Genomic DNA, 57,132 nt, shown 5'->3' with positions numbered 1-57,132 from the left:
GTACAGCCGCATGTCCTGCGGTGGCGGCATCCCCTTGCGATCCTTCATCATCCGGCTGTGGTGCTGCCAGGCGCGGCTGCGCTGGGCATCCTGCTTGAGCTCGGCGCTGATCTCCACCATCAGGGTCAAGGGGTAGCCCAGCCGGGAGCGCACCAGCTGCTCGAAGCGGGGGCTGCGGTTGTCCGGTTGCAGCGGCTCGTCGGCGATGCGCAGCAGCAGGGTCTCGCTGCGGCTCGCCTTGATGATCTCGTCATAGAGGGAGGGGGGCGAAAGGGCCAGCAGCCGCACCACGGAGACGATGCGCTGCATGGCGTTGCGGCTGTTGATGTAGCCGAGCGCCTCCTCCCGATCCGTACGGTAGATCTGGATGCTGAGCAGCTGGATCAATACCAGCCCGGCCAGCGCCACCAGGATGATCTGGCCGGTCAGCCCCTTGGGCCACAGTTTCGACCAGCCACGCTTGAGGATCCCCACGGCCTTATACCTGGGTCACATCGGCGGCGAACAGGTAACCGCCGCCCCAGATGGTCTTGATCAGCTCCGGGTTCTTGGGATCCCGCTCCAGCTTGCGCCGCAGCCGGCTCACCAGGGTGTCGATGGCCCGGTCGAACGCCACCGCCTCGCGGCCACGGGCCAGATCCAGCAGTTGATCCCGGCTCAGCACCCGCTGCGGCCGCTCCAGAAAGACCCGCAGCAGGTCGAATTCGGCGGTGGAGAGGCTCAGGCCCACCCCTTCCTCATCCACCAGCTCGCGCCGGTTGATGTCGAGCAGCCAGCGATCGAAGCGCAGATCCCGGGTCAGCGTTTCGGCCGCCGGCTGCGGCTCGACCTGGGTGCGACGCATCACCGCCTTGATGCGGGCCAGCAGCTCGCGCGGATTGAACGGCTTGGCGAGGTAGTCGTCGGCCCCCATCTCCAGCCCTATGATGCGGTCGGTCTCCTCCCCCATGGCGGTGAGCATGATAATGGGCAGGCTGGACTTGGCCCGCAGCTCGCGGCAGAGGGTCAGGCCATCTTCCCCCGGCATCATCAGATCCAGCACCAGCAGATCGAACTCCCGCTCCTCCAGCAGCCGCTTCATCTCCTTGCCATCCCGGGCACAACTGACCCGCAGGCCGTGCTGTTCCAGAAAACGCTTCAGCAGATCGCGGATCTCGCTGTGATCGTCGACCACCAGAATGTGGGTGCTGCTTTGGTTCATGAGGCCTCTCCTGTTAGAGCTGGCACGAGTATACGAAAATCTGCCGGGCGGTTTGTGTCAAAGTGTGCCAGATCAGCAAGATGCCACACTCTGCTACAAAAAAGCGCCCGTTCGGCAAAGTTGAGACACAAGCCGGCTGTTTACTGTGGCCATCCCATCGGTTGCAGGAGTAGACAGGCCATGCTGGCCCTCACCACCCCCTTGCTGCTGGCCTTTGCCGCCAGCGAAGCCCTTGCCAGAAAGGCGAGCGGCAGCTCACCCCAACCGGCGAGCCCCCCGAACCATAAGCAGACATCCCCCGCCGACAGGGCCCCCGGCCGCTGCGACGCCAAGGGAGCGACCGAACCCCCTTCGTCATGATGTGCGGCCGCCAGGCGGCGGCTGCGCACCCTGACTTTTCTGCCGCCATCTTGCGGCGAGTCATACCAAGGAGAGCAATATCATGATCAACAAGAGCCTGACTCTGTTAATGCTGGCCGGCCTGGCCCACACCGGCCTGGCCCAGGCCGCCCTGCCCGCCGACGTCAGTGCCGCCCCCGGCCTGCTGTTCGTCAACTGGCACGACGCCGTCAGCAGCAATGAGGCACACCCCACCCTGGTGATCCGCAATGCCACCGGCGACGTGCTCAAGCGGGTGCCTGCCGAGTTGCAGGGGATGCAGCAGGTGCGTCTGCCGATGCGGGCCCAGGGTGACCTGACCCTCAGCCTGGACGGCGAGAGCAGCAGCTATCGCATGCCCTACAGCGTCGGCAGCGGTCGCCAGCGCTAAGCCGACCCCAGCCTAAAAATACCCCGCCAGCGGGCGACGCTGACGGGGTATTTTTATTTCCCGCCCGGCATGCGCCCGGTCAAGCCCTGTACAGCGTCACCGTGTCACACTCTGCTACAAAATAGGCTTCAACTGGCAAAGTTCAGACACCAGTCTGGTGTTTACTTAGGGTCAAGGCGAGCAAGCCGACCCCGAACTCAATCCGCAAGGAGATAGACCATGAAAAAACTGACCAAGACCCTGCTGACCGCCACCCTGATCCTTGGCCTGCCGCTCGGCGCCTATGCCGCCAGCGAAGCCGTCACCACCGCCCAGCCCGGCATGATGACCGACTGCCCGATGGATGGCAGCGGCATGATGGGCGGCAAGCACCATGGCGGCCGCCACGACAAGATGGCCCGCATGCAGAACATGACGCCGGAGCAGATCCAGACTCACCTGCAGCAGCGTTACGACAAGATCGAAGACCCGGCCAAGAAAGCTGAATTCGTGAAAAACCTGAGCCTGCGTGCCGACGGCATGACCAAGCACGCCGAAGCGATGAAGCAGTTCGCCGAAGCGCATCAGTAAACGCGCCTCGACCCGAAACAGGGTGGCCTCGGCCACCCTTTTTTCGTTCCGCCCTCCCGCTCGGCCGGTTACCCGCCGAGATCCACTCCAACATCCCTCACTTCCCTTCCTCCCTGCTCCGGGTTCTGTGAGCGATAACAAACGTTTTATGTTCGAAATAGCTAATAATGACGCCTCGCATAACAAGGTCGCCCATCGGCGAGCCAATACAAGACAGGAGTCGTTATGGGGTGGAGTCTGGGGACAATCAAGGGGCGCTATAGCGCCGTTTTTGTGGGATTCATGGCGCTGGTATGTGCCCTGACGGTATTTGGCATCCAGCTCTGGATCAAGCCGGCGCTGCAGAAGGCCGGTGAACAGAATGTGGCGCTGCGGGTCAGCGAGATCGCCACCGACATCCGCGATCAGCTCAACGGGGTGCAGAGCCAGTCCCGCAGCATCACCCAGCTGGTCGCCCAGTTGCCGAGCGAACAGATCGATGCCCTGCTGCCAGCGCTGATCGATCAATACGGCAATGCCATGGTGTTTGGCGGCGGCATCTGGCCACTGCCGGATCAGCGGGAAGCCGGTCGCGCCAAGTTCAGCACCTTCTATCACAGGGATGCGGCCAACAAGCTGATCCCCAACACCTACTGGAACTCTGCTGAGGCCCCCAACTACTTCGAACAACCCTGGCATAAGGCGGGACAGCAAGCCCCTCAAGGCATGTGTGCCTGGGCCGCCGCCTACAAGGACGGCGCCAGCCAGCAGCCGAGAACCAACTGCGCCATGGGGATCTACCGCAATGGAGCCCTCTACGGGGTGTCGACCATAGACGTGACCCTGGGCTTCTTCAACGATCTGGTGGCCAGCAAGGAGCAGGAGATCGGTGGCCAGGTGATGATCGTCGAGGCTGACGGCAAGATCCTGAGCCGAAACGCCCGCCTGAACGGTGATGTGGTGCTGGGCAATCTCTCCGCTCACGCCGATTATCCCTTCGCCAGCGCCATTGCCGGCCTGCTCGGTCAAGCCCGCAGCCAGGCGCAGTTGCGCACCACTTTCCAGGATCAGGGGGAGGAGCAGACCCTGCTGCTGCAAGCCATCGAGGGGACTCCCTGGTTGCTGGCGACCGCCTTGCCAACCAGCCTGCTGACGCAAGACAGCAGGGATGTGCTCACCACCCTGGCCTCTATCCAGCTGCCACTGGTAGGGCTGCTGTTCGGGTTGATGTTGCTGGCCGTCAGTCAACTCGGCAACCGGCTGCAGACCCTCAAGCAGAATATCGATGCCCTCAGTGCCGGTGATGCCGACCTGACCGCCCGCATTCAGGTGAAGGGGCACGATGAGCTGGATCACATCGCCCTGTCGGTGAACCGCTTCATCGCCTATCTGCAGCAGATGATGGTACAGGTGACGGACGCCACCGATCTCATCACCCACGAGCTGGCACGCCTCGATCAGCAGACCGGCCAGGCCAGACGGATCCTGAACGAACACGCCGCCGAAACGGAGCAGGTGGTCACCGCACTCACCGAACTCAGCTCCACCGCCGACAGCGTGGCGCAACACGCCAGCGATTCGGCCAGCTTCACCGACGCCGCCAACGGCCAGGCCGCCAATTCACGCACCGTGGTGGGATCGGCTTCCGCCAGCGTGGTGGCCCTGATCGATGAAGTGGATCTGGCGGCCGCCAAGGTGCTGGAGATGCAGGAGGATGCCCAGCAGATCGGCAGCGTGCTCGGGGTGATCGGCGGCATCGCCGCCCAGACCAACCTGCTGGCGCTCAATGCCGCCATTGAAGCGGCGCGGGCCGGTGAGCAGGGACGCGGGTTCGCAGTGGTCGCCGACGAGGTGCGTGCCCTGGCCGCGCGCACCCAGAACAGCACGGCCGAGGTGGGCAGCATGCTGTCGCGCCTCACCCAGGGCGTCGCCGAAGCCGTGGTCGCCATGGAACATACCAAGCGCAGCTGTCAGACGGCAGCGGATACCACGGGCCAGGTGACGGGGGGGCTCGACAACATGGCCGACTCAGTGGTGCGGATCCACGACCTCAGCAGCCAGATCGCCACCGCCGCCGAGGAGCAGAGCCGGGTAACCGAGGAGATCAACCGCAACATGGTGAGCATTCGCGACATGCTCAACCTGCTGCTGGAAAACGGCCAGCACACCGAACAGAGTGCAGCGGCGCTGCTCAGCTCCAATCGCCAGTTGCTGGCGCTGGTACACCGCTTCAAGGTTTGACGGCCAGCATCAGACAGCAAAAAGGGGCCTGTGGGCCCCTTTTTTCATGCACGTCTTTCAGACTCAAGCCTTGGTCTTGTCGACCAGGTTCAGGGTCTTGACGGTCTCGCCTTCGAACTTGATGAGCACGTTCTTCTGAGCGGCTTCGGCATCCTTGAACAGGGTCTTGGAGGTCTCTGCCAGCATGGGAGAAACCTTGTTCAGGGCACCCAGGTCATAGGTCCACACATCCAGACCGGCTTCGGTCTTGGTGCTGGCCGGTGCGCCCAGCTTGTCCTTGATGGCCTGCTTGTTGGAGCCGCCTTCCTTGATGTCCAGCGCCTTCTTGATCGCTTCATTGGAGGCGCTGTCCATGGCGGAGCCGGCCATCTCTTTGGCAGTGCTGGTCACGCTGCTGGTCACTGTGTCGGTCAGGGAATCCATCAGGCCGGCGTTGGCCATCAGGGGCAGTGCAGTCAGGGCAACCAGGATGCTCTTTTTCATCGTTTCATGTCTCGCGGGGGATTAAAGAGCGCGCATCAGACCAGCGTACTCGTACGGAGTCAAGATGAGGGTGCGGTCAAGACGCATTCGGGGGGGATAACCAGAATAATCCGACATGGCGGCGGCTTCGCCGGACCATCGACGCAGGCTATGGGCGGACTACTCGCAGATCTGGTTCTTGCCCGTCAGCTTGGCCTGGTAGAGGGCCCGATCCACCCGCACCATCAGCTGGCTCATGTGCTCGTCCGGCTGGTACTCGGCCAGCCCGAAGCTCATGGTGATATCGAAGTGCTGGCAGACTCGCGACTGCACCAGCAGCTCCCGCAGCTTGTCGGCGACCAGCCGGCCATCGAGCCGGCCGGTATTGGGCAGCACCACCATGAACTCGTCGCCACCCCAGCGGGCAATAAGATCTATTTCGCGGATGTGGCTGCGCACCAGCGCCACTATGTTGATCAGGGTCTGATCCCCGGCGTGGTGGCCGTGGTTGTCGTTGATCTGCTTGAAGTCATCCACGTCCATGGCGATGACGGAGAAGGGCTGGTGAAAGCGCTTGGCCCGCTCGCACTCCTGGCGGATGGCCCGCTCCAGCCGGTAGCGGCTGGCGGCGCCGGTCAGGGCGTCGGTCTCCGCCAGCTGGCGGTTCTCCTCCGCCTTCTGCTGCAACGCCTCGTTGAGCCGCACCAGCTCGGCGGTGCGCTCGGCAATCTGTTGCTCCAGGGTGTGGTTGCGCCGCTCCAGCTGCTCCAGCAGCAGCTTCTGGGCGTGGATGTTGCGATGGGCGCCGATCATCCGGGCCACCGACCCATCCGGGTTGCGGGCGATGATACGGCCGCAATCCTCGATCCAGATATAGTCGCCGGCGCGGCTGCGGCAGCGATACTCGACCCGGTAATCGGGGGCGGCGCCGCTCAGGTAGGCATCGAAGCTGGCCATCACCCGATCCATGTCGTCGGGGTGGATCACGCTCTCCCAGGTGAAGACGTTGTTGCCCAGGGAGTGAGCTTCATAGCCCAGCATCTGATACCAGCCCGGATTGCGATAGACGAAGCCGGTATTGGCATTCCAGTCCCAGATCCCGTCGCTCACCACCGCCAGAATGCCGTGTATTACGGCCTCGCTGACGTCCGAGATCCTGATCGTGTCGCTGTCCTGCAGCATGGAGACCATCCTTGTCTTGCCGCCCCGCAAAGTGCAGGGCATTCCAGCCTGATGTTGAGAAATGACAGCGGCAGACAGCTGCACAGCCCGCTATCCGTTGATCGATGAAAACCGCCACCGCTTGTTCCGGTTATCGGCCGCCATCGGGTTCGTCTGAATAACAGTAGCAACCAGTGTGGCTCAATATTTCACCCTTGTCCGGTTTTAAAGGCGGGATGATGCAGGCTGCGATAGTAGCTGGGCGCCAGGCCATGCTGGCGTTTGAAGGCGGTGGAGAAGTGGTACTCGTTCTTGAAGCCGCACTGCTCGGCCAGCAGCTTCACCGAGTCGGCCCGGCTGGCCAGCAAGAGCGCCGCCCGCTGCAGCCGCAGCCGTTGCAGCAGCGCCATGGGGGCCAGCGCAAAGTGCTGCTGACAGAGCCGGTAGAGCTGACGTTCGGAGAGGTGCAGGGCGCCGGCCATGCGCGCTATGTCCCACGGCTCGGTCAGCGCCTCTTTGAGCAGCAATTCGAGGCGCAGCGCCAGCCGCTCGCCACGCCGTTGCCCCTCCCCCTTCTGCAGCAGCCGGCGCAGGTAAAAGCCGAGCTGCTCAACCAGCAGGGCGCTGAGCAGCGGGTCCTGATGACGTTCCTGCTCCGCATAGAGGTTCTCGAGCGTGCGCAGCACGGTGGCCTGCTGGGAGGTACAGCCGAGCCGGGGATGGCTGGCGAAGGCATCCCAGGGGGAATCCTTGTGCAGTAGCAGCCACACCAGCTCCCACTCGCCCGTCTCACTCAATGGCTGATCCAACGGCTCGTTCACCTGCTCACTAAGCTGCTCACCAAGCTGGTAGCAGAGCGGCTCCCCGGCCGGGATCAACGCCCACTCCCCGACCTGCAACCGCTCGCGGCGATCCCCTACCTGCACCTCCCCCTCGCCGCCCAGGGTCAGCAGAAAGCAGTGCACATCGGCAAAGCGGCGCGCGATACGGTAGCGGGTCTTGAGACGGGAATAGCCCGCCAGCCAGACCTGCTCCTGTGCGAGGGCCGGCAGCAGGCTGTCACAACAGATCTGCTCGCGGCAGTCGGGGGAGACATCGACAAGATCGGTGTTGGCAGTTTCAGACATCATCAGGACGGGCTCAGCCATGTCGAAGGGACAGGCCCCAGCATAACATCAAGGGCATCAAGTCACAGGAGACCAGCCATGCATATCCATCACGTCGCCATCTGGGCGCAGGATCTGGAGGCACTCAAGGCATTCTACTGCACCCTGTTTGGCGGGCAGGCCAATGAGCGCTATCACAACCCGAGCAAACAGTTCAGCTCTTACTTCGTGCGCTTCGAGGGGGGCGCCAGCCTGGAGCTGATGCACACCCCCATCCTGTTTCCGGCGGATCTGCACCTGCCACACCCGTTGCAGGGGCTGGCCCATATCGCCTTCTCCCTCGGCAGCGTGGAGGAGGTGGACAAGATGACCGCCCGCCTCAAGCTGCTGAAAGGCGCCGAGGTGAAGCACCTGGACGGCCCCCGCTGGACCGGCGATGGCTATTACGAGAGCACCTTCCTCGACCCGGAAGGCAACCGACTGGAGCTCACCATCTAATACCTGAATGCTCCCCTCACCCTAACCCTCTCCCAAAGGGAGAGGGGATAAAACCGCATCGGGGATATGATCGCCCACCACACCGGTTTGGCTAACCGCAATCCATCAGCTACGTAGGTTCGGTTAGCGAAGCGTAATCGGACAGCATATTTGCTCCCTTCTCCCCTTGCGGGAGAAGGGCTGGGGATGAGGGGTTGGAAAAAGAGATGCTCAACAAACATGGGGCTTCATTATTAGAAGCCACAGCCAACGCAACTTGTAGATTAGGACTGAACCTACGAAGCCAAACTTACGATTTTTTAAAAAATAAAAATAAGTTTTGCTAGATAGATTGAAAATCTCTAGCAATATACAAATATTTTATTGAGTTTGTCCTCACCATTATTTATCATGTTTTCGCTTACTTATTTAGGAAGTAAGGTGTATCACAAGCTGTCAAGTAGAACGCTCACCAGTACACTGGCTAGCAGACGACTTGCATGGCCGCAGCTGACTAGTAGACTCACGTCGAACACTCCTGCGATGATGGTATCATATATCATATCTGACATTCGTGGCCGGCATCATATCGATGTTGTGAATGCGTATTTAAGTACGTTTGTTAAGCCCGGATTGGGAATCGGATGGCCACAGTCCTTTACCTTTCCGGGTTTTGCAATTTAAGGCTTTATATAATGAACTCAGAAAATAAATGGTTTCGGAGTCTTGGTTACTTACATTTTGATTCTCCAGTAAAATTGCGGAAAGCATGTAAGATAGTAAAATCTCCCCTCAATGTCGCCCAACATGCATTCTTCCCGCTAATAAAGTACGATATACAAAGCCTTAAAATATCAATAGACAAAGATGGTAATGTTCTAAAGAAAATCAAAACAAGACCAATTTCATACGCATCACATGTCGACTCTCACATTTATTCTTACTATGCAGAGCTATTATCTGATTTATATGAAAAAACCCTCTCTGAATCGCAATTAAAAGACTCCGTCCTTGCTTTCAGGTCTCTTGGTAAAAGTAATATTGATTTTGCCAACATAGCTTTTGAAAAAATAAAGTCTTATGGTAATTGCACTGCAATCGCGATGGATATTTCTGGTTTTTTTGATAATTTAGATCATGAAATACTCAAAACAATGTGGTATAAACTACTCCAAGAAAACTCATTACCAAATGACCACTTTAATATATATAGGTCTCTAACAAAATCCTCCGTAGTCAATAGAGACATGTTGTATACGGCACTTAAAGTATCTAAAAACAATCCCAACACTGCAGGATTAAGACTCTGCGATATAAAAACTTTTAGAGAGAAAGTACGAGGCCTTGAGTTAATAAAAACCAACTTGACTGGAAAAGGCATACCACAAGGAACATCTATAAGTGCCCTTCTCTCTAACATATATATGCTAGATTTTGACAAGAAAATAAAAGAAATAGTCACTTCCATTTCAGGGGAATACTATCGCTACTGTGACGATATGCTTTTTATCGTCGATAGCAATAAAACTAGCGACTTAATCTCTCAGGTAACACACAATATTACCGAACTAAAAATAGAAATAAATGATAAGAAGACAGAAATTAGAACTTTCCATACACACCGTGGAGTTCAAAAATGCGACAAGCCACTACAGTATTTAGGATTTATTTTTGATGGCGAAAGAAAGTTAATTAGATCAGCCGCCCTAGCAAGGTTTTCGGGCAGAATGAAAGCTGGGGTAAGGTTAGCGAAAAAAACGCATCAAAAAGCCAACCTTATAGAAGAAAAAGAAGGTCTGGCTAAAACACCACTATTTAAAAAGAAAATTTATGAGCGTTACTCCCATTTGAGCAAGAGAAATTTCATCACTTATGGCCATAGGGCGGCAAATATAATGGGGTCTCATGCGATCAGAAAGCAATTAAAACCTCTTTGGGGACGGCTTATTAAAGAGATAAATGAGAAATGATTTATCATTCCTAAAAAAATCATGCTTTGACGGCGGTAAATTCCTTCACCGCCATCCAATCACTCCCCCAACCTCTCCGCCAATCCGGAATAACGCTCGGTCTTTTTCCGTACTGCCTGGGCCAGCAGGGCGCGATCGCCGTAGAGATCGAGGCGGGCCTTGGCGCGGGTGATGCCGGTATAGACCAGCTCGCGGGTCAGCAGCGGGCTGGGGCTGTCGGGCAGCACCAGCACGGTATGGGCAAACTCCGAGCCCTGGGATTTGTGGATGGTCATGGCATAGACGGTCTCGTGGGGCGGCAAGCGGCTGGGCAACAGAGCCCGCAGGGTGCCGTCCGGCTGCTCAAACCAGACCTTCAACCGGCCAGTTTCGTCGGGCAGGCAGAGCCCCATATCGCCGTTGTAGAGGCCGACCCCGTGGTCGTTGCGCACCACCATCACAGGGCGACCGGCATACCAGTCGCCATCACGGGCAATCAGGCCAGCCCGTGACAGGGCCAATTCGAGCCGTTCATTAAGCCCCAGCACCCCGAATGGGCCATCGCGCAGGGCGCAGAGGATCTGGAAGCTGTTGAATGCCTTGAATACGGCGGCGGGCGCTTCCCCCGCGCGGGCCGCCTTCAGATAGCTGCCGTAACCGGCCACCCCCTGGGCAATCAGGGCCTCGTAGGCCTCCCCGGCCCAGGGATGCAGGCTGATATCGACAAAGCCCATGCCCCAGACAGCTTCCACCGCCGTGGCATCGCCGCTGTTGCAGGCGCGCGCCAGCTGGCCGATGCCCGAATGCTGATCAAAGCGCCAGCTCTTGGCCAGCAAACAGAGGCTGTCACGCACGGTCGCCCCTGCGGGCGTGCCTTGCAGGCGGTAGCCGGTCTGGCGGGAGAGCCAGTCCGCCTGCGCGGGGCTGATGCCCTGTTCGATAAAGCTGCAGATATCGCCGAGCACGGCCCCCGCCTCCACCGAGGCGAGCTGATCCTTGTCGCCGAGCAGGATCAGGCGGGCGTGGCTCGGCAGTGCATCGAGCAGCCGCGCCATCATCGGCAGGTCGACCATGGAGGCCTCATCCACCACCAGCAAGTCGAGGTGCAGCGGGTTGCCAGCGTGGTGGCGGAACTGGCTGCGCCCCGGGATCACCCCGAGCAACCGGTGCAAGGTGCCCGCTTCGGTGGGGATCGCCTCGACCCACTCAGGGGGCAGATCCAGGGCCTGCAGGGCAGAGCCGATACTCTCGGTCAGGCGCGCCGCCGCCTTGCCGGTGGGGGCCACCAGCCGGATCGCCGGTGCCTTGCCCGCCTGCAGCCCGGTCTCCACCAGAATGGCGAGCAGTTTGGCCACAGTCGTGGTCTTGCCGGTGCCGGGACCGCCGGAGATCACCGCAAAGGGGCGCGCCGCCGCGGTGGCCGCCGCCAGCTTCTGGCCATTGCAGCAGAGCGCCTCGGGCACCAGCGCATCCAGCTTGCTCAAGTCGCTCGCCGCCTGGGCGCTGGCCAGCAGCCCTTCGATAGCGGGCCAGTCCACCTCGTTCGGGAACACCAGATCCAGATACTTCAGGGTAAAGTGGCGGGCCGAGAAGTCGGGGGCGAGGCGGGCCTTGAGCAGCGCCGCGAACACCAACCCATAGTCGCGGGCAAACAGCCGCGACAGGGCCGGGGCTATCTCCGGCCATTCGGCGCGCTCGCTCAGGGCACGCAGATGGCGGGCCACCCCTTGCTCATGATCGTGGTAGCGGGTGAGATAGAGCCGTCCGCGCCACAGCCGCAGCGGCCAGCGTGGGGCGAGCCCCTCATCCTGCTCGGTGCCAACCAGCGGACTCTCTGCAAACAGGGCGGGCCAGCGGGCAGGATCCGCCAGATCGGCCAGCAGATCCCGGCTCTGATCCGGATCCAGCCCGAACGGGCGCAAAGATCCGGCTGTCAGCATCTCAAGCGGCAGACAAACGTGGCCGCGCCCCAGCTCGAAGCAGGCGAGCGTCGCCCCCAGCACCAGCTCGGGGCTGCCGCCCAGATCGGCCACCAGTTTGGCAAATTGCAGATCCAGCTGGCGAATGCGCCCCGCCAGCGCCAGGGCCTTGAGCCGTTCAATCATCATGGTGCCGTTCATGCTTCTACCCCGTTATCCGATACCCCGGCGAGGGCGGGCGCCGCCCCCTCGCCAAACAGCCGATCCAGACCCAGCACCAGCTCACGGCTGGGGCGGGTATGGAAAATTCCCCCCTGCGGCATGCCGCGCAGGAACAGATAGAAGACCCCGCCAAAGTGCTGCTCGAAGTCGTAGCCCGGCAGGCGCAGGGCCAGCAGCCGGTGCAGCGCCAGCGAGTAGAGCTGGTATTGCAGGTCGTAGCGGTGCTCGGCCATCGCCTGCTCCAGCGCCGGACGGCTGTAATCGGCCGGGCTCATGCCGAGGTGGTTGGATTTGTAGTCGAGCAGATACCAGCGTCCCTGCCACTCGAACACCAGGTCGATAAAGCCCTTGAGCATCCCCTGCACGGTGGCAAAGCTGAGCGGCTTGTTGCCCCGTGACAGCGGGTCGTGCTGCTGGCAGAGCGCGGTCAGCGCCGGCGCCGTCACCCGCCCCATGGGCAGGAAGAACTCCAGCTCCACCTGCTTGCGCTCGGGGGCCAGATCCCGCAGCCGCACCGGCTCGCCAAAGCCCGTTTCCAGCGGAGTATCGAGCACCGCCTCCACCTGCTGTTGCAGCACGGGCGCCCAGCTCTCGTCGAAGCCATCCTGCGTCAGCAAGGTGGCGATGTGCTCCGCCAGCGGCTCGCCGCCGGCGCTTTGAAAGTCGATGGTTTCGAACAGGCTGTGCAGCAGGGTGCCGGGGCGCGCCCCCTTCGGGAAGGTAAAGATGGAAGGCTGGTGCGCCTCTTCCTGTTGTGCTGTAGACAGGTCGGCAGCCAATGCAGCCGCCTCGGTGACGACCTCGTCATCGAAGCCGGGATTGGCCAGCACCCCCTTGCTGTGGCCGTGGCCCTGCGCCGCCAGCCCGGAGTAGGAGCTGATCCACCAGTCCCGCTCAAGGGTGCCGGTAAAGTGGCGCACCTGTGGCTCGCCCAGTTGCTCCTCCTCCGCCGCCATGGGGGCCGGGCGGGTGAGCGAGGGCTCACCGACGGCCACCCCGGGCAGCGCCTGCGCCAGCTCGGTCAGAGCGGTGGCCAGGGTGGCGGCATCCCCCTCCTCGCCCTTTTGCAGCAGGTAACCGATGGCGGTCTGGTGCAGGTCGGTCTGCTCCGACTTGCCATTGCCGGAGCGCACCGGCGCCAGCCCCAGCCAGGTGGCGTAGACGCCCCGGGTCAGCGCCACGTAGAGCAGCCGCAAATCTTCGGCAAGCCGCTCGCGGTCGGCCTCCGCCAGGGACGCCTCGGCACCGGTGAGATCGAGCACGGTGCGATTGCCTGCGCCGTCCGCTTCGTGGAACAGCGGGGTATCGGCAGCGCGGTGGCTGCAGATGAAGGGCAGGAACACCAGCGGATACTCCAGCCCCTTGGATTTGTGGATGGTGACGATCTGCACCAGCTTGCGCTCGGATTCGAGGCGCAGTACCTGCTCTGCATCCTGGCCGTCGGGGCGGCTCGCCGCCTCCCCCAGCCAGCGCAGCAGGGCATATTCGCCGTCCAGCTCACAGCTCACCTGTTGCAGCAGCTCGCCGAGGTGGAGGAAGTTGGTCAGCCGCCGCTCGCCGTTCGGGCTCGCCAGCAGGGACGAGGCGAGATTGCGCCGGTGCAGCAGGGCGCGCAGCATGGCCAGCACGCCGCGCTTGTGCCAGATCTTGCGGTACTCCATAAACTCCTGCACCGCGCTCTCCCACGCCCGCTCGTCACTAGCGAGCTCGTCGAGCGCCTTGGCATCCAGATCGAACAGCCCGGTGGCGAGCGCCGCCCTAAGGCTGCGCTCCTCCCCCGGGTTCTGGCAGGCGTGCAGAATGAGCAAAATCTCCCGCGCCTCCACCTGCGCCAGCACGCTCTCGCGATTCGACAGGTAGACGGAGGCGATGGCGAGCCGTGCCAGCTCCTGCTGCACCAGCTTGCCCTCGGCGCCGGTGCGCACCAGCACGGCGATATCCCCCGCTTTCACCGGCTGGTCGCCGATCTGTGCCTTGCCTTCGCGGGCCAGGGTCAGCAGGCGGTGGATCTCCACCGCCGTGGCGCGGGCCATCCGGCTCTGGTAATCCCCCTTGTTGAAGGTGGGCTGGCCGCTCAGCTGCCAGCAGTGGAGCACGGGGGCGGCTTCGCCATCCAGCTGCAGCGCCTTGCTCTTGCCCTGCGCCTCCACCGGCAGGAAGGGGATATCCGCCTCGTAGATAAAGGGATCTTTCGCCCGCTCGAACAGGCCGTTGACCGCCGCCACCAGCGCGCGGCTGGAGCGCCAGTTGCGCCCGAGGGTGTAGTGGGCGCTCACATTTCGCCGCGCCTGAATGTAGGTAAAGATGTCGGCGCCGCGAAAGCCGTAGATGGCCTGCTTGGGGTCACCGATCATCAACAGCGCCGTGTCGGTGTGGCCGCCGTAAAGCCGGTGGAAGATGCGGTACTGCTGGGGGTCGGTATCCTGAAATTCATCGATCATCGCCACCCGGTAGGTGGTGCGAATACGCTCGCACAGCCGTTCGCCAAGGCCGGAGCCGAGCGCACCGTCGAGGTCTTTGAGCAGGTCATCGAACGAGAGCTGATGGGCCTGCCGCTTGCTGGCCTGCATCCGGCTGCGCACCACCACCGCCGCCCGTTGCAGGATAAGGTCTCGAATGCCGGGGCGGCTCGCCAGCAGTTCATCTATCTGGCTGAACAGCGGCAGGGTCGGCACCGCCCCCCCCTTCTTGAGGTTCTCCTCCAGCACCGTCTGGCCGAAGCGCTCCAGCTCCTTGGGAATGGCGTAGCCGCTGTGCTCGTCTTGCGCCCAGTCGGCTATCTTGGCGAGCCACCCTTCGTAGTTCTTGCCGGTGTAGCGGCTTACTTGCCCATCCGTCTGGCGGCGGATCTCGTCTGTCTGCGCCAGCCATTCGCGTTTCACCGCCTCAATGCGGGCCATGGCCGCCTGATGGCGGGCGGCGAGGGTCTCGCCCCCCGCCGGCGGGCGTATCTCCAGCTCGCTGTTGTCGAGCCAGCTGCCCATCTCCCGCAGCAGGGCGGCGGGGCTCGGCCAGAGCGCGCGTACCGCGCTGGCGAGGGGCTTGTCCACCGGATAGAACTCGGATCGCCAGTAGTCGCTCACCGCCTGCAGCCTGAGCTGGCTGTCGTCGGTGAGAAATTCGGTTTCAAAGAGGGCGCCCGACTCGAAGGCGTTCTGTTTCAGCATCCGCTGGCAGAAGCCGTGGATGGTGAAGACCGCGGCCTCGTCCATCTGCCGTTCGGCGGCCAGCAGGCGGCGGGCTGCCAGTTCGTGATCCTCCACCTCAGCCAGCAGCTGGCTCAGCAGGGCGTCCTTGCTCTCACCGCGCATGAAGGCGAGGCGCGCCTCATGGATGCGACCGCGGATCCGCCCGCGCAGCTCGGCGGTAGCCGCCTCGGTAAAGGTCACCACCAGGATCTCGGTCACCGAAAGCGGCCGCTCGTGGGCGCTGGGCTGACCGGCGCCTTCCCCTTCTTCGATGAGCGGGCCGTGGCCCAGCAGCAGGCGCAGGTAGAGACCGGCAATGGTGTAGGTCTTGCCGGTGCCGGCAGAGGCCTCGATCAGCCGCTCGCCATAGAGGGGAAAACGCAGGGTATTGAGCGGGTTGGCCATTATTGCAACTCCTCCAGGCTCTTGAGCAGCGGGGTCAGGTGTTCACGGGCCAGCGCCTGCAGCTGGGCCAGCACGGCCTCGTCGAGTTCCGGGAAGCAGCGGGCGACATAGGCGTCTTCCCCCTCCCCCTTGGCCATGTAGCCACCGTTGAAGCGGGTGAGGGCAGCCTTGTCGGCCGCCTCCGGTTTCTCCGGATCCTTCTCGATCGCCTTGAGCCAGTCCCAGGCGGTGCTCGGGAAGAAGGGCAGCGGCCGCTTCATCCCCTGCATCCACAGCGCCACCAGCGCCGCCAGCTTGGGCCGCGCCTCGTCAGCCGGGAGCCTGGCCAGCCGCAGACTCTGCTTGGCGTCGAACAGCAGGGTATCGCCGGGGGCGTCGCTCAGGGCGAGGCAGAGGTGCTGGATCCAGCCCAGCAGCAGATCCTTGCCGTTGAAGCTGCCGGGCTTGACCACCAGCAAGCGTCCCTTCTGGGTGTCGACCCACCCTTGCAGCTGACCCTGAGCCAGCGCGATATCGACCTCCACCGCCTGTTTCTCTGCCTCATTGGCCGCCACCCAGGGCCGCAGCCGATCCGCCAGCTTGCCCATCTGCTCGTCCAGATCCTCCAGCAGCAGGCTGCCGAACCACCCTTGCGGCAGCAGGCCGGTGAGCTGCAGCCGCTCGCGCCGCATGGCACTGTCCCCCTGTGCCAGGTGAGCAGCGAGCAGCAGGTCTTTCAGCTGGTAATGTTGCAGGCCGTCCAGCTCGAACGGCTCGCTCTCCTCGATGTTGGCCTCATTAAGCTCAAACCACACCTTGAGACGGCGGTTGAGGAAGTAGCGGGCTGGCTGGCGATAGAAACGCAGCAGCTCCGCCAGCTCCAGCCCCTGCTCCTTGCCCCATTCCGGTGGTAAAGGCAGCTCACCGCTCTGGAAGTTGGCCGCCTCGCGCTGCGGATGGAGGGCCGGCAGCCAGTCGGCTGCATAGGTAAACAGGCCGGAGCCTGCGGCCGGATAGAAGTATGCGTGGCTGTAGGGAGTGAGCGGATGCTGGGTGATCAGGTGCGCCAGCAGTCGCTTGCCGGAGATCTCGTCATCGAGCTTCTCATCCCCCGCCAGCACGAAGCCCTGCCGCACATAGTCGATGAGTTCGGCCAGCAGCACAGAGGGTACCTTGTCGCTGTTGTCCTGGGCGCTGAAACCCTGATAGCTGATGTAGAGCCCCTGCTGGGCGCTGAGCAGCGCCTCGAGGAACAGGTAGCGGTCGTCATCGCGACGGGAGCGATCCCCCCGCCGACCCGCCACCGCCATCAGGTCAAACCCCATGGGTGGCAGGGTGCGCGGGTAGACGCCGTCGTTCATGCCGAGCAGGCAGACCTGCTTGAAGGGGATGGAGCGCATCGGCATCAGGGTGCAGAAGTTGACCTGACCGGCGAGGAAGCGCTGGCTGGAGCGGGACTCCCCCAGCACGCTGCCGAGGTAATCCTGCAACAGGTCGGCACTGATGGGCTGCTCGAAGCGGGCTTCGCCAAGCTGGGCGAGCCAGTCGGCCAGCTGGCTGCGGATCAGTTGCAGCTGGCGCTCTTCATCCTCGTCGGCCAGATAGAAGCGCTCCAGCAGCGCATTGAGGCAGGCAACCCACTCCCCCAGCGGCTGCGCCTGTTGCAGGCGGGGCAAGAATTCGGCCAGCGAGTCGACGAACCAGACGAGCTTGCCAAGCGCCAGTCCCTGCTGACCCTCGATGTCCGCGTAGGGCAAGATGCCCGCCACCGGCTCGCCGTCGCCCATGGCAAAGCCGAGCAGCATGCGACGCAGGCCGAACAGCCAGCTGTTGCCAGAGAGGCGCGGCAGATCGAAGCGCTCGGGGTAGCCATCATCCAGCCCCCAGCGGATGCCGGTCTCCTGCACCCAGACCCGCAGCTGGTTGAATTCCTCGTCATCCAGCTCGAAGCGGCGCAGCACGGCGGGCACCTCGAGAATGGCGAGCAGCTCCCCTGCCCCGAAGCGGGCGTTGGGCAGCCTGAGCAGGGCGAGGAAGCTCTGCAGCAACGGGCTCTCCTGACTGGCCGCCCGATCCGATACCGCGAAGGGGATCTGGCCGCGCGCGCCAAACACCGCCTGAATGTAGGGGCCGTAGCTGTTCACGTCCGGCATCATCACCACCACGTCTTTCGGGGTGAGGGAAGAGTCCTGCTCGAACAGTGCCAGCAGCCGGTCGTGCAACACCTCGAGTTCGCGCATCGGGCCATGGCAGGCGTGGATCTGCAGGGATCCATCCGCCGGATCGAGCGGGCTCTTGTGGTGGCTGGCGTCGAGATCGAACTGGCCTGCGCCCCGTTCGGCCAGCTCCAGCACATCCTTCTGGATGGCGTGCAGCAACCTGATATTGCCCTTGCCATCCAGCTCGTCGATATCGACGAAGGCCTCGATTTGCGGCACCTCCAATTCCATCAGCTGGTGCAGGTAGTCGCGCCCCAGCTTGCCCATGGAGGCGAGCAGCGGGTTGGCGGGGCCCTGCAGGGTCTCGATATCGGTGCCGGGCTTGAGCTTGTTCTCCAACCGCGCCAGGGTTTTCCTGTCCAGCAGGTCGCCCCAGTAGTAGCGGCAGGGGTTGGTGACGAACAGGTGCACCTCCACCTCCGGCCGGCTGCCGAGGGCCAGCAGCGCCTCCACATAGCGCGGCGGCAGCGCCGAGATGCCGAACACGAAGACCCGCTGCGGCAGCTTGCCCGGCAGCGTGGCGGTACGCTGCAGCTCGTGAATAAACTCCTCGTAGAGGTTGGCGCGGTGGTAGCCGCTTGGGCTCAGCGCCAGGGTGCGGGCCACCAGCTCGCGCCACAGCTCCGGCTGCCAATCCTGACCGCTCACTCCTGCCAGCTCCTGGCTCAACCCTTCCCCCTGTTCCCAGCGGGCGATCCAGTCCGGCCGGTAGACCAGATACTGGTCGAACAGATCCGCCACCTTCTGGCAGAGCTGCCACAGCCGCACCTGCTCGGGATCCTTGGCAGGATCCGCGTCATCCCCGCCCAGATAGGCGGCCAGCGGCGCAAAGGCCGGGCGATCGAGCAGGGCGGGCAGAATGGTCATCAGCTGCCAGCTCATGGCGCCCTTGTTGTAGGGGCTCTGGCGCGGCACATCCGCCAGCACCTGGGTGAACATCTCCCAGATAAAGCTGGCGGGCAGCGGAAAGTCGATATTGGCGGCAATGCCGAAGGCTTTGGCCAGCTCCAGCTTGAGCCACTGGGCCATGCCCGGGCTCTGCACCAGAATTTGCTCGCGCTCGAAGGGGTGAGAGAGAGGGGCCTGCCGGATGCGGCTCACCAGCAGCTCTTTGAGCAGATCCAGCTGATTGGAGTGGTAGAGGGTAAACATGGGCAATTCCCGCCAGAGCAAAAGAGGGGTCAGCGCGGGAAAACCTCAAGGATCCCCGTCACTTCACAGGTATCGGGATTGTCGGGGATCGGGGGGGAAGATGCAAAAGGCGCTTGTTGTCGCCGATCACGTCGCCGTCATCTGCCGCAGGCAAATGTGACAGGCATAAAAAAGCCGGTGCGATTGCACCGGCCAAAAGGCGTTGGAAAACTCTCGCTATCCGGGTATTACCAGTTCTTGCCGAAGCGGGCATCCAGGCTGAAGGCCCCTGCACCGGCTGCCGCCAAGGCCAGGAAACCACCGGCCACGGAGACGTTCTTCATGAACATCAGCATCTGCATCTGGTCGGCAGGCTGATAGTGGAAAATAAAGGCGGCCATCAGGGTGAAACCGGCCATCAGCACGGAGAGGCTGCGGGTAAACAGGCCCAGCATGATGGCGAGGCCACCGCCCAGCTCCAGCAGGATCACCAGCGGCAGGATAAAACCGGGCACGCCCATGGCTTCCATATACCCCTGGGTACCGGCGTAACCGCCGATCTTGCCCCAGCCTGCAATCACAAACATCAGAGCCAGCAGAACGCGACCCACCAGCAGTGCCAAATCTTTCATCTTGTCCATTTCAATATCCTCGTTTTGCGTCACATCACCGCTGACTGCTTCAGGGTAGGTCAAATAACAGGGCTTGGCTGGCACTCGCGGCCACCAGATCCCATTTGGGCTCATCACGACTGAGAACCCCGTCGCCGGGTCGGGCAGCCAGACCGTTGGCGGCAAGCTCCCCTGAAATCATCTGCAGGTAGCCGTGTCGGCCGGCCAGTTCCCAGGTGAGGCTCTCACCCGGTTCAAGCTGCAGCCGCCAGACGCGGGCCTGCTGGCGGATCCTGAAGGATCCTGCTTCGCCGTCCGGTGACGCCACCAGCGTCATGCCCGGATTGGCTTCAATCTTCTTCTGCTGATAACCGGGTGTCGTACCGTGTTCGTTCGGCTCGATCCAGATTTGCAGCAGGGAGAGCGGCTCGGTCTGCGAGGGGTTGTACTCGCTGTGCCGGATGCCGGACCCCGCACTCATCAACTGGAAATCCCCCGCCGGGATCTGCTCGGCATGGCCGAGGCTGTCCTTGTGCTCTATGGTGCCTTGCAGCACGCAGGTCAGGATTTCCATATTGGCGTGAGGGTGGGTCGCGAAACCGCCACCCGGCGCCACCAGATCCTGATTGATGACCCGCAGCACTGAATGCCCCATCCAGTCCGGGTCGTAGTAGTGCCCGAAGGAAAAGCTGTGGCGCGCATCCAGCCAGCCGAAGTTGGCCTTGCCGCGCGCTTCTGCGGCTCTCAATTTCATCATGGTGTGCTCCTCACGTACCGATACGGTTGATTAACGCTGCTTGCCGCTACCGATGCCGAACGGAATGCGGTAGTCGCTGCTCTGCTCACCCAGGCTCACGGTCAGGTTGCCCTGGGTGCGGCTCGGGATCTGTACCTGCTGGCTGCCCATCAGGTTGGCATGGACGGAGGCAACCAGGTCGCCAGACTCGTCACGCACTTCCAGCATGGGGTTGCCCTTGCCTTCCACCGCGGCGGTGGCGTGCCAGTTCACAAACAGCACGCCAGGGGCGGCGTTGAGGTCAGCCGGGACGGAAGCCTGAGCAAAACCTGCGGTCATCAGGCCTGCAACGGCCAGCATCTTGATTACGTTTTTCATGTTCATTCACTCTCTTGGTTTTATGTCATTGCCAAGGCCGCTGTGGCCAGAATCAATGCATCCATGCAAGAGGTCATTCAAATAGTGTGTTGTTCTTTCACCGAAGTCAGACTCCCTGATTGATGGAGTCACAGTCTGGAACTACCCGTTTATTTGGCTGCTTGGCGTTCCTGCCTAAGCGTTGATTGAATATTAAAGACACTTGGCCTAACTTGTTAGCGAGATAAACTGGCAAACATGTTCAAAAAAATTGAAGGCAATTTATGGCCAAGGAACTGAACAAGGAACGGGCGCTGACCCTGGAAGCCATCCGGGTGCTGGATGCCATCGACCGCCGCGGCAGCTTCGCGGCGGCAGCCGACGAACTGGGCAAGGTGCCCTCGGCGCTGAGCTACACGGTGCAGAAGCTGGAAGACGAACTGGACGCCATGCTGTTCGACCGCAGCGGCCACAGAACCAAGTTCACCCCGGCGGGCCGCATGCTGCTGGAGCGGGGCCGGGTTCTGCTGGAAGCGGCCGAGCACCTGGTGGGCGAGACCCGGGCGCTGGCCCGCGGCTGGGAGACCGACATCACCATCGCCATCGATGCCCTGGTGCCGCTGCAGGCGCTCTACCCGCTGGTGGAGCGGCTGGCCGAGCTGACCGATACCCGGCTCAGGTTTCGCGCCGAGGTGCTGGCGGGCAGCTGGGAGTGTCTGGAGGATGGCCGGGCCGACCTGCTCATCTCCTCCCTCAATCCCGACATCATGATGACCGGCATCAAGCACCAGCCGCTGCAGGAGGAGGTGATGCTCTACGTCGCCCACCCGGATCACCCCCTGCACCAGGAGCCGGAGCCCCTGGCGGACGATACCCTGCGCCGCTACCGGGCCATCGCGGTGGCCGACACGGCGCTGCGCAAGCCGGTGCTCACCTATCGCCTGCTCGACAAGCAGCCGCGGCTGACCGTCAGCACCATGGGCGAGAAGCGCGACGCCCTGCTGGCGGGGATCGGGGTCGGCACCATGCCGCTGAGCTGGATTGAAGAGGACATCAGGGCCGGACGGCTCAAGGTGATCAGCCCCGAGTATCGCCACCAGATCCAGGTCGTGCTGGCCTGGCGGCGCGACACCATGGGCAAGGCCAAGAGCTGGCTTATTCGGGAGATCCCCAAGCTGTTTCCCTGCAAGGGAGAGTAAGACGGGCGGTAACAGAAAGGGGGCGCAAGCAGCGACAGTGGACTGCCGGTGCCCCGCCGCTTGACGGCGGGCGCAAATTCGGAGAAAAGAAAAAAGCGGCCCTCTTGCGAGTTCCGCTCAATGCCAGGAAAGAATAAAAACCTTGCGGTTTAAAAAACCCTTAAATTGGAAGCAAACAATCGATTTCTCAACCAGGAAGGTCTTGAATCCGATTCGTGTTGAATTATGCGCGATGTTTTATGCGCCACCAGCAAAATGTTGAATGGTTGAAGGATATGCACCGCAGAGTATCACTATCTGCAACCTTCCACTCAGACTGGTCTGGCCATTTCCATCGATTACGCCGGGTTTGTTTCCTCTGGTTTTTTTAAGTGTCAGTATCTGAGCCCATAACGACAAAAGAACTCAGTTTCTGACACAACATAAAGATGCAGATAAAGGAATAGTTGCATGACCTACAGCCAGACCCTGGCCAACAATATTCTCGACACCCTGAAGAAGACCCTGACCGACAAGGGGATCCGCTATCAGACCCTGGCAGAAGCCATGGGCGTCTCCATCGCCACCGTCAAGCGGATGATGAACAAGCCCTCCCTGCCGTTCGATACCCTGCTGGAGATCTGCCACCTGGTGGGGTTGTCGTTCGAGGAGCTGCTGGACCGCACCCAGGACGCCCAGAGCCGCCGCGCCGTCTTCACCCAGGAGCAGGACGAGGCATTCCACAAGGAGCCCGGTCTCTACGCCTTTCTCGCCAACATCTTCTGGCGCGACAAGACGTTAATCGATCTCAAGCGGGAGTACGGTCTGACCGATGCCTCCTGCTACCTCTATCTGCGCAAGCTGGAGAAGCTCGGCATCCTGCAGCTCGGCATCGACAACAGCTACCACTTCCTCATCAGCGAGCGGATCAGCTTCGAGCAGCACAGCCGTTTCGCCCGCCAGCAGGCGCGCCAGGCCATGTCCGTGCTGGGGGACTATCTGGTGGAGAACATGCACAAGTCCAACAACTACATGGCCCTGTGCCAGCTCCATCTGGACGAGAGCGAGGCGATGGCGCTGATCGAGCGGATGAAGGAGTACTGGCACCAGGAGCTCAAGCTCAACCGCCCCGCCATCGGCCAGCGCGAGGGCAGCAAGACCTACACCATGTCGCTGCAGCTGGCCGACTGCGGCTACCAGAGCTTCGACGATCTGATCCCCAATATCGACAACTGATCCCGGCGGATCCTGCGGGATCCGCCTCCCCTCCTTTCCACCCAGGCATGGCCCGCCAGAGCGCGCTGGATCACCCCTGATCCGCGAGCTGGATCTGCGCCGGCCTGTCGAATGCAGGCGGCTGCAATGCTCGCGTATCGAGACAGATTCGAATTGCATCCGGTCGCCAGTGTTCGATATCGCAATCCACCAGCGCCCCCCGCTCGTCATAGTTGACCCGCACCAGCCGCAGCACGGAGCTCCCCTCCGCCAGATTGAGGGCGCGGGCGATGGTCCCCCGCGCCGCCGAGGGGGTGATCTCGAGACTCGCCCCACCTTGGCCTATGCCATAGCGCTGCTGATAGAGCTCGGTGAGGGAGCTGGCCAGCGGCGCGCTGGCGATATCGGGAAAGCGGCTGGCCAGCAGATGGTGGCTGACGTGTAGTACAGGGCGACCATCGATGAGACGCAGGCGTCGGATCTCATAAAGCGGGGTAAAAGGATCCAGTCCCATCCAGCGGCACAGCTCACTGCTGGCCAGCTCGCTACCGTGGGCCAGCACCCGGGTTTCGGCAGTGCGCTGCTGCTCGCCGATCCACTGGTGAAAGTGGGTGTGGATGGCGGGATCGTAGGTAAGTCTTGGCGGCGCCACGAACCAGCCGCGTCGCTCGGCCCGGTAGATAAGGCCGTCTGCTTCGAGGCTCGAGAGCGCCTCCTTGATGGTGATGCGGGTGGTGGCGAAGCGCTCGCTCAGGGCCCGTTCGGCGGGCAACTGCTGCCCTGCCCCCAGCTGGCCGCTGCCGATATAGCGGCGCAGGGTCTGGCAAATCTGTTCACACTTGGAGGCGCGGCCATCGGCCGCGACCCGCTCGCTCAATCTCGGTTCAATCACGCTCATGTCCCTGTCGCTCATCCTGACTGCGGCGGCTGGCCTAGCCCTTGTTGGTTCGGCCCTTTCTGGAGTAGTCCAGCCTCACTTGGGTTCAGAGTTGTAACCGCTGTGGATGACAGTGCCATGACAGGGCGATTGTCATCAAACTGCCATCAAAGCGCCCCGCCACCGTCATATTTCCCCTCTAGCATCCCTCTCGAACCTTAACTGACCTAGTCCAGAGGGATGGGATGATGAAAAGCGTGATCGCAAGTGCACTGGCCCTGGTGGCCATCAGTCAGCCACTGTTTGCTGCCGAAAATATCGCGGATCTCGAGAAGGCTGCTCGCGGTGAAGGCCAGCTCAGCAGCATCGGCATGCCCGACAGCTGGGCCAACTGGAAGGATACCTGGCAGCAGCTCGGCAGCATCTACGGCATCAAGCATCAGGATACCGACATGAGCTCGGCGCAGGAGATCGCCAAGTTCGCCGCCGAGAAGGCCAATGCCACCGCCGACATCGGCGACGTGGGTGGCGCCTTCGGCCCGGTGGCGGTCAAGCAGGGGGTCACCCAGCCCTACAAACCCTCCACCTGGGCCGACATTCCCAACTGGGCCAAGGATGCCGACGGTCACTGGATGCTGGCCTATACCGGCACCATCGCCTTCCTGATCAACAAGGATCTGGTCAAGGCTGCCCCCACCAGCTGGCAGTCCCTGCTGGGTGGCGACTACAAGGTGACCCTGGGTGACGTGGGTGTAGCCTCCCAGGCCAACAACGGCGTACTGGCGGCGGCCTATGCCACCGGTGGCAGCGAGAAGAATCTCAAGCCCGCCTTGGAATTGTTCGGTCAGCTGGCCAAGCAGGGCCGTCTGTCGCTCAATGACCCGACCATCGCCAACATCGAGAAGGGCGAGGTGGAAGTGGGCGTGCTGTGGGACTTCAACGCGCTGAACTACCGCGACCAGATCGACCCCAAGAAGTTTGAAGTGGTGATCCCGAGCGACGGCTCCGTCATCGCCGGCTACACCACCATCATCAACAAGTGGGCCAAGAACCCCAACGCCGCCAAGCTGGCGCGGGAATACATCCTCTCCGACGCCGGCCAGATCAACCTGGCCCGCGGCTATGCCCGCCCCATCCGCAGCAACGTGACCCTGCCGGACGACGTCAAGGCCAAGCTGCTGCCCGCCGAGCAGTACGCCAATGCCAAGCCGGTACAGGATCACGCCGCCTGGGAGCAGAGCTCCAAGGCCCTGCCGCGCCAGTGGCAGGAAACCGTCATGATCAACATGCAATAAGGAGCGGCCAGTGCAACACAAGGTGATAGTGGTACTTGTGGATGGCCTCTCTGCCGAGGTAGCCCATTGCATGGGCTACCTCGCAGGCATGGTGGAGGCGGGCCAGGGGTTGCAGGCAACCCTGAGCTGCGCTCTGCCCTCCCTCTCCCGGCCCCTCTACGAGTGCATCCTGACCGGGGCGACGCCAGTGGAGAGCGGCATCACCCACAACGGGGTGAGCCGTCTCAGCCGGCAGGAGTCCATCTTCCATCTGGCCCGGGCAGGCGGTAAACGCACCGCGGCGGCGGCCTACCACTGGGTGAGCGAGCTCTACAACCAGAGCCCCTGGCAAGCGGCCCGCGATCGCTTCACCCATGACGAGCGGCTGCCCATCCAGCACGGCTGCTTCTACTGGGATGACGGCTACCCCGACAGCCATCTGCTGATGGACGGCGAGTGGCTGCGCAGCCAGTACGACCCCGATTTCCTGCTGATCCACCCGATGGGGGTGGATGATGCCGGCCACCAGTTTGGTCTCGACTCCCGCCAGTACCGCAATCAGGCGCGCCGGATGGACAGCCTGCTGGCCGACCTGCTGCCCCAGTGGCTGGCGGAGGGGTATCAGGTGGTGATCACCTCGGATCACGGCATGAACAACGACTTGAGCCACGGCGGCACCCTGGCCGAGGAGCGCCGGGTACCGCTCTGGCTGTTTGGCGATGCGTTTGTGGCCCAGTGGCCCGCCGGCACCGCCATGCAGCAGACCCAGCTCTGCGCCCTGATGGCAGACCTGCTGGGGGTGCCCCACGACAAGCCGAGCGGCCCGCCGCTGCTCAAGGCCGGCAACCTGCCGGAGGTACACTGATGATGCCCGCCACCACCGAGATCCTGGCGGATCAACCCGCCATCACCCGGCGCCGGCCGCGCCGCCACTGGCTGCCGGCCCTGGTGCTGCTGCCGTTTGTCCTCTTGATGATCCTGTTCCAGCTCGCCCCCATGGTGTGGGTGCTGGTGGGCAGTTTTCAGACCCCGGATGGCTGGGGCCTCGACTACTACCGGGAGATTTTGAGTTCCCCCTTCTACCTGCAATCGTTCGGCAACTCGCTGCGCATCGCCGGTATCGCCAGTCTGGCGGGGCTTGCCATCGGCACGCTCGGGGCGGCCGCACTGCGCCACAGCGGCGAGCGGGTCAAACGGGTGCTGCTGGCCTTCGTCACCATGACCGGCAACTTCAGCGGCGTGCCGCTGGCGTTCGCCTTCATCATCATTCTCGGCATCAACGGTGCGGTCACTCTGCTGCTGAAATCCTGGGGCCTCATCGACGGCTTCAACCTCTACTCGGGCAGCGGCCTCATCCTCATCTACACCTACTTCCAGATCCCGCTCGCGTTGCTGCTGCTCTACCCGGCGTTCGATGCGCTGCAGGATGAGTGGCCGCAGGCCGCCGCACTGCTCGGCGCGAGCAAGGGGCAGTATGTGTGGCACGTGGCGCTGCCGGTGCTGACGCCTGCCCTGCTCGGCACCCTGATCATCCTGTTTGCCAACGCGGTGGGGGCCTATGCCTCCGCCTATGCCCTCACCACCGGCAACTTCAATCTGGTGACCATCCGGGTGGCCAGTCTGGTCTCCGGCGACATCTTCCTCGAACCCAATATGGCGGCGGCGCTGGCGGTGATCCTGATGGTGCTGCTGGGGGTAGTGACGGCCGCCAACCAGTGGCTGCTGAAAAAAAGCTATGTGAACAAGGGGCAATCCCATGCATGATTTGACGCCGCGCTGGCCCAAGTGGGTGCTGGGTGGGCTGGTCGCCACCCTGCTGTTACCGCTGCTGGCTACCTTTCTCTACTCCATCTCCACCCGCTGGGGGGCGACCCTGCTGCCGGACGGCTTTACCCTCGACTGGTACCTCAAACTGTGGGGTGACCCGCGCTTCCTAGCGGCGTTTGGCCGCAGCCTCTTGGTCTGCTTTGCTACCCTGCTGCTGGGGACCCTGGTGCTGGTGCCCACCGTGCTGGTGGTGGCCTACTACTTCCCCAGGCTGGATCCCTGGATGAACCTGCTGATCCTGCTCCCCTTCGCGGTGCCACCGGTGGTCTCCTCGGTCGGGTTGCTGCAGATCTACGCCGACGGCGTTCTGCCCATCATCGGCACGCCGTGGATCCTGATCGGCACCTGGTTCACCGTGGTGCTCCCCTTCATGTACCGGGCGCTGGCCAACAGTTTGCAGGGGGTGCCGCTGAAAGATCTGATGGATGCCGCCCATCTGCTGGGGGCAAGCAGTCGGCGCGCCTTCCTGCTGGTGGTGATCCCCTGTCTGCGCAAGGGGCTGCTGGCGGCGCTGTTTCTATCGCTCTCCTTCCTGCTCGGCGAGTTCGTGTTTGCCAACATGCTGGTGGGCACCCGTTACGAAACCCTACAGGTCTACCTCTACAACATGCGTGCGACTTCGGGCCACTTCACCAGCGCACTGGTGATGAGCTACTTCCTGCTGACCCTGCTGCTCACCTGGGCAGCGAACAGATTTCATCGGTGAATCAACATGTTCCATCTAGAAGTGAATCAACTGCACAAATCCTATGGCGACACCAAGGTGTTCGAGGGGATTGAATTCGGCATCCGCAAGGGGGAGCTGGTGACCCTGCTCGGCCCCTCCGGCTGTGGCAAGTCCACCCTGCTGCGGGCGCTGGCCGGGCTCACCCCGGTGGATGGTGGTCAGGTGCGGGTGGCCGGTGAAGACATCACCTGGCAGGAGCCCCAGAAGCGGGGCATCGGCATGGTGTTCCAGAGCTATGCGCTCTTCCCCAACATGACGGTGCGGGACAACGTCGCCTTTGGCCTCAAGATGAAGCCCCAGCCGGGACGGGATCTCGCCGCCAGCGTGCAGGAGGCGCTGGAACTGGTGGAGCTGACCGGCTTCGAGCGTCGCTATCCGGCCGAGCTCTCCGGCGGCCAGCGCCAGCGGGTGGCGCTGGCCCGGGCTCTGGTGGTGCAGCCGCGGATCCTGCTGCTGGACGAGCCGCTCTCGGCGCTGGATGCCCGCATCCGCCGCAGCCTGCGCCAGCAGATCCGCGAGATCCAGCAGCGCCTTGAGCTCACCACCATCTTCGTCACCCACGATCAGGAGGAGGCGCTGACCATGTCGGACCGGATCTTCCTGATGAACAAGGGATCCATCGTCCAGAGCGGCACGCCGGAGCAGATCTATACCCGTCCCGCCAGCGAGTTCGTGGCGAGCTTTATCGGCAACTACAACCTGCTCGATGGCGAACAGGCCAGCACCCTGTTCGGCCCCCGTGTTCAGGGCAAGCTGGCGCTGCGACCGGAGTCCCTCTCCCTGCTGCCGGCCGGTGCCCGTAGCGATGAACCTCACCTGCCGGGGGTTATCAGCGGGCAGCAACTGCTCGGCAACGTCATCCGCTATCAGGTGAGCTGTGCGGCGGGCCTGCTGACGGTGGACTGCCTCAACCGCTGTGCCGGCGATCTGCTGGCCGTGGGCAGCGCCGTGACCCTGGTGGTGGCCCGGGATCAGCTCTGTGAGGTAGCATGACACCGCATTTCATTTCCATTTTTACTGCGAGGAGCGCCCATGGCACTGGCACTGTTTGATCTGGACGAGACCCTGATTGCCGGGGATTCCGCCAGCCTCTGGCTGGCGTACATGGTGGCCGAGGAGCTGGCTCCGGCCAGCATGATCGCCGAGGAGCAGGCGATGATGTCCCTCTACCATCAGGGCAAGATGGACATGCACCAGTACATGGCCTTCACCCTGCAACCGCTGGCAGGCAAGACGCGCCAGTGGCTCGACTCGCTCTGCACCCGCTTTGCCGAGCAGGTACTGCGCGATCGTATCTATCCGGAGGGGTTGGCACGCATCGAGTGGCACCGCCAGCGCGGTGACGAGCTGGTGCTCATCTCCGCCTCCGGCGAGCATCTGGTGGCCCCCATGGCGCAGATGCTGGGGATGGATCACTGCGTGGCCATCCTGCTCGACGAGGAGGCCGGCATGCTGACCGGCCAGACCCGCGGCACCCTCAGCTTTCGCGAGGGCAAGGTGGCCCGTATCAACCAGCTGTTTGCCGCCAGCGCCAACCCCTGGCGGGAGAGCCACGGCTACAGCGACTCCCACAACGACCTGCCGCTGCTGCAGGCGGTGACCCACCCCCACGCGGTCAACCCGGCGCCCGGTCTGCGTCAGATCGCCATCGAGCAGGCCTGGCCGACCCTCGACTGGCAGCTGGCCTCCTGAATGAAGAAGAGGCCCTCAGGCCTCTTCCTTGCTCAGCAGTGCATCGTCGGCAGGGGGGGCATCCTCCTGTCTCTTCGCCTCCGGCTTGCCCAGATAGATGCGGTTCTTGCCGTCGCGTTTGGCCCGGTACACCTCGGCATCGGCGATCTCCAGCAGCGTCTTGCCATCCATCCCCGCCTGACTGGCCACCAGCCCGCCGCTGAAGGTGATCCTGAGCTCGGGCTCGCGCCAGTCCAGTGACTCCACCCCCTTGCGGAACTGCTCCAGCAGCATCTGGCAGAAGTGGATGTCCGGGTTGACCAGCAGCACCACCAGCTCCTCGCCACCGTAGCGACAGACCCAGCCGTGATCCCCCAGCAGTCGCATGCCCAGCTTGGACACCCGCTTGAGCACCACGTCCCCGGTCTGATGGCCGAAGGTGTCGTTGACCCGCTTGAAATCGTCCAGATCCACCATGGCCAGGCAGAACGGCTGATGCTCGAACAGCAGACGATTGACGCGTTCGTCGAAGAAACGGCGGTTGTAGAGGCCGGTCAGCTTGTCGAGGTTGGCCTGCTGGCGCGCCTCGTGATAATCCTTGCTCACCTCCGCCAGCTCGGCATAGACGTGTCTGAGCTCGCGCATCCCCCCCTGCGGCACGTCATCGGGCTGCATCCGACTCGCCCGGATCATGCTGGAGATCTCGTCGAGCATGCGGCGAAAATAGCGGGACCAGACCAGCGCCAGCATCATGTAGAGCACGCAGGCCAGCGCCACCATCAGCTGCACGTTGAGGGAGACCCGCTCCACCACCGCCATCACGCTGGCCGCCGGCTGCACGCTGATCAGCACCCAGTTGCGCTCGGGCAGCTTGCTGTAGGCCACGAATTGGCTGGATGCCTTGTCCAGAAAGATGCCGTCCTCCTGACTGAAGCGGGAGAGCCACTCGGGATGGGCCATGGGTTTGAGCAGTTGAGCAGTGTCAGGATGTGCCAGCACCTTGCCGGACTGGTTGACGACCATCTGGTAGCCGTCTCCCAGCTGGCGATTCAGCTGGGCGGAAAAGGGGGCCAGGATGGCATCCATCGCAAACACCCCGCGCACCTTGCCATCCCGGTCGGTCAGGGCCCGCGCCAAGGCGATCACCAGGTTGCCGTTGGTGTAGTCGTAATAGGGCTCGGTCCAGACCATCTTGCCCACGTGCTGGCTGGCCAGCTGATACCAGGGGCGAACCCTGGGATCGAAGTTGGCATCTGCCTGCCAGGCGGGGTAGATCAGCATCTGGCGTTCGGCGGTACCGATGTAGATGTAGACCAGGTCGGCCATGACCCCCTTGTAGAGCTGCCACTCCTTCAGATAGGTCTCGGTGTTGTGCAGACGGGGGCCGCTGATGTCCGCCACCTGCACCTGATCGTAGATGAGGGTGAACTGGCGTTCCATCTCGTGCAGATAGGGTTCGATGAAGACGTGGCGCAGCTGGTGATTGGTGGCGAGCAGGCGCTGCTGCAACTCGTTTTGCAGGCTGCGCTCCATGTGCAGGTAGTAGATACCCCCCAGCATCAATACCGGGATGAACAGCAGAAGCAGGCCCAGACGCATCCGGGCAACCAGGGACCAGGTTTTTTTGGAGACCGCTCGTTTATCCAATCCTGACTCCTGCTATTGCCAGACAACGCGTAGTGTCAGAATATCAGCAGCGCGAGATGGCGTCCAAAGGGAAGCTGACCATCTGCTCAACGAGAGGTAATCGACAAGGATGCTGAACCCGGATCTGTTGATGGCGCTGCACTACTGCGCCGTGATCACCCTGACCGGAGCGATCACCTCCGAATATTTTCTGTTCCGTCGCGGCATGTCCATCGAGCAGGTGCGCAAGCTGCTGCTGGCCGACGGCCTGGCGGCGCTGGCCCTGCTGCTCATCTTCATCACCGGGGTGTTGCAGGTCCTCGCCCACCCCGACGAGCCCTCCGTGCTGCTCGCCAATCCGGGCTACCGCACCAAGCTGCTGCTGTTCTGCGTGATGGCCATCAGCTTTGGCTATCCCAGCCGTCTCTTCTACCGCTGGCGCCGCTCCCTGCGCCAGGGGCGCGCCCCCATGGTTTCCATCCAGCAGCAGTTCTGGGTGATCTGGATCCTGCGCGGCAATCTGTTGCTGCTTGCCCTCATCCCCCTGCTGGCCGGCATCGCCAACGGTTGAGCCGCACGCTCTGTGGCAAGGCCGTGGGATAACCGTTCACACTGCCAACCTCATCGACAGCTAAAGACAAATCCCCCCGCGCACGGTTATCTTGGAGGCTGGAGTTTTGCGGCACGGCCCTGCCCGTCCGTCTTTCAGGGATGAATCTATGCGTTCGAACATGATGTTATTGATGGCCGCCGCCATCTGGGGGCTGGGCTTCGTGGCCCAGCGACTCGGGATGGACCACATGGGGCCTTACACCTTCAACGGCCTGCGCTTTCTGCTGGGGGCCGCCTCTCTGCTGCCGCTACTGTGGTGGCTCAAGTCCCGGCAACCTACCGCACAGCCCGGTGATCGGCGTCTGCTGCTGACCGGCGGCCTCATCGCCGGTACCGTGCTGTTCAGCGCCGCCTCGCTGCAACAGGTGGGGCTGCTCTACACCACGGCAGCCAAGGCGGGTTTCATTACCGGTCTCTACATCATACTGGTGCCGGTGATCGGGCTCGCCCTGCGCCACAAGACAGGGGCCAACACCTGGGTTGGCGCCCTCATCGCCATGGCGGGGCTCTACTACCTCAGCGTCACCGAGGATTTCACCATCGGCTACGGCGACCTGCTGCAGGTGGTGGGTGCCCTGTTCTGGGCCGTACACCTGCTGGTGCTGGATCACTACTCGAGCCGGGTCGCTCCCATTCGCCTCGCCGGCGTTCAGTTCGTGGTGTGCGGCCTGCTCAGTCTGGGCACGGCGCTGGTTATCGAGACCCCCAGTCTGAGCGGCGCGGTGGCCGGCTGGCAGGCCCTGCTCTATGCCGGCCTGGTGTCGGTTGGGGTGGGCTACACCCTGCAGGTGGTGGGGCAGCGCGGCGCCCATCCGGCTCATGCCGCCATCATCCTTAGCCTGGAGACGGTGTTCGCCGCCATCGGTGGCGTGCTGTTGCTGGGGGAAACCCTCGACGAGCGGGCCATGGTGGGCTGCGCCCTGATGCTGGCAGGTATGCTGATCTCCCAGATCCGGCTGCGCTGGTGGTGGAAGTCTCGGCGGGACAAGGTGCCCAGCCAGCCCTAGCCGAGTGGGCCAGCTTCGGCCTGTCGTCTGATGCTGGCCCATATGCCTGATCTCCCAGATCAGGCTGCGTTGGTGGTGGAAATCCCGGCGGGACAAGGTGCCCAGCCAGCCCTGATACGGTCGCAGCCGACAGCGCAAGCGACCGGTCTCCATCCCAAATAAAACGAGGCGCCCAGGGCGCCTCGTTTTATGGCCGCACGCCTAGCGCACGCTGGAGCAGAAGCTCACGTCGTCGCGCAGGGGATCGTTGCTCACGCTGTGGTAGAGCTCGAAGCAGGGGCCGCTGCCAAACTCCAGCCCGGCTGCCACTATGTCACCCACATGCTCCTGCCAGCGCGGTCCGTACTGGTTGCGGTCGGTGATGAGGTAACGGGACTGGGCATAACGGCCAGCCGGAATGAGCTGGGTCTCTACCTCGCCCTCACCCCGGGTCTGGGGCGGCACAGTGATGCCGATGTCGGTGCGGCACTGGGCCGGCGGCGTCACCTCCGGGTTGTCGTGGTAGATGAAGATCCACTCCCCGCCCTCCAGCCCGCGCGCAGCGGCCCACTGGTGCAGGCGGCCACAGACGGCATCATAACCCTCGCCATAGGGACCGGTGACCCGGATATAGGCCAGGGTGCGGGCGTCCATCTCGACAGTTTTCATGGTGTTGCTCCTTGCTGATGAGTGGCCTTCAGCATAAGGGGACGGGCCATCCCATGCGTGTCCATCCTTGCTCTCCAGGTGTCCATTCTTGCTCTTGTCACTGCGAAACGCGCCCGGTGTGCAGCCATAGTAGCGACGAAAGGCCTTGGCAAACGCCTGGGAGCTGCCTAGCCCCGCCCCCAGTGCGATGGCGGTGATGCTGGCATCGGTGTAGCGCAATTGCCAGGCGGCCCGCTGCATCCGCAAGCGCCGGCACATCTCCCCCGGCGCCTCGCCCGCCACGGCGGTGAACACCCGGTGAAAATGGTAGAGGGAGAGGCAGGCCCGCTCCGCCAGCGCCTCGATGGAGAGATCCGGATCCTGCTCCAGCGCCCGCAGCACCGGGATGAGCCGGCGGCGGTAGTCGATCATGGCCGGATCCTCGCCATGTAGAGGGCATCCACGTACTCCCCCTGACGAAAGGCGTAGCCACGGGCCAGCCCCTCCTCGACGAAACCGAACTTGCGATAGAGCGCCAGTGCCCCCTGATTGTCGGTGTAGACGGTGAGCTCGACGCGTTGCAGGTTGAGCCAGTTGTCGGCCATCTCCAGCGCGGCCCCCAGCAGGGCGGAGCCCACTCCCTTGCCGGCCCAGTCGTCCCGCACCCCCATGCCGATACAGGCCACGTGCTTGCGCCTGGGGTTGGGCTCCATATGCAGCGAGAGCTGGCCCACCAGCAGGCCGTCGACTTCGGCCACCAGCGCCACCACGCTGCCGCTCTCCAGCCGCTTCTGCCAGACGCCCAGGGTTGGATAGGGCAGTTGCAGGGTGCCCGCCTGGGCGTTGGGCATGGCATAGAGATCCCGCAAGGCGGGGGCATCGGCCGGTTCGGCGTGACGAATGGTGATCTGCATCTGAGGCTCCTTCTCGAAAACCTCATCATGCAGCATCAGAAGGGTCCGGTCATCCCCCCAGCCCCACCCATTTGTGATGCCTATCAAAGGGCGAGGGAGGGCCCATTGGTGCCCTGGTTTTTCCTTGTTATAGACTCAAGGCTCACCAACAAGGAGAAGCACCATGAACGACAAGACCCTGCACAGTGCCAATGGCGCCCCCGTTGTCGACAACAACAACAGTCTCACCGCTGGCCCCCGCGGCCCGGTGCTGATGCAAGACATCTGGTTGATGGAAAAGTTGGCTCACTTCGATCGGGAACGGATCCCGGAGCGGGTGGTTCACGCTAAAGGCTCGGGCGCCTACGGCACCTTTACCGTGACCCATGACATCAGCGCCTTCAGCAAGGCCGACCTGTTCAATGCCGTCGGCAAGCAGACCCCGGTGTTCCTGCGCTTCTCCACCGTGGCCGGTGAGAAGGGCGCCGCCGACGCAGAACGCGACGTGCGCGGCTTCGCCCTCAAGTTTTACACCGAGCAGGGCAACTGGGACCTGGTGGGCAACAACACCCCGGTGTTCTTCATTCGCGATCCGCTGAAATTCCCCGACTTCATCCACACCCAGAAGCGGGATCCGCGCACCAACCTGCGCAGCGCCACCGCCGCCTGGGACTTCTGGTCCCGCCATCCCGAGTCCCTGCATCAGGTCACCATACTGTTCAGCGATCGCGGCATCCCCAAGAGCCTGCGCGAGATGAACGGCTACGGCAGCCACACCTTCAGCTTCATCAACGACGCCAACGAGCGCTTCTGGGTCAAGTTCCACTTCAAGACCGAGCAGGGCCACAGCTTCTACACCGATGAAGAGGCCGCCACCGCCGTCGGTCAGGATCGGGAGACCAGTCAGGCCGACCTGTTCAACGCCATCGAACGGGGCGACTTCCCGCGCTGGAAGGTCTATGTGCAGGTGATGCCGGAGGCCGAGGCCCAGACCTACCAGATCCATCCGTTCGACCTCACCAAGGTGTGGCCGCACAGCGACTACCCGCTGATCCCGGTCGGCGTGCTGGAGCTCAACCAGAACCCGGACAACTACTTCGCCCACGTGGAGCAGGCCGCCTTCACCCCGGCCAACGTGGTGCCCGGCATCGGCTTCTCGCCGGATCGCATGCTGCAGGGCCGGCTGTTCTCCTACGGTGACACCCAGCGCTATCGCCTCGGCGTCAACCACGGCCTGCTGCCGGTCAACGCCCCGCGCTGCCCGTTCCACCACGGTGCCCACCGCGACGGAGCCATGCGGGCCGACAGCAACGGCGGCGCCAGCCCCAACTACCAACCGAACCGCTTCGGCACCCAGCAGCCGAGCGAGCAGCACGAGCCGGCGCTGAGCCTGGAAGGGGCCGCCCTGCACTACGATTTTCGCGACTACGACAGCGACTACTACAGCCAGCCGGGCAACCTGTTCCGGATCATGGACGAAGGGCAGCGCTCGCGCCTCGCCGCCAACCTGGCGCGTTCCCTCGTCAACGTGGAGGATGACGCCATCGTCGCGGCCCAGCTCAAGCACTTCGAGCAGGCCGACCCCGAGTACGCCAAGCGGGTCGAGCTGGCGCTGGCCGCCCTGCAGCGCTAAGTCGCAGGCAGCCAACATCTGCAAAAGCAAAACGGGGGCCTGCTGGCCCCCGTTCTCGTCATGACGGTATTTGATAAATAGAAAAACGGAGCCCAGGGCTCCGTTTTCACTGCTTCATCAGTCCCGGACGCAGCGCCCTCGCGCTCTTCCCGCTCCCTTGCCAACAGGCGTTTGTGCCACCCGTTACGGCAACCATGCTGTGCATAGGAAGAGTGTCACAGTGATCGTCTGCGGTGATGAATAAAAAACAGAGCCCAAGGCTCTGTTTTCACTGCTGTATCAATCCCGGACGGAACGCGCTTCGCGCTCTTCCCGCTCCCTTGCCAACAGGCGTTTGTACCACCAGCTACTGCGACGACGTTGTGCATTGGAAGAGCGACGAGCCATTTCTTAGGTTCCAGCCAAGAGAGGAAAAGAGCCGCATTATGCGATAGAGGTCACGTCCATGTCTTTAGCTGGATCAAGAAAAGCCTCACTGACCGACGCTGATGGTACCGCTCTTCGTCGCCTTGCCGGCCGCATCCGACGCCCTTTGCGGCTCGCGCCAGGCCAGTGGCCCGTTGCTCTCCAGCTCGTTTTGCGGGGCGCACTCCAGCCAGCTGTCGCCCTGCTGGATCCTGGCCCCCAGCGAATATTTCTGATCCTGATACCAGCAGACTCGCTCCGGCAGCGAGCCCAGCGGCAACACCAGTTCGGCTCCCACTTCCGCCCGCTTTGGCTCTGCCGCCACGCCGGTGCCGGTCGCACCGCCCAGCAGCGCCAGCCACAGCCAGCCACCTACCCTCTTGCCCAGATACATGATGTCTCTCCTCACTCGATAGAAGGTTCAGGCGACCGGAAACGACACAAACTTGATTAATAAGCAGCGCCCTCGCTGGCATTCCCAAGCCAATATGATAGCCTGCCAGCGCCTGCTCATACCCGTCAAAACAGGTGCAGGAAAACCCCGGTGGATTTGTCGGTTCTCGACGAATATAACCTTATTAATCAAATCGTTATTTGGATATTATCCCAATGCGTATCATGCCGTTGCTCCAGGCGGCCTGCCTGAGCCTGATGTTGTCCGCCTGCGTCGCCCCCCTGTTGATGATGAGCCCCACCAGCCAGCTGATGTGGGCCCTGCTCAAACCCCTGGTCGGCTTCGATCCCAATGAAGCCAATCTGTTTGAACAGCCGCTGATCAAGGACCGGATGACCAGCATCCTCGGCCCCAATTACGACAGCACCATGCAGTTGCTCAAGACCGCCAACGAGCTGCAGCAGGAGGGGCCGCTGTTCTACGTGGTCTCCCGCTACGCCCCCGTGCCGGACGTCGCCAAGCAGGCCGGCATGGTGTGGAACTCACAGACCAACCAGATGTCCGTCATGCTGCTCAAGGGGGACGGTACGCCCCAGGTCTTTGGCGAGAACCTGGCGGCCAGCGCCCCGAGCTGGCCAACCGAGATGCAGAACTGGCAGACGCAGGGCAATCCGGCAACCAGCGCGCTCACCGGCGCCACCAACAGTCTGACTGGCTCGGCGACCAAGAGCCTGACCGGCGCCGCCACCACCAGCTCGGTATTTGGCAGCGTGTTGGGCTCCCTGCAGCAGGGCGCCAGCAAGACCATGGCTGACACCACCAAGCAGGTCGTGAACGGCGCCGCTACCTCGGCCCAGCAACAGGCCGGCAAGGCGGCCAGCAGCGCCACTGCCACCGTGCAGCAGCAGGCCACCAAGGCCGTGACCGAACCGGCCAAGCAAGCAGTCAGCAACGCCACCGTGCAGCAACAAGCTGCCAAGGCCGTGGCCGAGCCGGCCAAGCAGGCGGCCAGCAGCGCCACTGCCACCGTGCAGCAGCAGGCCACCAAGGCCGTGACCGAACCGGCCAAGCAGGCAGTCAGCAGCGCCACTGCCACCGTGCAGCAGCAGGCCACCAAGGCCGTGGCCGAGCCGGCCAAGCAGGCTGTCAGCAGCGCCACTGCCACCGTACAGCAGCAGGCCACCAAGGCCGTGGTCGAGCCCGCCAAGCAGGCGGTCAGCAGCGCCACCGCTACCGCAACAACGGCGGCGGATGCGGCTGCCAAGGCCGAGGCCGCGCGCGCCGCTGCCGAAGCCGAGATGGAAGCCCTGCTCAAGTAAGCCCCTCACCAGGCCATCGCAAGATGGCCTGGCTGTTTTCCACCCCCTCGCTCCCCACCACAACCCCTCACCGCCCACGCTACCGGGCGCGGGAAATCATGAACTTCTCGACATAGCCCCCTAAACTGGAAAGACGATTTGTTGCAAGGAGTGCTGCCATGTCGCGTCTGCTCAGCCTGATGATCTGCTGCTGTCTTGGCACAGCCCTGCCCGCCTCGGCGTTCACCTATTACTCCGAGCAGAACATGCCGTTCAACGGCCAGGATGAGCAGGGCAACAGCACCGGCCTGGCGGTGGAGCTGCTGAGGCTGATGTGGCAGGAGATGGGCGAGCCGGAGCAGCCCATCCACTTCATGCCCTGGGCCAAGGCCTGGTATCTGCTGACCCAGCAGCCGGATGCGGTGCTGTTCACCACAGCCCACACCCAGGCACGGGATCCGCACTTTCTCTGGGTCTGCCCCATCAGCCACTCGCGGGTCTCGCTGGTAGGGCGCAAGCGGGATGCCCCCAAGGTGACCGGCAAGGCCGATCTGACCAAGCTGCAGATCGGGGTCATGCAGGCGGACGTGGGGGAGCAGCTGCTGCTCAACCGGGGCATCAGCCCCACCAACCTGATGTCGGTGGAACGCATGGATCAGGTGGTGCGCCAGCTCATCATGGCCCGCACCGATCTGGTGGCCGGCAACGAGGTCATGCTGTTCCACCAGGCAAGGCAGCTCGGCTTTTCATCCGATACCTTCGTCACCGTCGCCACCCTGGCGGATCAGGACAACTGCTTCGCCTTCAACCCGGCGGCGGACAAACAGCAGGTCGCCCGCCTGCAGCAGGCGCTCGACAAGGTCAGACAGGGGGAGGCCTTCAAGCGCCTCATCGCCCGCTATCAGGATGTGGTCCAGTCACCACCGGCGGATCACCTGCCCACGATCGAATAAACCCAAGATGCAAACAGGCCACCCGAAGGTGGCCTGTTTCATGGTGCGATCAGCTCACTGGAAGTGGTGGTCGTGATCGGGCTTCTTGGTCTGGGCACTTTCGCTGTGCTCGATGGCGGTACGGATGAGGTCCACCCCGGCACGGATGATCAAGACCCCCATGTTGACCAGCTTGACGCAGACCCACATGAAGGTGATGAGCAGGATCAGCTTGAGCACGGTCTGGAACGCCTCCAGGAAGTTCTGCTCCAACTGGCCGGTCAGACCGCTGGCGCTGGTCATCAGCCAGGTGTAAACCTCGCGCACGAAGGGGATGCGGCTCGGCATCTCCAGCACGTCCAGCGCGGCAGGCAGGGCCTGGAAGATGACGATGCTGCCGAACAGGATCAGGATGACGCCGATGGCGATACCCAGAAAAAAGCCAAACTGTTTCATGGAAGGTCCCAAGGTTTGCTGCATGAAAATAACATAGCTGCCAATACTAGGGACTGCCTCTCCCCACGGCAATCCTTGCGCAGCCAGCCGGCCCCTCGTCAGGCCGCCCCAAGTCGCGAAGCCAGACCGGAAACCATTGCCCAACTATCTGATTTCTGTGACGCTTGTGCCCATTCTCCCTCACTCGTCAGGCGGTCATGTCGCGCTACTGTTTTTTGCTGTTCTGTCTTCTGTTGGCGGGATTGCCCGCCCTGGCCGCGCCAAGCGCAGCCGTCTGCGTCGTCAAACATCAACAACAGCTGTTGCTGGTACAGGACAGGGTCTCGTCCCGCTACAGCCTGACCGGCGGCTACATAGACGCGGGCGAGACGCCGCAACAGGCGGCGCTGCGGGAGCTGTACGAAGAGACCGGCCTGCGGGGTCGGGTCATCGCCGAGCTGGGCTCATGGCAGCGCGCCTTGCTGTTTGCTTGCCAGACTCTGGAACCCATTCGCGCACAGACCGGTTCTGGCTTTGTCTCCCTGCTGCAGGCCCCCAATCTGGGCGGCGAGATCCTCAATGCCAGGCTGATCGCTCCGGCCCGGTTGCCGGATGATCAGCGCCGCTTTCCGGCGCAGCTCGACTGGCTGGCACCCCAACTGGCCGCCATTCCCGACAGCCCAGTGCTGTGGCAGCCCGATTTTCGTGGCGAGGGCAATGCACTGCACCAAATGGAAGTGCCGCTTATCCACCAGCTGCAGACCTGGCTCGGTGCTCAGGTGCGCTGGCTCGAAGTCAGCAACCTGTTCGGTTCAGCCGCCTTTCAGCTTGCCCTGCTACCCTTGCTGCTGCCCTGGCTGGGCTGGCCCCGGGTGCGCCAGTTGCTGCTGGCCATGCTGACCCTCACCGTGCTGGTGCAGCTGGCCAAGGAGGGGATTGGCTGGCCCAGACCCTTCCACCTCGATCCCGCGCTGGCACAAGGCAGCGCCCAGGGCTTCGGCATGCCGAGCGGCCACGCCGCCTCGGCACTGCTGTTCTGGGGCGCATTGCTCAGAGGGTGCTGGCCCGCCAACCCCTGGCGCAGCACCACCCTGGCTCTGCTGCTGGCGGCCCTGACCGGGCTGGCCCGGGTCTGGCTCGGGGTTCACTTCCTGTCGGATGTGGCGGCCGGCCTGCTGCTTGGCGCATTGCTGCTGGCCCTGCATCCCCGCCTCGCCAACCTGGCGGCCAAGCCGTGGAGCTGGGCCGGGCTCACCTTCGCCTGCGCGCTGGCCGCCGGGTGGAGCCAATCCTCGGCGCTGGCGGGCCTGGCCACCTTCAGTCTGGGGCTGACCCTCGGCATGATGTTGCCGCTGCCGCGCACGGTGCAGACTGGCTGGCGCACCCCGCTGCTGGCGCTGCTCGGCGGCCTGCCGCTGGGGGCGCTCTGGTGGGTGCTGCCGCTCTGGCTGACCAGCTCCTGGCTTATCCTGCTCGGCCAGTGGCTGCTTTATTGTTGCCTGGGGCTCTGGTTGAGCGCCGGCCTCTGGTGGATACTCTCACTCGTGAATAATGACCCGCTACCCAAGGGCCCAGGCCCTGACAAGGGATTGCTATGAATATGAAAAAAGTGGATTTGGCCAAGATAACCCTGGGAGTACTGTTCCTCAGCCTCCTCATCGTCTCCTGCTTCATGGTGCTGCGCCCCTTCCTGCCCGCCCTGGTGTGGGCCACCATGATCACCATCGCTACCTGGCCACTGATGCTGATGGTGCAGCGCCTGCTGTGGGGCAAGCGCGCCCTGGCGGCCCTCAGCATGACCCTGGTACTGCTGCTGATGTTCGTCATTCCGCTGTTCATGGCGCTGGCCAACGTGGCGGAGAAGGCCCCCATGCTGATTGAACTCGGCACCACCATCAGCCACTCCCCGCCGCCCGAGCTGCTCTGGCTACAGCAGGTTCCGCTGGTGGGCGGCAAGCTCTATGACTTCTGGCAGCAAATTCTGGCGAGCGGTGGCCAGGTCCTGTTTGCCAAGCTGGCCCCTTATTTTGGCCAGACCGCCCGCTGGCTCGCCTCCCAGGCGGGCAACCTGGGGCTGCTGTTCGTCCACTTCCTGTTGACCGTCGGCATCTGCGGCCTGCTCTACCACTCGGGTGAAGTGGTGGCGACCGGCATTCGCCGTTTCGCCCACCGGCTGGCCGGCGAGCGTGGCGACAACGCCACCGTGCTCGCTTCACAGGCGATCCGCGCCGTGGCCATGGGGGTCGTCGTGACCGCACTGGTGCAATCCTCGGTGGCGGGATTGGGTCTGCTGATTGCCGGCATCCCCTACACCATGATCCTGGTGGTGGTGATGTTCCTGCTGATCGTCGCCCAGATCGGCCCCTTCCCGGTGCTGCTGGCCTGTGTCGGCTACCTCTACTGGAGCGGTGACACCACCTGGGGCACCTTCCTGCTGGTCTGGTCGCTGCTGGCGGGCACCATGGACAACTTCCTGCGACCCTTCCTGATCAAGCGCGGCGCCGACCTGCCGCTCATTCTCATCCTGGTGGGGGTTATCGGCGGCTTGCTGGCGATGGGGATCATCGGCCTCTTTATCGGCCCTGTGGTGCTGGCGGTGGGCTACACCCTGCTGGATGCCTGGATCAAGGAAGACGACCAACCGGCGGCCGCGGCGGTGGAAGCGCCCAAGGCCCAATAACGATTCACTAAAAAGACGATTCAGTAACAAGGCGATTCAGCCATCCATCACTGATACAAAGAGCCGCCCATCGGGCGGCTCTTATATTTATCACCGCCCCATGCAGCTTCGATTGGAGAAGCGTGACCGGACGATCGAGATGCCGCTATCCCCTAGTTTCCGTGAATCGGCGGCATCTGGCAGAGGCGGAATGCGGGGGACTGTTATAGCTGGAGAATTGATTTACGTGAACGTCCGATTACGCCTCACGGCTAATCGGACCTACGGGCTGGACACTGCGCGTGTTGCCAGCCCCTCTTGAAGTGCTTGTTAATTTGCGGTTTCTATATTAATTGATTCATCCTCGATGCGAGGTGTCGATGGGAACTCTACTAAACCAACAGTTTCAACTAGTAATTTTCTGCATTGAGCCGCAAAGGCTGCATCGTTTGATTCCTTCACATAATGAACCACTCTAAATAAATCTGGAGTATGTACTAACGCAGTAGAGCTTGTTTTTGATGATAATAGACATTTATCAGTAAATGGTTGGTCTCTATCTGAAATTGGCTTTAATCTATACGCATTACCAAATAGCACCCCCTTTGCGGGGCTAGATACTTCATCACGTTCTAAGTCTTCATGGATATTTAGCGCTAACTGTCGTAGCTTTGTGATGTTAATCGCTTTGTTATCTTTACCTTCTGCCTCACCAATTAATCGGCCTTCGGCAGACTCAAATATGACATCAAATTCTTTGGTGTCATCTTCGTAATTTGAAGCTTCAAAGCCTAATGTTTGCAAACCTTCTAATATGGAAGCCTCTAAAGGTTTTCCTGTATGGTACAACAAGCCACGCAGTGCACCAGCACCTTCAAGTTCAGCTAGGCAATGAGCTTTTTCTATATCAAGCAGAGCTATTTTTTCATTTAATTCTAAAATTTTCTTTCTAAGAACTTTTTCTTTTGTAAAAGCGTAAATATCTGATCTTGCCCATTCTGGCTCAACCGTGTTTTCTGTACTCTTGCGTAATTGCATATCAACATTAATGAGACTTGAAACTAACTTGGCGCCAAATTGATAGCCTTTTTCACTCCAACAAGAGCTCCACCCATCATCAAGCTCAACCTCTTCTGTAAACTCCTCATTTTCGAGATCTATGTATGGCAAGAGTATTAAAGATCCACTTGATTTAGTTGTTATATAGGATGCAACTTCATTATTACCATGCTTGGTGTACAACAATGGCTTTGTTTGCTTACTATCCAGCGTGACTTTATATTCAGAAATAGAGGAGAAATCTTGCCAATACGTAGAGAGGAACTCAGCTCCTTGAGGAGCCAAGATCATTTCTTGTCCCTGTCTTGGCGTAACGGAAATATCTAAAGGTAAGCACTTATAGTTGTCGTAGGGAGAAACTATTCGTGTGGTTTTTTGGTTGCGCCCTGTTCCTGAGTATTGTCTTTGTCCAGTATCAATATAAAAGTCTCGATATTGCTCAAGAAAATAAAACACTGTTTTCCCGCAGTTGACTGCATCTAATATTTCTCGGCGCCAATGTTGAACTGCTTCTTTGAGTTGAAAAGATGTGCTCTCAGAAAGTGAAGGTTTACCTTGATAGTTATTCGAACTTCTATCTGAATATAAGAACTCAATAATGTCTTCACGAAACAGAATTACATCCCAGTCTAACAACGATGCTTTCGACCTAAAGCTTAGGGGGGTTACATCATTGTTGGCCAATTTAAAACCAACGGATACAATTTTTTTCTTTGCCAAAGCATCTACTCCTTAATTTATTGTAGCTTAAGAGTGATTAGATAACAGTTGGTATTAATAAGCACATTTTCTTCCTTCCATAAAATACAGGCTGTCTGCATTCTCGTTACGAAAATTCCTTTTATCTATTATTTTAGGCAAGCGACTGGTTCGGAATATGTTCACTCAATATCCTCTTCTGAATAAATATTTTACTATCGAGTAAAAATACACTTACAGCGCAGCAATGGAAAGCACCACCCAGTCTCAGCTTCTTGAATAACTCGGGAGTGTGATCAAGGTGACACACCATATGGCATCGTTGGCCAAGAAATAGGACTGCGGCGGGTCAGGAGGCTCACGGTTACCAAGAATTGGCGTGGATAAATAACCCGGGGCGTCGCAACGCCCCGGGTTATCGGTCGGTAGGGGAAGGTCAGGCGGGCTGGTGCAGGGTGATGCAGTGAATGCCGCCGCCACCTGCGGCCACCGGGTCAATGTTGATCTGCACGATTTCACGGCCGGGATAGAGGCGGGCCAGCAGTTCGTGGCAGTAGCTGTCGGCCGCCTTGTCGCCAAACTCGGGGGCGATCACCGCGCCATTGATCGGCAGATAGTTGATGTAGCCGGCGGCAAAATCCCGGCTACGGCTGAAACGGTTGTCCCGCCCATCCAGCGGTGGCGGCAGCACATGCAGCTCCAGCTTGTTGCCGTCCGCATCGGTGGCCTGCTTGAGGATGGTCAGGTGCTGGCGGGTCACCTCGTAGTCGTGGGACTGGGGGTCGTTGTCCAGATTGACCACCACCACCCCGGGGCGTACGAAGCGGGCGTAAAAGTCGACGTGGGCATCTGTGATGTCCTTGCCCTTGATCCCCGGCAGCCAGATGATTTTTCGCAGCCCCAGATTGGCCTTCAGCTCCACCTCCAGTTGCGTTTTGCTCACCCCCGGATTGCGGTTGTTGTTGAGCCAGCAGCTCTCGGTCAGGATGGCGGTGCCGTTGCCATCCACCTCGATGCCGCCCCCCTCGCCGGTCAGCTTGCTCCGCAGATAACGGACCTTGGCCTGCTGGCTGACCAGCTCGGCGACACCTGCATCCTGTTCGTGCTCCTGCTTGTCACCCCAGCCGTTGAAGTTGAAGTCCACCAGCCCCAGCTCCCCCTCCTCGTTCTGGACGAAGACGCCGCCGGTATCCCGCAGCCAGATGTCATCCAGCTCGGCGACGACAAAGCGGGTGTTCTGCTCGCCGCAGAGCTGGCGGGCCAGCGCCTGTTCGGCTTCGCGGCAGAGCACGTTCACCTGGGTATAAGGCACCATGGCCTGCACCAGCCGGCCTATGGTGGCCTGCACCGCCGGATAGTCGCTGCCCCAGATGGCCTCGCTGGCGGCAAACGCCACCCAGACCCGGGTCTGAAACGTCGACTCTTCCGGCATGTAGAAGCGGGCGTCTGCCGGGCTGGCGACGGTTGCGGCGGCCTTTGCCTTTGGCAGCGTACCCAGCCCGACCAAGGCGCCGAGGGCGGCCAGCTGTTTCAGAACATGGCGACGGGATGACATGAGATGACTCCTGTGAAAACGGGCTCGAACCTGAGCGTCCGGGCCCAACAAAAGGGGGATCAAAAACAAGCGCTGTTAATCGAATCACGCTGAGTAATAGACTATCTGCTGCATGGATGACGAACAAACGATCGATTTTCCGTAAAAGTGATAAGTGGAGCTAATCAATGGTGTTCAAGCAGTGGCCCCCGCTCAACGTGCTGCGGGGCTTTGAGGCGGCGGCCAGACTCGGCAGTTTTCATCAGGCGGCGCAGGAGCTGCACCTGACCCAGTCCGCCATCAGCCAGCAGATCCGCTCGCTGGAGGAGCTGCTGGGCCAGCCGCTGTTTCACCGGCAGGGGCGCTCGGTCACCCTCACCGATGCGGGGCAGGATCTGCTGGAGACCACCCAGAGCGTGCTGCTGCAGCTGGCGATGGGGATCCAGCGGCTGGAGCAGTATCGCAAGCCCAACCAGCTGGTGCTCAACACCAGCACCGCCCTCGCCCGCCACTGGCTGCTGCCGCGGCTGGGGGCGTTTCATCGCGCCCATCCCGAGGTCGACCTCTGGCTGTTCACCAGTGACGAAGAGCCCGACATGGCCGAACAGACCATCGATCTCGCCCTGCGCTGGGAGCTGGCTCCCCAGGCCGAGTGCCGCCACCAGCTGCTGCTGGCAGACCACCTGCTGCCGGTGGCGGCCCCCGCCGTGCTGGCGCTACCTGTGGCAGAGCGCACCACCCTGCACGGAGAGCGGGAGCTGGACTGGCACCACTGGACCCTCAAGGGTGGAGAGGATCTGCAGCTGCAGACCCGGGGGCTCAACTTCTCCGATCCCGGCCTCTTGCTGGACGCCGCCTGTCAGGGGCTCGGCATCGCCCTGGTGAGCGAGCGGCTCTCCCGTCCCGCTCGTCAGCAGGGGCAGCTGTTGCCGCTCTCCACCCACAGGGTCAAGGGGCCGCAGTGGCATCTGCTGGTGCATCAGGAGAGCGAGACCATGCCGGAGTGTCGCGCCTTCTGCCGCTGGCTTGAGTTGCAGTTTGCCGACCCCGCTCTCGCCGCGGATGGTTTGCCATCCCTCTGAGGCAGGTCACTGAATCGGGCCGGCAAGGGTGGTTAAATGGGCGTTCGTCTCTTTGCCGGATCTTGTCGTGACCATCCTGTCCGCCTCCATGCCGCCAGCCCGGGCCTGGCCTGACTATCTGCAAGCCTCCTGGCTGCGCTGCGCCCACCAGACCAGCGCCACCCTCTGGCATCCGCCCCACAGCGCCAAGGGGCAGACCTTGCAGAGCCTGCGCCAGCGCAAGCGCGACCTGCTCACCACTGGCGAGATGGCGCTCGAGGATCTCTACGAATTCATGGAGGGGCGCCCCTGCGCCCTGCTGCTCACCGACGAGAGCGGCTGCCTGCTGGCCCAGACCGGCCACCCCGACACCTTGCGCGAACTGGCAGCGCTGGGGTTTGGCCCCGGCGCCTTTTTCAGCGAGGGGCGGATCGGCACCAATGCCATCAACCTGGCGGCGCTGGAAGGGATGCCGCTCTGCATCAGCGGTACCCAGCACTTCAACCAGACCCTGCACCCCTGGCACTGCTGCGCCAGCCCGGTCTACAACAGCAACGGCCGTCAGGTCGCCATCATGGCGCTGACCTGCAAGGTGGAGGAGGCGAGCGCCGGCGATCTGGCGCTCACCGTCAGCGCCGGGCGCGAGCTGGCCCACCTGCTGCAGATGGAGACCCTGATGCAGGAGTCCCAGCACCACCTGAGCGAGCTCTACGCCCTGCTCGACGGCATGGATGACGGCGTGCTGGCCTGGGACTCGCAGGGTAGGCTGCGCTACCTCAACGCCCTGGCGGCCAGGCGACTGCGGCTCGACCCGGATCTCTGCCTCGGCCAACCGCTGGAACAGCACCTGCTGCTGCCCCAGCGGCTGCAGCTCGCCATCAAGGGGCAGACCACCCTGAGCCATGTGGAGGTAACGCTGGAGCGGGTGGGCGGGCAAGAGGCGGAGTTCATCAGTGCGCTGGTGAGCCTCAAGCCGCTGCCCGGGCCGGACGGCGTCAGCTTTATCGTGCTGCTGCACCCGGTCGATCGGCTGCGGGCCATCCATCAGCTACGGCAGACGGTACCCGAGCTGTCGGCGCTGGTGGGGGAGTCGAGCGCCATGCGCAAGCTGCTGCGCTACGCCCGGCAGGCGGCCCAAAGCCCGGGCCCCATCCTGCTGCGCGGCGAGGAGGAGGTGGGCAAGGCCCAGTTGGCGGAGGCGATCCACTTCGGCAGCGAGCAGGCCGCCGGCCCGCTCGTCACCCTCAACTGCCAGGCGCTGCCGAGCGAGCGGATGGCGCTGGAGCTGATGGGCTCTGACGAAGCGGGACAGGAGCGGGCCGGCAAGTTCGAACTGGCCCACGGCGGCACCCTGGTGCTGGAGCAGGTGGAGTGCCTCTCTGCCCCCATGCAGGCGGCCCTGCTGCAACTGCTCAAGACCGGCCGCCTCCAGCGCTTCGACTCGGCCCGTATTCTGCCGCTCAAGGTACGGATCATCGCTACCAGCAGCGCCGCGCTGGAGCAGAAGGTGCAGGAGGGGCACTTCGGCCGTCAGCTGCTCTATGCGCTGCAGGCGTGCGAGCTGTGGCTGCCGAGCCTGCGTGAGCGCACTGCCGATCTGCCCGGCCTCATCAGCCAGCAGCTCGGGGCGCAGGGGCGCGAGCCAGGGCGCCAGTTCAGTCCGGCGGCCCTCGACTGCCTGCTCGCCTACCCCTGGCCCGGCAACCTGGGGGAGCTGCGCAGTGCCATCGAGCATGCCCTGCTTCACTCCAGCCAATCGCAGATCCCGCCCGAGGCGCTACCGGCCGCCATTCGTCACGGCCATCAACTGGTGGCGGACGAGGTGGTGGGACAACCGCTGCTCACTCTGGCCGAGCTGGAGCGGCAAGCCATCCTGCGCTGTGCCCACGCCTGCAAGGGGCAGGTCAGTCAGATGGCCCAGCAACTGGGGATCGGCCGCACTACCCTCTGGCGACGGCTGAAACTGCTCGAGATCGATCCCGCCAACTATCACGGCTGACGGTTATTTAGGTCGTTGCGAACCGGCCCGCTGAACACAAAAAGGCCCCGCAGATGCGGGGCCGTTTTTATATGGCAAGGTCAGCCGTGGCGCGGTTACAGCCCCAGCTGGTGGGCGGTGACGATGGCCGCCAGCACATCCTCGGCGGTGACCTTGAACGGCATGTTGTGGATGGTCTCCCCTTCCGCGGTGGAGGCCTTGGCCACGTCCATCAGGCGCGCCATGTCCAGCTCCTTGACCCCCATCATATGCAGGTTGGTGGGCAGGCCGATCGAGCGGCAGAAACCCAGCACGGTTTCGATCTCCGCCATCGGCGCATTCTCCAGCACCAGCTGCACCAGGGTACCGAACGCCACTTTCTCACCGTGATAGAGGTGATGACACTCGGCCAGCTGGGTCAGGCCGTTGTGAACGGCGTGGGCGGCGGCCAGACCGCTGCTCTCGAAGCCGATACCGCTCAGATAGGTGTTGGCCTCGATGATGTTCTCCACCGCCTTGGTGCAGAGCCCCTGCTCCACCGCCAGCTTGGCCTTGTAACCATCGGCCAGCAGGGTCTTGTAGCAGAGCTCGGCGATGGCCTGCGCCGCCAGGGTTGAGGCGCCACCGGCCATGGTCTGGCAACCGGACACCTTGTTGGCGCGCGCCTCGAAGTAGGTGGAGAGCGCATCCCCCATGCCGGAGACCAGCAGCCGCACCGGGGCACGGGCGACCACGCCGGTGTCCATGATGACCATGTTGGGGTTGGTCGGGATCATCAGGTATTCGCTGAACTGCCCTTCCGGGGTGTAGATGACCGCCAGCGCACTGGTGGGAGCATCGGTGGAGGCGATGGTCGGCACTATGACCACCGGCACCTGCTGGTAGAAGGCGACCGACTTGGCGGTATCCAGCGTCTTGCCGCCACCGATGCCGATGATGACGTCAAACGGGGTCTGCTTGCAGCGAGCCAGCAGGCGGTCGATCTCGGGGCGGGAGCACTCGCCGTTGAAGCAGTCAAATTCGGGCTGGATGCCTGCCCCGTGGAAGCTGGTAGCCACGGTATCGCCAACCAGCTTGGTGACGAAGGCGTCGGCCAGGATCAGCGGCTTGGCGCCGAGCGCCTTGACGTAGTTGCCGATGTTGGCGAGGGCCCCGTTGCCTTGCACGTATTTGCTGGGGCTGATGATGATGCGGTCCATATTTTATCCCTCTCTCTAGTTCATAAGACATCTTTTGAAACTAACAGGGGCGAAGGGGCGGCAGTGCCGGGGACTCCTTCGTCTTGAATGGGGCTGCACCGGCTCAGTGAGCGAGTGCAGCACCTTGAAACAGTGGCGTCAGTCGCCGAAGCGCTCCGCAGCCAGCTGCTGGAAGCAGGCCAAGGCGGCCTCGGCATCCTCGCCGCGCGCCAGCAGGGTGAGCTGGTCACCCTGGCGCACGTTGAGCATGGTGAGCCGGGTCAGGCTGCGGGGGTTGGCCTCTTTATCCTCCTTTTGCAGCCTGAGTTCGGCGGCAAAAGGCTTGAGTACCGCCACCAGACGAGCGGCAGGGCGCACGTGCAGGCCATGGGGGTTATCCACCACCACCTCGCAGCGCAGCCAGCCGTCGTCGGGGGCAGGAGCGGCCTCGACATCCTGCGGATCCACCCTGCCCGGCAGCATCGCCTGTTTCGGGCCCAGCGCGCCGAGCGCCTCGGCGGCCACCTCATCCAGCGTCAGGCCGGAACCGGCCGCCACCACGGCGGCCAGAGTGCCCTCGACCAGCGGGGCGGGGCAGAGACGCACCCGAGCACTCAGCTGCGGGGGCAGCAGTTCGAGGGCAGTTTCGGCACTCAGGAGGGCGCTGCCCAAGTCCATCAGCACCAGCACGCCGCTGCCGTCGTCCGCTTCTTCAATCGCACTCATCACGGCGATGGCATCGGTGCCGATGGGGTGGTCGGGGTCATCGACCCCGGCCGCCAGCAGCAGGCGGGCCGAGCTACCCAGCTGGTCGGCCAGCGCTTTCAAACCGGCCGCCAGCATGGCGCTGTGAGAGACCACTACGATTCCGATCATGTCACAACCTCGCTCTGTCACGCAGGGCGGTCAGCAGCAGCAGGGTCGAGGTGGCCCCGGCATCCTGATGGCCGATGCTGCGCTCGCCAAGATAGCTGGCGCGCCCCTTGCGGGCCTGCATCTGGATGGTGGCCTCAGTACCGGCGGCAGCGGCCGCGACCGCCTTGTCCAGCGCCTCGGGCAGAGGCAAGCCTTGCTGCTCCGCCTGCTGCAGGGCGGCCAGGGCCGGCCACCAGGCGTCGCACATGGTCTTGTCACCCGGCTCGGCGCGACCGCGCGAGACGATCCCCTCCACCCCGTCGCTCAGCATCTTGCCGAGCTGGCCGAGGGTCAGGCTCTGGCAGGCATCGCTGCTGGCCGCGGCCCGAATGAAGAAGGTGCCGTAGAGCGGGCCGCTGGCGCCGCCGACCGAGGAGAGCAGGGTCATGCCGGTGGTTTTCAGCACCTGACCGATGTCTTTGTCCGCCACCGCCGGCAGCTTCTCGGCCACCTTGGTAAAGCCGCGCTGCATGTTGAGGCCGTGGTCGCCGTCGCCGATATCGGTATCCAGCGCCGTGAGGTAGTCACGCTGCTCGGTGAAGATGTGTTCGCAGTCGAGCAGCCAGTTGACGATCTGATGTTTGCTTAGCATGGGAATGAAGGCTCCTTAGCAGCCGTGACGCAGGGCCGGGGTGTGAACGGGGGCATCCCACAGGGTCATCAGCTCGTCATCCACCTTGAGCAGGGTAATGGAGATGCCGGTCATGTCGAGGGAGGTGCAGTAGGGGCCGATCAGGTTGCGCACCAGATGGATGCCCGCCTCTTCGCACAGGGTAGCGAGTCGACCATAGACGCCGTAGAGCTCGGAGATCGGGGTGCCGCCCAGGCTGTTGACCAGTGCGATGACCCGATCGCCCTTGTTGAACGGCTCGATGAAGGTGTGCTCCTCCTGCCAGCTGCCGGAGGCTCTGTCCCAGTGGCGCAGGGTACGGCCATAGGGAGTGTTGTCCGCCAGTTCATTGAACATGTCACCCACCAGGGTGTCGAGATTGGTGAAGGGACGGCGCGCTATGCCCGGCTCGCCATGGATGCCGACGCCGAACTCCATCTCGTTGTCCGCCAGGGTGAAGGAGGGTTTGCCGGCGGCCGGTACGGTACAGGCGTGGGTAGCGACGCCTATGGTACGACTCTGGTTGTTGATGCGGCGGGCCAGCGCCTCGCAGCGCGCCAGATCGTAACCCGCCTCGGCGGCGGCACCGACCAGCTTCTCGCACAGCACGGTCGTGGCGACACCACGACGACCAGCGGTATAGAGGCTGTCTTTGACCGCCACATCGTCATCGATCAGGGCAAAACCCACCTTGACCCCGTCACCGTGCAGCAGCTCGACCGCGGTTTCGAAGTTGAGCACATCGCCGGTGTAGTTCTTCACCAGAAATAGCACGCCGGCACCGCCGTCGACCGCCTGGCCGCACTCATACATCTGATCCGGGGTCGGCGAGGTAAAGATCTCGCCGGGGCAGGCACCATCCAGCATCCCCTTGCCCACCAGACCGCCGTGCATCGGCTCGTGGCCGCTGCCACCGCCGGAGACCAGCGCCACCTTGCCCATCACGGGGGAGTCGGCACGGGTGATGTAGTGTGGCTCGATACGGACCTTGAGCTCGGGGTGGGCGGCCGCCATCCCCATCAGTTGTTCACGGACCACGGCATCGACGGCATTGATCAGTTTCTTCATGGCTCACTCCTTGGCTTGCCACCGCACGGGTAGGCAGATGGTTGATGGAGCCAGTCTAACGACAGAAATCAGGATAAAAATAACCGGGAGTTTGGTTCGGATCTGAAACAACAGAAGGGTGGTCGGCGTTTCAATCTGAAACAGCGCGGAGCCAATATGAGGAAAACTGTTAGCCGTCTCACAGCCAACAAAAAGGGCCCCCGCAGGAGCCCTTCACGTAAACCGGGAGCCTTAGATAGCCCAACCACCGGCATAGAAAATCACCAGCGCCACGGCGATGATCACGGTGCCGATGTTGAGCTTCTTCCACTCGGCGGCAAACAGACGACCGACGACCAGCGCCACAAAGCCCAGCATGATGCCGGTCACGATGTTGCAGGTGAGCACGATAAAGACGGCGCACAGCATGCCGGAGAGCGCATCGACCGAGTCGTTGAAGTCCAGCTTGGTGACGTTGCCCAGCATCAGCAGACCGACGTACATCAGCGCCGGTGCGGTGGCGTAGGCCGGTACCAGATAGCTCAGCGGGGAGAGGAAGATCATCAGCAGGAACAGCACGCCGACCAGAGCAGCGGTCAGACCGGTCTTGCCACCGGCGGCGGTGCCGGCGGCAGACTCGATGTAGACGGCAGCCGGTGCACCACCGACGGCGCCCGCCACCATGCTGCTGACGGAGTCGGCAGTCAGTGCCTTGCCGCCGCTGATGATGTGGCCACGTTCGTTGATGAGGCCCGCCTGACCGGCCACCGCACGGATGGTGCCGGTGGCATCAAACACCGCGGTCATCACCAGCGCCAGTACGGTCGGGATCACCACCGGATTGAGGGCGCCCAGCAGATCCATGCTGCCAACCAGAGAGCCCTTCTCGCCAGTCAGGCTCGGCATGGCGAAGAAGCCCTGCCAGGTCACTTTCGGGTCGAACACAAGGCCGAGAATGGAGATGGCGATGATCACCATCAGGATGCCGCCCGGCACCTTGCGACGCTCCAGACCGAAGATGGCGGCCAGACCCAGCACCGTCATGATGACCGGGAAGGCGGTGACCTCACCCAGCTGTACCGGCAGACCGGCGCCTTCGTTCTTGATCACCATGCCGACGCCGTTGGTGGCGATCAGCAGCAGGAACAGCCCGATACCGATGCCGGTACCGTGGGCGATGCCGGAGGGCAGGTTGTCCAAGATCCACTGACGCACGCCGGTGACGCTGATCAGGGTGAACAGAACACCCATCAGGAAGATGGCGCCCAGCGCCACCGGGATGCTCAGCCCCTGCCCCAGCACCAGGCTGAAGGCGGTAAAGGCGGTGAGGGAGATGGCGCAACCGATGGCCATCGGCAGCTTGGCCCACAGACCCATCAGCAAAGAGCCGAAGGCGGCGATCAAGCAGGTGGCCACAAACACCGGCCCCTGTTCAAAACCGGCGGCGCCCAGCATGTTTGGCACCACTATGATGCTGTAAACCATGGCCAGGAAGGTGGTCAACCCGGCCAGCAACTCCTGGCGCACGCTGCTGCCGCGCGCAGAAATGGAAAAATAAGAGTCCAAAAAGCCGCCGTTCCCTGATTGGGCGGCCATATCTTGCTTTGCCATAACTTGTCCTGAAAGTGTGAAGGAAATCGTTTGCTTTCGTGGCGCGCAAAATAGCAAGAATTTGTCGGAATTGCAGCGAATTCCCTGACTTTTTCATCAAAATGGCCGTAATCGTTCTCGTTCGGACACGAATTTGCTTATCTGCCTGTCACGAATCTCACCTTTGCCTACCAGGCTCGCTCCTATACTGCAGAGAACCATTCGCACTGTCAGACGGGAGATACCCATGCACACGCGCAATCTGCTGAACGATATTCCCTCGCCACTACCTACCGAACTCTTTCAGGATCTGGTCAGCACCAACCACCTGCGGATCGAACGCATCCTCTCCCACGGCCATCAAACCGCCCCGGGTGAATGGTACGATCAGGACGAGCATGAGTGGATCCTGGTGGTACAGGGGGAAGCCAGCCTGCTGTTCATCGACCCGCAAACCCAGCAACAGCAGCTGGTACAACTGGGCCCGGGCGACCACATCAATATTCCCGCCCGCCAGAAACACCGGGTGGAATGGACCCATCCCGACATGACCACCGTCTGGCTCTGTGTGTTTTACTGAGTCGCGTGAGGAAAAAAGAGGCAGTTCGGGGAAATAAGTGCGGTGCCGGAAACGAAAAAAAGCCCAGTCGTTAGACTGGGCTTCTTAAGTAGTGGCGGAGCGGACGGGACTCGAACCCGCGACCCCCGGCGTGACAGGCCGGTATTCTAACCGACTGAACTACCGCTCCGCTGTCTGGTTAGCTTTTTGCTAAATTGTCTGCCGCTTCATTGAGGTGTCATCCTCGCAGCCAGTAATGTGATTCTTCACATCACCGTTTAATTGGGTGCCTGGCAGTGTCCTACTCTCGCATGGCGAATGCCACACTACCATCGGCGCTACCGCGTTTCACTTCTGAGTTCGGCATGGGTTCAGGTGGTTCCACGGCGCTATGGCCGCCAGGCAAATTCTTCAATCTGTGAAAGCTGATGTAAGTAGTTTCGTATTTGTCACAAGGCTCGAAACACTTCTTGGGTGTTGTATGGTTAAGCCTCACGGGTAATTAGTATGGGTTAGCTCAACACGTCGCCGCGCTTACACACCCCACCTATCAACGTTGTGGTCTCCAACGGCCCTTTAGGACCCTCAAGGGGTCAGGGATGACTCATCTCAGGGCTCGCTTCCCGCTTAGATGCTTTCAGCGGTTATCGATTCCGAACTTAGCTACCGGGCAGTGCCACTGGCGTGACAACCCGAACACCAGAGGTTCGTTCACTCCGGTCCTCTCGTACTAGGAGCAACTCCCTTCAATCATCCAACGCCCACGGCAGATAGGGACCGAACTGTCTCACGACGTTCTGAACCCAGCTCGCGTACCACTTTAAATGGCGAACAGCCATACCCTTGGGACCGACTTCAGCCCCAGGATGTGATGAGCCGACATCGAGGTGCCAAACACCGCCGTCGATATGAACTCTTGGGCGGTATCAGCCTGTTATCCCCGGAGTACCTTTTATCCGTTGAGCGATGGCCCTTCCATTCAGAACCACCGGATCACTATGACCTACTTTCGTACCTGCTCGACCTGTCCGTCTCGCAGTTAAGCTGGCTTATGCCATTGCACTAACCTCCTGATGTCCGACCAGGATTAGCCAACCTTCGTGCTCCTCCGTTACTCTTTGGGAGGAGACCGCCCCAGTCAAACTACCCACCAGGCACTGTCCGCGACCCAGATTCATGGGCCTGCGTTAGAACATCAAACATACAAGGGTGGTATTTCAAGGACGGCTCCAGCGCAACTGGCGTCACGCCTTCAAAGCCTCCCACCTATCCTACACATGTAGGTTCAATGTTCAGTGCCAAGCTGTAGTAAAGGTTCACGGGGTCTTTCCGTCTAGCCGCGGGTACACCGCATCTTCACGGCGAATTCGATTTCACTGAGTCTCGGGTGGAGACAGCATGGCCATGGTTACACCATTCGTGCAGGTCGGAACTTACCCGACAAGGAATTTCGCTACCTTAGGACCGTTATAGTTACGGCCGCCGTTTACCGGGGCTTCGATCAAGAGCTTCGCTTGCGCTAACCCCATCAATTAACCTTCCGGCACCGGGCAGGTGTCACACCCTATACGTCCACTTTCGTGTTTGCAGAGTGCTGTGTTTTTGATAAACAGTCCCAGCCATCTGGTCACTGCGACTCCCAACTGCTCCATCCGCAAGGGACTTCACTGTCAAGAGCGAACCTTCTCCCGAAGTTACGGTTCTATTTTGCCTAGTTCCTTCACCCGAGTTCTCTCAAGCGCCTTGGTATTCTCTACCCGACCACCTGTGTCGGTTTGGGGTACGATGACTTGTAATCTGAAGCTTAGAGGCTTTTCCTGGAAGCAGGGCATCAATGGCTTCCGCACCGTAGTGCGTTCGTCTCGTGTCTCAGTGTTGTGTCTCCGGATTTGCCTAGAAACACCACCTACGCACTTTCACCAGGACAACCGTCGCCTGGCCCACCTAGCCTTCTCCGTCCCCCCATCGCAATTACAAGTCGTGCAGGAATATTAACCTGCTTCCCATCGACTACGCCTTTCGGCCTCGCCTTAGGGGTCGACTCACCCTGCCCCGATTAACGTTGGACAGGAACCCTTGGTCTTCCGGCGAGGAGGCTTTTCACCCCCTTTATCGTTACTTACGTCAGCATTCGCACTTCTGATATCTCCAGCATGCCTCTCGACACACCTTCGCAGACTTACAGAACGCTCCCCTACCACTCACGCTTAGCGTGAATCCGCGGCTTCGGTGCCTGGTTTGAGCCCCGTTACATCTTCCGCGCAGGCCGACTCGACTAGTGAGCTATTACGCTTTCTTTAAATGATGGCTGCTTCTAAGCCAACATCCTAGCTGTCTGAGCCTTCCCACATCGTTTCCCACTTAACCAGAACTTTGGGACCTTAGCCGGCGGTCTGGGTTGTTTCCCTCTTCACGACGGACGTTAGCACCCGCCGTGTGTCTCCCGGATATTACTTACTGGTATTCGGAGTTTGCATGGGGTTGGTAAGTCGGGATGACCCCCTAGCCCAAACAGTGCTCTACCCCCAGTAGTATTCGTCCGAGGCGCTACCTAAATAGCTTTCGGGGAGAACCAGCTATCTCCGAGTTTGATTGGCCTTTCACCCCCAGCCACAGGTCATCCCCTAACTTTGCAACGTTAGTGGGTTCGGTCCTCCAGTTGATGTTACTCAACCTTCAACCTGCCCATGGCTAGATCACCCGGTTTCGGGTCTACACCTTGCAACTAGACGCCCAGTTAAGACTCGGTTTCCCTACGGCTCCCCTATACGGTTAACCTCGCTACAAAATGTAAGTCGCTGACCCATTATACAAAAGGTACGCAGTCACCCCGAAGGGCTCCCACTGCTTGTACGTACACGGTTTCAGGTTCTATTTCACTCCCCTCACAGGGGTTCTTTTCGCCTTTCCCTCACGGTACTGGTTCACTA

The 57,132-nt window shown here is 61.9% G+C and carries 47 protein-coding genes, 1 tRNA gene and 2 rRNA genes (2 of these 50 running past the window's edge); 23 read left to right on the top strand and 27 right to left on the bottom strand.

The window, feature by feature from the left end; genetic code table 11:
* Together ACPW75_RS22895 and ACPW75_RS22890 are read right to left on the bottom strand one after the other, a co-directional pair.
* Positions 1-474: the 5' portion of an ATP-binding protein gene (locus ACPW75_RS22895; RefSeq protein WP_425904373.1), read on the bottom strand. The gene continues 918 nt to the left of window position 1, outside the view; 474 of the gene's 1,392 nt are visible here — the first part of the coding sequence; the start codon lies at positions 472-474; its stop codon lies off the left edge, out of view.
* A gap of 4 nt (positions 475-478) precedes the next feature.
* Entirely contained in the window at positions 479-1,201 is a 723-nt protein-coding gene (locus ACPW75_RS22890; protein ID WP_011707648.1) for a response regulator, read from the bottom strand.
* A 442-nt stretch (positions 1,202-1,643) separates the two neighbouring features.
* Here ACPW75_RS22890 and ACPW75_RS22885 point away from each other — a divergent pair, with 442 nt between their 5' ends.
* The 3 genes from ACPW75_RS22885 (at position 1,644) to ACPW75_RS22875 (ending at position 4,760) form a co-directional block, all read left to right on the top strand.
* Entirely contained in the window at positions 1,644-1,970 is a 327-nt protein-coding gene (locus ACPW75_RS22885; RefSeq protein ID WP_011707649.1) for a hypothetical protein, read from the top strand.
* Between the two features lie 219 nt (positions 1,971-2,189).
* Positions 2,190-2,540, top strand: a complete 351-nt coding sequence (locus ACPW75_RS22880; RefSeq protein WP_011707650.1) for a hypothetical protein — start codon at positions 2,190-2,192, stop codon at positions 2,538-2,540.
* A gap of 225 nt (positions 2,541-2,765) precedes the next feature.
* A complete protein-coding gene (locus ACPW75_RS22875; RefSeq protein WP_077096482.1) occupies positions 2,766-4,760 on the top strand; it encodes a methyl-accepting chemotaxis protein in 1,995 nt (664 codons plus the stop codon).
* 63 nt (positions 4,761-4,823) lie between these two features.
* Here the strand turns inward: ACPW75_RS22875 and ACPW75_RS22870 are convergent, their stop codons facing one another.
* The 3 genes from ACPW75_RS22870 to ACPW75_RS22860 all read right to left on the bottom strand — a co-directional run bounded on the left by ACPW75_RS22870 (position 4,824) and on the right by ACPW75_RS22860 (position 7,513).
* Complete coding sequence (locus ACPW75_RS22870) at positions 4,824-5,243, bottom strand: hypothetical protein (RefSeq protein ID WP_077096481.1); 420 nt, start codon at positions 5,241-5,243, stop codon at positions 4,824-4,826.
* Positions 5,244-5,402: 159 nt separating this feature from the next.
* Positions 5,403-6,404 (bottom strand): sensor domain-containing diguanylate cyclase, encoded by a 1,002-nt coding sequence (locus tag ACPW75_RS22865; RefSeq protein WP_077096480.1) that lies wholly within the window; start codon positions 6,402-6,404, stop codon positions 5,403-5,405.
* Positions 6,405-6,592: 188 nt separating this feature from the next.
* Entirely contained in the window at positions 6,593-7,513 is a 921-nt protein-coding gene (locus ACPW75_RS22860) for a helix-turn-helix transcriptional regulator (RefSeq protein WP_179101440.1), read from the bottom strand.
* A gap of 75 nt (positions 7,514-7,588) precedes the next feature.
* On the opposite strand from ACPW75_RS22860, the gene ACPW75_RS22855 reads away from it, so the two are divergent.
* Both ACPW75_RS22855 and drt2 read left to right on the top strand, forming a co-directional pair.
* Positions 7,589-7,987, top strand: a complete 399-nt coding sequence (locus tag ACPW75_RS22855) for a VOC family protein (protein ID WP_042065484.1) — start codon at positions 7,589-7,591, stop codon at positions 7,985-7,987.
* Between the two features lie 674 nt (positions 7,988-8,661).
* The gene (gene drt2 / locus ACPW75_RS22850; RefSeq protein WP_077096479.1) at positions 8,662-9,936 is read left to right on the top strand and encodes an antiviral reverse transcriptase Drt2; all 1,275 of its coding nucleotides are present in this window, start codon (positions 8,662-8,664) and stop codon (positions 9,934-9,936) included.
* 59 nt (positions 9,937-9,995) lie between these two features.
* Here drt2 and recD read toward each other — a convergent pair whose 3' ends face one another.
* The 6 genes from recD to ACPW75_RS22820 all read right to left on the bottom strand — a co-directional run bounded on the left by recD (position 9,996) and on the right by ACPW75_RS22820 (position 20,709).
* Positions 9,996-12,035: an exodeoxyribonuclease V subunit alpha gene (gene recD, locus ACPW75_RS22845; RefSeq protein ID WP_077096478.1), complete on the bottom strand. Its 2,040-nt coding sequence runs from the start codon at positions 12,033-12,035 to the stop codon at positions 9,996-9,998.
* Positions 12,032-15,649 (bottom strand): exodeoxyribonuclease V subunit beta, encoded by a 3,618-nt coding sequence (gene recB / locus ACPW75_RS22840; RefSeq protein WP_425904372.1) that lies wholly within the window; start codon positions 15,647-15,649, stop codon positions 12,032-12,034. Before recB ends, recD begins: the two co-directional genes overlap by 4 nt.
* Positions 15,649-18,999: an exodeoxyribonuclease V subunit gamma gene (gene recC / locus ACPW75_RS22835; protein ID WP_077096476.1), complete on the bottom strand. Its 3,351-nt coding sequence runs from the start codon at positions 18,997-18,999 to the stop codon at positions 15,649-15,651. The genes recB and recC overlap by 1 nt, the downstream gene beginning before the upstream one ends.
* A gap of 227 nt (positions 19,000-19,226) precedes the next feature.
* Positions 19,227-19,619 (bottom strand): DoxX family protein, encoded by a 393-nt coding sequence (locus ACPW75_RS22830; RefSeq protein ID WP_016352231.1) that lies wholly within the window; start codon positions 19,617-19,619, stop codon positions 19,227-19,229.
* Between the two features lie 40 nt (positions 19,620-19,659).
* Positions 19,660-20,346, bottom strand: coding sequence for a pirin family protein (locus ACPW75_RS22825; protein ID WP_042006079.1), 687 nt, complete (start codon positions 20,344-20,346; stop codon positions 19,660-19,662).
* Between the two features lie 30 nt (positions 20,347-20,376).
* Entirely contained in the window at positions 20,377-20,709 is a 333-nt protein-coding gene (locus tag ACPW75_RS22820; RefSeq protein ID WP_011707661.1) for a hypothetical protein, read from the bottom strand.
* Positions 20,710-20,966: 257 nt separating this feature from the next.
* On the opposite strand from ACPW75_RS22820, the gene ACPW75_RS22815 reads away from it, so the two are divergent.
* Both ACPW75_RS22815 and ACPW75_RS22810 read left to right on the top strand, forming a co-directional pair.
* The gene (locus ACPW75_RS22815; protein ID WP_077096475.1) at positions 20,967-21,881 is read left to right on the top strand and encodes a LysR family transcriptional regulator; all 915 of its coding nucleotides are present in this window, start codon (positions 20,967-20,969) and stop codon (positions 21,879-21,881) included.
* A gap of 450 nt (positions 21,882-22,331) precedes the next feature.
* Complete coding sequence (locus ACPW75_RS22810) at positions 22,332-23,096, top strand: helix-turn-helix domain-containing protein (RefSeq protein WP_011707663.1); 765 nt, start codon at positions 22,332-22,334, stop codon at positions 23,094-23,096.
* Between the two features lie 70 nt (positions 23,097-23,166).
* Here the strand turns inward: ACPW75_RS22810 and ACPW75_RS22805 are convergent, their stop codons facing one another.
* Positions 23,167-23,973, bottom strand: coding sequence for a UTRA domain-containing protein (locus tag ACPW75_RS22805; RefSeq protein ID WP_077096474.1), 807 nt, complete (start codon positions 23,971-23,973; stop codon positions 23,167-23,169).
* Positions 23,974-24,200: 227 nt separating this feature from the next.
* Here ACPW75_RS22805 and ACPW75_RS22800 point away from each other — a divergent pair, with 227 nt between their 5' ends.
* Genes ACPW75_RS22800 through ACPW75_RS22775 form a run of 6 tightly spaced genes read left to right on the top strand, consistent with a single transcriptional unit; the run spans position 24,201 to position 29,472 of the window.
* Positions 24,201-25,247 (top strand): ABC transporter substrate-binding protein, encoded by a 1,047-nt coding sequence (locus ACPW75_RS22800; RefSeq protein ID WP_017410788.1) that lies wholly within the window; start codon positions 24,201-24,203, stop codon positions 25,245-25,247.
* Positions 25,248-25,257: 10 nt separating this feature from the next.
* A complete protein-coding gene (locus ACPW75_RS22795) occupies positions 25,258-26,091 on the top strand; it encodes an alkaline phosphatase family protein (RefSeq protein ID WP_077096473.1) in 834 nt (277 codons plus the stop codon).
* Positions 26,091-26,990: an ABC transporter permease gene (locus ACPW75_RS22790; RefSeq protein ID WP_017410786.1), complete on the top strand. Its 900-nt coding sequence runs from the start codon at positions 26,091-26,093 to the stop codon at positions 26,988-26,990. The genes ACPW75_RS22795 and ACPW75_RS22790 overlap by 1 nt, the downstream gene beginning before the upstream one ends.
* The gene (locus ACPW75_RS22785; RefSeq protein ID WP_049048073.1) at positions 26,983-27,759 is read left to right on the top strand and encodes an ABC transporter permease; all 777 of its coding nucleotides are present in this window, start codon (positions 26,983-26,985) and stop codon (positions 27,757-27,759) included. The genes ACPW75_RS22790 and ACPW75_RS22785 overlap by 8 nt, the downstream gene beginning before the upstream one ends.
* Positions 27,760-27,765: 6 nt before the next feature.
* Complete coding sequence (locus ACPW75_RS22780; protein ID WP_077096472.1) at positions 27,766-28,773, top strand: ABC transporter ATP-binding protein; 1,008 nt, start codon at positions 27,766-27,768, stop codon at positions 28,771-28,773.
* A 39-nt stretch (positions 28,774-28,812) separates the two neighbouring features.
* Positions 28,813-29,472: an HAD family hydrolase gene (locus ACPW75_RS22775; protein WP_029302555.1), complete on the top strand. Its 660-nt coding sequence runs from the start codon at positions 28,813-28,815 to the stop codon at positions 29,470-29,472.
* Positions 29,473-29,487: 15 nt separating this feature from the next.
* Here the strand turns inward: ACPW75_RS22775 and ACPW75_RS22770 are convergent, their stop codons facing one another.
* Positions 29,488-31,098 (bottom strand): sensor domain-containing diguanylate cyclase, encoded by a 1,611-nt coding sequence (locus ACPW75_RS22770; protein ID WP_077096471.1) that lies wholly within the window; start codon positions 31,096-31,098, stop codon positions 29,488-29,490.
* 109 nt (positions 31,099-31,207) lie between these two features.
* On the opposite strand from ACPW75_RS22770, the gene ACPW75_RS22765 reads away from it, so the two are divergent.
* A complete protein-coding gene (locus ACPW75_RS22765; RefSeq protein ID WP_011707672.1) occupies positions 31,208-31,648 on the top strand; it encodes a DUF2214 family protein in 441 nt (146 codons plus the stop codon).
* A 148-nt stretch (positions 31,649-31,796) separates the two neighbouring features.
* Entirely contained in the window at positions 31,797-32,696 is a 900-nt protein-coding gene (locus tag ACPW75_RS22760; RefSeq protein WP_029302553.1) for a DMT family transporter, read from the top strand.
* A 201-nt stretch (positions 32,697-32,897) separates the two neighbouring features.
* On the opposite strand, the gene ACPW75_RS22755 is transcribed toward ACPW75_RS22760, so the two are convergent.
* A complete protein-coding gene (locus tag ACPW75_RS22755; RefSeq protein ID WP_043126659.1) occupies positions 32,898-33,755 on the bottom strand; it encodes an AraC family transcriptional regulator in 858 nt (285 codons plus the stop codon).
* Entirely contained in the window at positions 33,752-34,237 is a 486-nt protein-coding gene (locus ACPW75_RS22750) for a GNAT family N-acetyltransferase (RefSeq protein WP_017410779.1), read from the bottom strand. The genes ACPW75_RS22755 and ACPW75_RS22750 overlap by 4 nt, the downstream gene beginning before the upstream one ends.
* A gap of 163 nt (positions 34,238-34,400) precedes the next feature.
* On the opposite strand from ACPW75_RS22750, the gene ACPW75_RS22745 reads away from it, so the two are divergent.
* Positions 34,401-35,849 carry a catalase gene (locus tag ACPW75_RS22745; protein WP_016352245.1) on the top strand — a complete coding sequence of 483 codons (1,449 nt, stop codon included), beginning with the start codon at positions 34,401-34,403 and terminating at the stop codon, positions 35,847-35,849.
* A 472-nt stretch (positions 35,850-36,321) separates the two neighbouring features.
* Here ACPW75_RS22745 and ACPW75_RS22740 read toward each other — a convergent pair whose 3' ends face one another.
* On the bottom strand, positions 36,322-36,648 hold the full coding sequence (locus ACPW75_RS22740; protein WP_043167897.1) for a YnjH family protein: 327 nt from the start codon (positions 36,646-36,648) through the stop codon (positions 36,322-36,324).
* A 215-nt stretch (positions 36,649-36,863) separates the two neighbouring features.
* On the opposite strand from ACPW75_RS22740, the gene ACPW75_RS22735 reads away from it, so the two are divergent.
* Together ACPW75_RS22735 and ACPW75_RS22730 are read left to right on the top strand one after the other, a co-directional pair.
* Positions 36,864-37,967 (top strand): hypothetical protein, encoded by a 1,104-nt coding sequence (locus ACPW75_RS22735; RefSeq protein WP_077096470.1) that lies wholly within the window; start codon positions 36,864-36,866, stop codon positions 37,965-37,967.
* 158 nt (positions 37,968-38,125) lie between these two features.
* Positions 38,126-38,899, top strand: a complete 774-nt coding sequence (locus ACPW75_RS22730; RefSeq protein ID WP_077096469.1) for a substrate-binding periplasmic protein — start codon at positions 38,126-38,128, stop codon at positions 38,897-38,899.
* Between the two features lie 54 nt (positions 38,900-38,953).
* On the opposite strand, the gene ACPW75_RS22725 is transcribed toward ACPW75_RS22730, so the two are convergent.
* Complete coding sequence (locus tag ACPW75_RS22725; protein WP_179101439.1) at positions 38,954-39,334, bottom strand: hypothetical protein; 381 nt, start codon at positions 39,332-39,334, stop codon at positions 38,954-38,956.
* Between the two features lie 197 nt (positions 39,335-39,531).
* On the opposite strand from ACPW75_RS22725, the gene ACPW75_RS22720 reads away from it, so the two are divergent.
* Both ACPW75_RS22720 and ydiK read left to right on the top strand, forming a co-directional pair.
* A complete protein-coding gene (locus ACPW75_RS22720; RefSeq protein ID WP_077096467.1) occupies positions 39,532-40,911 on the top strand; it encodes a bifunctional NUDIX hydrolase/phosphatase PAP2 family protein in 1,380 nt (459 codons plus the stop codon).
* Entirely contained in the window at positions 40,908-41,993 is a 1,086-nt protein-coding gene (gene ydiK, locus ACPW75_RS22715; RefSeq protein WP_164927759.1) for an AI-2E family transporter YdiK, read from the top strand. The genes ACPW75_RS22720 and ydiK overlap by 4 nt, the downstream gene beginning before the upstream one ends.
* A 309-nt stretch (positions 41,994-42,302) precedes the next feature.
* Here ydiK and ACPW75_RS22710 read toward each other — a convergent pair whose 3' ends face one another.
* Together ACPW75_RS22710 and ACPW75_RS22705 are read right to left on the bottom strand one after the other, a co-directional pair.
* Entirely contained in the window at positions 42,303-43,751 is a 1,449-nt protein-coding gene (locus ACPW75_RS22710; protein WP_077096466.1) for a hypothetical protein, read from the bottom strand.
* Positions 43,752-44,166: 415 nt separating this feature from the next.
* Entirely contained in the window at positions 44,167-45,285 is a 1,119-nt protein-coding gene (locus ACPW75_RS22705; RefSeq protein ID WP_077096465.1) for an agmatine deiminase family protein, read from the bottom strand.
* Positions 45,286-45,452: 167 nt separating this feature from the next.
* Here ACPW75_RS22705 and ACPW75_RS22700 point away from each other — a divergent pair, with 167 nt between their 5' ends.
* On the top strand, positions 45,453-46,346 hold the full coding sequence (locus tag ACPW75_RS22700) for a LysR family transcriptional regulator (RefSeq protein ID WP_077096464.1): 894 nt from the start codon (positions 45,453-45,455) through the stop codon (positions 46,344-46,346).
* Positions 46,347-46,413: 67 nt separating this feature from the next.
* Complete coding sequence (gene dhaR / locus ACPW75_RS22695) at positions 46,414-48,324, top strand: dihydroxyacetone kinase operon transcriptional regulator DhaR (RefSeq protein ID WP_179101438.1); 1,911 nt, start codon at positions 46,414-46,416, stop codon at positions 48,322-48,324.
* A 95-nt stretch (positions 48,325-48,419) separates the two neighbouring features.
* Here the strand turns inward: dhaR and ACPW75_RS22690 are convergent, their stop codons facing one another.
* From ACPW75_RS22690 to ACPW75_RS22670, 5 genes are all read right to left on the bottom strand, one after another.
* A complete protein-coding gene (locus ACPW75_RS22690) occupies positions 48,420-49,502 on the bottom strand; it encodes a glycerol dehydrogenase (protein ID WP_024946333.1) in 1,083 nt (360 codons plus the stop codon).
* A gap of 138 nt (positions 49,503-49,640) precedes the next feature.
* Complete coding sequence (gene dhaM / locus ACPW75_RS22685) at positions 49,641-50,357, bottom strand: dihydroxyacetone kinase phosphoryl donor subunit DhaM (RefSeq protein WP_077096463.1); 717 nt, start codon at positions 50,355-50,357, stop codon at positions 49,641-49,643.
* A 1-nt stretch (position 50,358) separates the two neighbouring features.
* Positions 50,359-50,988: a dihydroxyacetone kinase subunit DhaL gene (gene dhaL / locus ACPW75_RS22680; protein ID WP_016352257.1), complete on the bottom strand. Its 630-nt coding sequence runs from the start codon at positions 50,986-50,988 to the stop codon at positions 50,359-50,361.
* A 15-nt stretch (positions 50,989-51,003) separates the two neighbouring features.
* Complete coding sequence (gene dhaK / locus ACPW75_RS22675; RefSeq protein ID WP_077096462.1) at positions 51,004-52,074, bottom strand: dihydroxyacetone kinase subunit DhaK; 1,071 nt, start codon at positions 52,072-52,074, stop codon at positions 51,004-51,006.
* Between the two features lie 231 nt (positions 52,075-52,305).
* Positions 52,306-53,664: an NCS2 family permease gene (locus ACPW75_RS22670; protein WP_016352259.1), complete on the bottom strand. Its 1,359-nt coding sequence runs from the start codon at positions 53,662-53,664 to the stop codon at positions 52,306-52,308.
* A gap of 226 nt (positions 53,665-53,890) precedes the next feature.
* Between ACPW75_RS22670 and ACPW75_RS22665 the strand changes: the two genes are divergently transcribed.
* Entirely contained in the window at positions 53,891-54,223 is a 333-nt protein-coding gene (locus tag ACPW75_RS22665; RefSeq protein WP_005306245.1) for a cupin domain-containing protein, read from the top strand.
* 92 nt (positions 54,224-54,315) lie between these two features.
* Here ACPW75_RS22665 and ACPW75_RS22660 read toward each other — a convergent pair.
* From ACPW75_RS22660 to ACPW75_RS22650, 3 genes are all read right to left on the bottom strand, one after another.
* Positions 54,316-54,392, bottom strand: a tRNA-Asp gene (locus tag ACPW75_RS22660).
* Positions 54,393-54,490: 98 nt separating this feature from the next.
* Positions 54,491-54,605 (bottom strand): 5S ribosomal RNA (gene rrf, locus ACPW75_RS22655).
* 78 nt (positions 54,606-54,683) lie between these two features.
* Positions 54,684-57,132, bottom strand: a 23S ribosomal RNA gene (locus tag ACPW75_RS22650); it runs 440 nt beyond the window's last position.

Origin of the sequence: Aeromonas sp. FL131, from assembly GCF_049860615.1 — a bacterium.
Taxonomy (GTDB): Bacteria; Pseudomonadota; Gammaproteobacteria; order Enterobacterales; family Aeromonadaceae; genus Aeromonas; species Aeromonas hydrophila.
This window is presented reverse-complemented; position numbering and strand designations above follow the sequence as displayed.

What these genes read in the sequence shown, in the direction of transcription:
- ACPW75_RS22815 (WP_077096475.1), top strand. Translation starts at nt 20,967, where the DNA reads ATGGCCAAGGAACTGAACAAGGAACGGGCGCTGACCCTGGAAGCCATC.
- ACPW75_RS22740 (WP_043167897.1), bottom strand. Translation starts at nt 36,648, where the DNA reads ATGTATCTGGGCAAGAGGGTAGGTGGCTGGCTGTGGCTGGCGCTGCTG.
- ACPW75_RS22755 (WP_043126659.1), bottom strand. Translation starts at nt 33,755, where the DNA reads ATGATCGACTACCGCCGCCGGCTCATCCCGGTGCTGCGGGCGCTGGAG.
- ACPW75_RS22690 (WP_024946333.1), bottom strand. Translation starts at nt 49,502, where the DNA reads ATGGACCGCATCATCATCAGCCCCAGCAAATACGTGCAAGGCAACGGG.
- ACPW75_RS22890 (WP_011707648.1), bottom strand. Translation starts at nt 1,201, where the DNA reads ATGAACCAAAGCAGCACCCACATTCTGGTGGTCGACGATCACAGCGAG.
- ACPW75_RS22805 (WP_077096474.1), bottom strand. Translation starts at nt 23,973, where the DNA reads ATGAGCGTGATTGAACCGAGATTGAGCGAGCGGGTCGCGGCCGATGGC.
- ACPW75_RS22745 (WP_016352245.1), top strand. Translation starts at nt 34,401, where the DNA reads ATGAACGACAAGACCCTGCACAGTGCCAATGGCGCCCCCGTTGTCGAC.
- ACPW75_RS22785 (WP_049048073.1), top strand. Translation starts at nt 26,983, where the DNA reads ATGCATGATTTGACGCCGCGCTGGCCCAAGTGGGTGCTGGGTGGGCTG.
- ACPW75_RS22735 (WP_077096470.1), top strand. Translation starts at nt 36,864, where the DNA reads ATGCGTATCATGCCGTTGCTCCAGGCGGCCTGCCTGAGCCTGATGTTG.
- drt2 (WP_077096479.1), top strand. Translation starts at nt 8,662, where the DNA reads ATGAACTCAGAAAATAAATGGTTTCGGAGTCTTGGTTACTTACATTTT.
- ACPW75_RS22730 (WP_077096469.1), top strand. Translation starts at nt 38,126, where the DNA reads ATGTCGCGTCTGCTCAGCCTGATGATCTGCTGCTGTCTTGGCACAGCC.
- ACPW75_RS22830 (WP_016352231.1), bottom strand. Translation starts at nt 19,619, where the DNA reads ATGGACAAGATGAAAGATTTGGCACTGCTGGTGGGTCGCGTTCTGCTG.
- ACPW75_RS22865 (WP_077096480.1), bottom strand. Translation starts at nt 6,404, where the DNA reads ATGCTGCAGGACAGCGACACGATCAGGATCTCGGACGTCAGCGAGGCC.
- recB (WP_425904372.1), bottom strand. Translation starts at nt 15,649, where the DNA reads ATGGCCAACCCGCTCAATACCCTGCGTTTTCCCCTCTATGGCGAGCGG.
- ACPW75_RS22800 (WP_017410788.1), top strand. Translation starts at nt 24,201, where the DNA reads ATGAAAAGCGTGATCGCAAGTGCACTGGCCCTGGTGGCCATCAGTCAG.
- ACPW75_RS22750 (WP_017410779.1), bottom strand. Translation starts at nt 34,237, where the DNA reads ATGCAGATCACCATTCGTCACGCCGAACCGGCCGATGCCCCCGCCTTG.
- ACPW75_RS22855 (WP_042065484.1), top strand. Translation starts at nt 7,589, where the DNA reads ATGCATATCCATCACGTCGCCATCTGGGCGCAGGATCTGGAGGCACTC.
- ACPW75_RS22665 (WP_005306245.1), top strand. Translation starts at nt 53,891, where the DNA reads ATGCACACGCGCAATCTGCTGAACGATATTCCCTCGCCACTACCTACC.
- ACPW75_RS22775 (WP_029302555.1), top strand. Translation starts at nt 28,813, where the DNA reads ATGGCACTGGCACTGTTTGATCTGGACGAGACCCTGATTGCCGGGGAT.
- ACPW75_RS22860 (WP_179101440.1), bottom strand. Translation starts at nt 7,513, where the DNA reads ATGATGTCTGAAACTGCCAACACCGATCTTGTCGATGTCTCCCCCGAC.
- dhaK (WP_077096462.1), bottom strand. Translation starts at nt 52,074, where the DNA reads ATGAAGAAACTGATCAATGCCGTCGATGCCGTGGTCCGTGAACAACTG.
- ACPW75_RS22880 (WP_011707650.1), top strand. Translation starts at nt 2,190, where the DNA reads ATGAAAAAACTGACCAAGACCCTGCTGACCGCCACCCTGATCCTTGGC.
- ACPW75_RS22820 (WP_011707661.1), bottom strand. Translation starts at nt 20,709, where the DNA reads ATGAACATGAAAAACGTAATCAAGATGCTGGCCGTTGCAGGCCTGATG.
- ACPW75_RS22720 (WP_077096467.1), top strand. Translation starts at nt 39,532, where the DNA reads ATGTCGCGCTACTGTTTTTTGCTGTTCTGTCTTCTGTTGGCGGGATTG.
- ACPW75_RS22700 (WP_077096464.1), top strand. Translation starts at nt 45,453, where the DNA reads ATGGTGTTCAAGCAGTGGCCCCCGCTCAACGTGCTGCGGGGCTTTGAG.
- ACPW75_RS22825 (WP_042006079.1), bottom strand. Translation starts at nt 20,346, where the DNA reads ATGATGAAATTGAGAGCCGCAGAAGCGCGCGGCAAGGCCAACTTCGGC.
- ydiK (WP_164927759.1), top strand. Translation starts at nt 40,908, where the DNA reads ATGAATATGAAAAAAGTGGATTTGGCCAAGATAACCCTGGGAGTACTG.
- ACPW75_RS22875 (WP_077096482.1), top strand. Translation starts at nt 2,766, where the DNA reads ATGGGGTGGAGTCTGGGGACAATCAAGGGGCGCTATAGCGCCGTTTTT.
- ACPW75_RS22870 (WP_077096481.1), bottom strand. Translation starts at nt 5,243, where the DNA reads ATGAAAAAGAGCATCCTGGTTGCCCTGACTGCACTGCCCCTGATGGCC.
- recC (WP_077096476.1), bottom strand. Translation starts at nt 18,999, where the DNA reads ATGTTTACCCTCTACCACTCCAATCAGCTGGATCTGCTCAAAGAGCTG.
- ACPW75_RS22725 (WP_179101439.1), bottom strand. Translation starts at nt 39,334, where the DNA reads ATGAAACAGTTTGGCTTTTTTCTGGGTATCGCCATCGGCGTCATCCTG.
- ACPW75_RS22670 (WP_016352259.1), bottom strand. Translation starts at nt 53,664, where the DNA reads ATGGCAAAGCAAGATATGGCCGCCCAATCAGGGAACGGCGGCTTTTTG.
- ACPW75_RS22780 (WP_077096472.1), top strand. Translation starts at nt 27,766, where the DNA reads ATGTTCCATCTAGAAGTGAATCAACTGCACAAATCCTATGGCGACACC.
- ACPW75_RS22765 (WP_011707672.1), top strand. Translation starts at nt 31,208, where the DNA reads ATGCTGAACCCGGATCTGTTGATGGCGCTGCACTACTGCGCCGTGATC.
- dhaL (WP_016352257.1), bottom strand. Translation starts at nt 50,988, where the DNA reads ATGCTAAGCAAACATCAGATCGTCAACTGGCTGCTCGACTGCGAACAC.
- ACPW75_RS22790 (WP_017410786.1), top strand. Translation starts at nt 26,091, where the DNA reads ATGATGCCCGCCACCACCGAGATCCTGGCGGATCAACCCGCCATCACC.
- ACPW75_RS22810 (WP_011707663.1), top strand. Translation starts at nt 22,332, where the DNA reads ATGACCTACAGCCAGACCCTGGCCAACAATATTCTCGACACCCTGAAG.
- ACPW75_RS22705 (WP_077096465.1), bottom strand. Translation starts at nt 45,285, where the DNA reads ATGTCATCCCGTCGCCATGTTCTGAAACAGCTGGCCGCCCTCGGCGCC.
- recD (WP_077096478.1), bottom strand. Translation starts at nt 12,035, where the DNA reads ATGAACGGCACCATGATGATTGAACGGCTCAAGGCCCTGGCGCTGGCG.
- ACPW75_RS22760 (WP_029302553.1), top strand. Translation starts at nt 31,797, where the DNA reads ATGCGTTCGAACATGATGTTATTGATGGCCGCCGCCATCTGGGGGCTG.
- dhaM (WP_077096463.1), bottom strand. Translation starts at nt 50,357, where the DNA reads ATGATCGGAATCGTAGTGGTCTCTCACAGCGCCATGCTGGCGGCCGGT.
- ACPW75_RS22885 (WP_011707649.1), top strand. Translation starts at nt 1,644, where the DNA reads ATGATCAACAAGAGCCTGACTCTGTTAATGCTGGCCGGCCTGGCCCAC.